60 protein-coding genes (1 of these 60 only partly in view) are annotated in these 57,318 nt (G+C 57.9%); 7 read left to right on the forward strand and 53 right to left on the reverse strand.

Going from position 1 to position 57,318, the window contains the following annotated elements:
* The 5 genes from F599_RS0100005 to fba form a co-directional block, all read left to right on the forward strand.
* Positions 1–766: IS256 family transposase (locus tag F599_RS0100005; protein ID WP_019541481.1), on the forward strand; the 766-nt coding region annotated here is incomplete at its 5' end.
* Positions 767–1,065: 299 nt separating this feature from the next.
* On the forward strand, positions 1,066–2,082 hold the full coding sequence (gene bioB, locus F599_RS0100010) for a biotin synthase BioB (RefSeq protein ID WP_020700414.1): 1,017 nt from the start codon (positions 1,066–1,068) through the stop codon (positions 2,080–2,082).
* A gap of 285 nt (positions 2,083–2,367) precedes the next feature.
* Positions 2,368–3,672 (forward strand): uracil permease, encoded by a 1,305-nt coding sequence (gene uraA, locus F599_RS0100015; RefSeq protein WP_019541483.1) that lies wholly within the window; start codon positions 2,368–2,370, stop codon positions 3,670–3,672.
* Positions 3,669–4,589 (forward strand): RluA family pseudouridine synthase, encoded by a 921-nt coding sequence (locus F599_RS0100020; protein WP_019541484.1) that lies wholly within the window; start codon positions 3,669–3,671, stop codon positions 4,587–4,589. The genes uraA and F599_RS0100020 overlap by 4 nt, the downstream gene beginning before the upstream one ends.
* Before the next feature lie 110 nt (positions 4,590–4,699).
* On the forward strand, positions 4,700–5,698 hold the full coding sequence (gene fba, locus F599_RS0100025) for a class II fructose-1,6-bisphosphate aldolase (protein WP_026327694.1): 999 nt from the start codon (positions 4,700–4,702) through the stop codon (positions 5,696–5,698).
* Between the two features lie 212 nt (positions 5,699–5,910).
* Here fba and F599_RS0100030 read toward each other — a convergent pair whose 3' ends face one another.
* Positions 5,911–6,807 carry a metal ABC transporter substrate-binding protein gene (locus tag F599_RS0100030; RefSeq protein WP_026327695.1) on the reverse strand — a complete coding sequence of 299 codons (897 nt, stop codon included), beginning with the start codon at positions 6,805–6,807 and terminating at the stop codon, positions 5,911–5,913.
* Between the two features lie 163 nt (positions 6,808–6,970).
* Here F599_RS0100030 and F599_RS0100035 point away from each other — a divergent pair, with 163 nt between their 5' ends.
* Positions 6,971–7,897, forward strand: coding sequence for a ketopantoate reductase family protein (locus F599_RS0100035; protein WP_019541487.1), 927 nt, complete (start codon positions 6,971–6,973; stop codon positions 7,895–7,897).
* Between the two features lie 114 nt (positions 7,898–8,011).
* Here the strand turns inward: F599_RS0100035 and F599_RS14995 are convergent, their stop codons facing one another.
* The 28 genes from F599_RS14995 to F599_RS15425 all read right to left on the reverse strand — a co-directional run bounded on the left by F599_RS14995 (position 8,012) and on the right by F599_RS15425 (position 35,845).
* Positions 8,012–8,167, reverse strand: a complete 156-nt coding sequence (locus F599_RS14995) for a FeoB-associated Cys-rich membrane protein (protein WP_244869315.1) — start codon at positions 8,165–8,167, stop codon at positions 8,012–8,014.
* A 52-nt stretch (positions 8,168–8,219) separates the two neighbouring features.
* Positions 8,220–10,115: a ferrous iron transport protein B gene (gene feoB, locus F599_RS0100045; protein WP_026327696.1), complete on the reverse strand. Its 1,896-nt coding sequence runs from the start codon at positions 10,113–10,115 to the stop codon at positions 8,220–8,222.
* A 104-nt stretch (positions 10,116–10,219) separates the two neighbouring features.
* Entirely contained in the window at positions 10,220–10,444 is a 225-nt protein-coding gene (locus F599_RS0100050; RefSeq protein WP_019541490.1) for a FeoA family protein, read from the reverse strand.
* Between the two features lie 178 nt (positions 10,445–10,622).
* Positions 10,623–11,555, reverse strand: a complete 933-nt coding sequence (locus F599_RS0100055) for an NAD-dependent epimerase/dehydratase family protein (RefSeq protein WP_019541491.1) — start codon at positions 11,553–11,555, stop codon at positions 10,623–10,625.
* A gap of 141 nt (positions 11,556–11,696) precedes the next feature.
* Positions 11,697–12,752: a DNA polymerase III subunit delta gene (gene holA, locus F599_RS0100060; protein ID WP_019541492.1), complete on the reverse strand. Its 1,056-nt coding sequence runs from the start codon at positions 12,750–12,752 to the stop codon at positions 11,697–11,699.
* A 399-nt stretch (positions 12,753–13,151) separates the two neighbouring features.
* Complete coding sequence (locus F599_RS0100065; protein WP_019541493.1) at positions 13,152–14,024, reverse strand: shikimate dehydrogenase; 873 nt, start codon at positions 14,022–14,024, stop codon at positions 13,152–13,154.
* An 11-nt stretch (positions 14,025–14,035) separates the two neighbouring features.
* Entirely contained in the window at positions 14,036–15,493 is a 1,458-nt protein-coding gene (locus F599_RS0100070) for a nicotinate phosphoribosyltransferase (RefSeq protein ID WP_019541494.1), read from the reverse strand.
* A gap of 10 nt (positions 15,494–15,503) precedes the next feature.
* Entirely contained in the window at positions 15,504–15,758 is a 255-nt protein-coding gene (locus F599_RS0100075) for a cell division protein ZapA (protein WP_019541495.1), read from the reverse strand.
* Between the two features lie 12 nt (positions 15,759–15,770).
* Entirely contained in the window at positions 15,771–18,206 is a 2,436-nt protein-coding gene (pheT, locus tag F599_RS0100080) for a phenylalanine--tRNA ligase subunit beta (RefSeq protein WP_019541496.1), read from the reverse strand.
* Between the two features lie 62 nt (positions 18,207–18,268).
* The gene (pheS, locus tag F599_RS0100085) at positions 18,269–19,297 is read right to left on the reverse strand and encodes a phenylalanine--tRNA ligase subunit alpha (RefSeq protein ID WP_019541497.1); all 1,029 of its coding nucleotides are present in this window, start codon (positions 19,295–19,297) and stop codon (positions 18,269–18,271) included.
* Positions 19,298–19,760: 463 nt separating this feature from the next.
* The gene (locus tag F599_RS0100090; protein WP_156021891.1) at positions 19,761–21,377 is read right to left on the reverse strand and encodes a hypothetical protein; all 1,617 of its coding nucleotides are present in this window, start codon (positions 21,375–21,377) and stop codon (positions 19,761–19,763) included.
* A 131-nt stretch (positions 21,378–21,508) separates the two neighbouring features.
* The gene (locus tag F599_RS0100095) at positions 21,509–22,318 is read right to left on the reverse strand and encodes a hypothetical protein (protein WP_156021892.1); all 810 of its coding nucleotides are present in this window, start codon (positions 22,316–22,318) and stop codon (positions 21,509–21,511) included.
* Positions 22,305–22,730 carry a DUF3783 domain-containing protein gene (locus tag F599_RS0100100; protein WP_019541500.1) on the reverse strand — a complete coding sequence of 142 codons (426 nt, stop codon included), beginning with the start codon at positions 22,728–22,730 and terminating at the stop codon, positions 22,305–22,307. The genes F599_RS0100095 and F599_RS0100100 overlap by 14 nt, the downstream gene beginning before the upstream one ends.
* Before the next feature lie 24 nt (positions 22,731–22,754).
* Entirely contained in the window at positions 22,755–23,681 is a 927-nt protein-coding gene (locus tag F599_RS0100105; RefSeq protein WP_026327697.1) for an NYN domain-containing protein, read from the reverse strand.
* Between the two features lie 229 nt (positions 23,682–23,910).
* Positions 23,911–24,735: a hypothetical protein gene (locus F599_RS0100110; protein ID WP_019541502.1), complete on the reverse strand. Its 825-nt coding sequence runs from the start codon at positions 24,733–24,735 to the stop codon at positions 23,911–23,913.
* Between the two features lie 181 nt (positions 24,736–24,916).
* Complete coding sequence (gene scpB / locus F599_RS0100115; RefSeq protein WP_019541503.1) at positions 24,917–25,495, reverse strand: SMC-Scp complex subunit ScpB; 579 nt, start codon at positions 25,493–25,495, stop codon at positions 24,917–24,919.
* Positions 25,488–26,228: a segregation and condensation protein A gene (locus F599_RS0100120; RefSeq protein ID WP_019541504.1), complete on the reverse strand. Its 741-nt coding sequence runs from the start codon at positions 26,226–26,228 to the stop codon at positions 25,488–25,490. The genes scpB and F599_RS0100120 overlap by 8 nt, the downstream gene beginning before the upstream one ends.
* A gap of 1 nt (position 26,229) precedes the next feature.
* Positions 26,230–26,856, reverse strand: a complete 627-nt coding sequence (locus F599_RS0100125; RefSeq protein WP_019541505.1) for a site-2 protease family protein — start codon at positions 26,854–26,856, stop codon at positions 26,230–26,232.
* Positions 26,849–27,394 carry an NUDIX domain-containing protein gene (locus tag F599_RS0100130; protein WP_019541506.1) on the reverse strand — a complete coding sequence of 182 codons (546 nt, stop codon included), beginning with the start codon at positions 27,392–27,394 and terminating at the stop codon, positions 26,849–26,851. The genes F599_RS0100125 and F599_RS0100130 overlap by 8 nt, the downstream gene beginning before the upstream one ends.
* 73 nt (positions 27,395–27,467) lie before the next feature.
* On the reverse strand, positions 27,468–29,168 hold the full coding sequence (gene recN, locus F599_RS0100135) for a DNA repair protein RecN (RefSeq protein ID WP_019541507.1): 1,701 nt from the start codon (positions 29,166–29,168) through the stop codon (positions 27,468–27,470).
* Between the two features lie 15 nt (positions 29,169–29,183).
* On the reverse strand, positions 29,184–29,672 hold the full coding sequence (gene argR / locus F599_RS0100140; protein ID WP_019541508.1) for an arginine repressor: 489 nt from the start codon (positions 29,670–29,672) through the stop codon (positions 29,184–29,186).
* Between the two features lie 11 nt (positions 29,673–29,683).
* A complete protein-coding gene (locus tag F599_RS0100145; RefSeq protein WP_019541509.1) occupies positions 29,684–30,538 on the reverse strand; it encodes an NAD(+)/NADH kinase in 855 nt (284 codons plus the stop codon).
* An 18-nt stretch (positions 30,539–30,556) separates the two neighbouring features.
* Entirely contained in the window at positions 30,557–31,366 is an 810-nt protein-coding gene (locus tag F599_RS0100150; protein ID WP_019541510.1) for a TlyA family RNA methyltransferase, read from the reverse strand.
* Complete coding sequence (gene dxs, locus F599_RS0100155; RefSeq protein WP_026327698.1) at positions 31,367–33,253, reverse strand: 1-deoxy-D-xylulose-5-phosphate synthase; 1,887 nt, start codon at positions 33,251–33,253, stop codon at positions 31,367–31,369. It lies immediately after the preceding gene.
* A 10-nt stretch (positions 33,254–33,263) separates the two neighbouring features.
* Entirely contained in the window at positions 33,264–34,142 is an 879-nt protein-coding gene (locus tag F599_RS0100160) for a polyprenyl synthetase family protein (protein ID WP_020700417.1), read from the reverse strand.
* Position 34,143: 1 nt separating this feature from the next.
* The gene (gene xseB / locus F599_RS0100165) at positions 34,144–34,392 is read right to left on the reverse strand and encodes an exodeoxyribonuclease VII small subunit (RefSeq protein WP_026327700.1); all 249 of its coding nucleotides are present in this window, start codon (positions 34,390–34,392) and stop codon (positions 34,144–34,146) included.
* On the reverse strand, positions 34,364–35,593 hold the full coding sequence (gene xseA, locus F599_RS0100170) for an exodeoxyribonuclease VII large subunit (protein WP_019541514.1): 1,230 nt from the start codon (positions 35,591–35,593) through the stop codon (positions 34,364–34,366). The genes xseB and xseA overlap by 29 nt, the downstream gene beginning before the upstream one ends.
* A gap of 18 nt (positions 35,594–35,611) precedes the next feature.
* Positions 35,612–35,845 carry a hypothetical protein gene (locus F599_RS15425; protein WP_156021893.1) on the reverse strand — a complete coding sequence of 78 codons (234 nt, stop codon included), beginning with the start codon at positions 35,843–35,845 and terminating at the stop codon, positions 35,612–35,614.
* A 185-nt stretch (positions 35,846–36,030) separates the two neighbouring features.
* On the opposite strand from F599_RS15425, the gene F599_RS0100175 reads away from it, so the two are divergent.
* On the forward strand, positions 36,031–37,266 hold the full coding sequence (locus F599_RS0100175; protein ID WP_019541515.1) for an IS110 family RNA-guided transposase: 1,236 nt from the start codon (positions 36,031–36,033) through the stop codon (positions 37,264–37,266).
* A gap of 127 nt (positions 37,267–37,393) precedes the next feature.
* On the opposite strand, the gene nusB is transcribed toward F599_RS0100175, so the two are convergent.
* The 24 genes from nusB to lon form a co-directional block, all read right to left on the reverse strand.
* On the reverse strand, positions 37,394–37,819 hold the full coding sequence (gene nusB, locus F599_RS0100180) for a transcription antitermination factor NusB (protein WP_019541516.1): 426 nt from the start codon (positions 37,817–37,819) through the stop codon (positions 37,394–37,396).
* A 197-nt stretch (positions 37,820–38,016) separates the two neighbouring features.
* A complete protein-coding gene (locus tag F599_RS0100185) occupies positions 38,017–38,262 on the reverse strand; it encodes a DUF2273 domain-containing protein (RefSeq protein ID WP_019541517.1) in 246 nt (81 codons plus the stop codon).
* Positions 38,263–38,272: 10 nt separating this feature from the next.
* Positions 38,273–38,842 (reverse strand): alkaline shock response membrane anchor protein AmaP, encoded by a 570-nt coding sequence (amaP, locus tag F599_RS0100190; protein WP_019541518.1) that lies wholly within the window; start codon positions 38,840–38,842, stop codon positions 38,273–38,275.
* A 13-nt stretch (positions 38,843–38,855) separates the two neighbouring features.
* Positions 38,856–39,263 carry an Asp23/Gls24 family envelope stress response protein gene (locus tag F599_RS0100195; RefSeq protein WP_019541519.1) on the reverse strand — a complete coding sequence of 136 codons (408 nt, stop codon included), beginning with the start codon at positions 39,261–39,263 and terminating at the stop codon, positions 38,856–38,858.
* Positions 39,264–39,447: 184 nt separating this feature from the next.
* The gene (efp, locus tag F599_RS0100200) at positions 39,448–40,005 is read right to left on the reverse strand and encodes an elongation factor P (RefSeq protein ID WP_019541520.1); all 558 of its coding nucleotides are present in this window, start codon (positions 40,003–40,005) and stop codon (positions 39,448–39,450) included.
* A 54-nt stretch (positions 40,006–40,059) separates the two neighbouring features.
* Positions 40,060–41,133: a M24 family metallopeptidase gene (locus tag F599_RS0100205; protein WP_019541521.1), complete on the reverse strand. Its 1,074-nt coding sequence runs from the start codon at positions 41,131–41,133 to the stop codon at positions 40,060–40,062.
* Complete coding sequence (gene aroQ, locus F599_RS0100210; RefSeq protein WP_026327701.1) at positions 41,130–41,594, reverse strand: type II 3-dehydroquinate dehydratase; 465 nt, start codon at positions 41,592–41,594, stop codon at positions 41,130–41,132. Before aroQ ends, F599_RS0100205 begins: the two co-directional genes overlap by 4 nt.
* A gap of 12 nt (positions 41,595–41,606) precedes the next feature.
* Entirely contained in the window at positions 41,607–41,888 is a 282-nt protein-coding gene (locus F599_RS0100215) for an acylphosphatase (protein WP_020700419.1), read from the reverse strand.
* A gap of 58 nt (positions 41,889–41,946) precedes the next feature.
* Positions 41,947–43,170 carry a peptidase U32 family protein gene (locus F599_RS0100220; RefSeq protein ID WP_026327702.1) on the reverse strand — a complete coding sequence of 408 codons (1,224 nt, stop codon included), beginning with the start codon at positions 43,168–43,170 and terminating at the stop codon, positions 41,947–41,949.
* Positions 43,154–43,774: an O-methyltransferase gene (locus tag F599_RS0100225; RefSeq protein ID WP_019541525.1), complete on the reverse strand. Its 621-nt coding sequence runs from the start codon at positions 43,772–43,774 to the stop codon at positions 43,154–43,156. The genes F599_RS0100220 and F599_RS0100225 overlap by 17 nt, the downstream gene beginning before the upstream one ends.
* Positions 43,774–44,856, reverse strand: a complete 1,083-nt coding sequence (gene mltG / locus F599_RS0100230) for an endolytic transglycosylase MltG (RefSeq protein ID WP_019541526.1) — start codon at positions 44,854–44,856, stop codon at positions 43,774–43,776. The genes F599_RS0100225 and mltG overlap by 1 nt, the downstream gene beginning before the upstream one ends.
* A 167-nt stretch (positions 44,857–45,023) precedes the next feature.
* The gene (locus tag F599_RS0100235) at positions 45,024–45,353 is read right to left on the reverse strand and encodes a DUF1292 domain-containing protein (RefSeq protein WP_019541527.1); all 330 of its coding nucleotides are present in this window, start codon (positions 45,351–45,353) and stop codon (positions 45,024–45,026) included.
* A 166-nt stretch (positions 45,354–45,519) separates the two neighbouring features.
* On the reverse strand, positions 45,520–45,936 hold the full coding sequence (ruvX, locus tag F599_RS0100240) for a Holliday junction resolvase RuvX (protein WP_019541528.1): 417 nt from the start codon (positions 45,934–45,936) through the stop codon (positions 45,520–45,522).
* Positions 45,933–46,184, reverse strand: a complete 252-nt coding sequence (locus tag F599_RS0100245) for an IreB family regulatory phosphoprotein (protein WP_019541529.1) — start codon at positions 46,182–46,184, stop codon at positions 45,933–45,935. Before F599_RS0100245 ends, ruvX begins: the two co-directional genes overlap by 4 nt.
* A gap of 136 nt (positions 46,185–46,320) precedes the next feature.
* Positions 46,321–47,352, reverse strand: a complete 1,032-nt coding sequence (locus F599_RS0100250; RefSeq protein WP_019541530.1) for an aspartate-semialdehyde dehydrogenase — start codon at positions 47,350–47,352, stop codon at positions 46,321–46,323.
* A 21-nt stretch (positions 47,353–47,373) separates the two neighbouring features.
* Complete coding sequence (dapB, locus tag F599_RS0100255; protein WP_033368874.1) at positions 47,374–48,168, reverse strand: 4-hydroxy-tetrahydrodipicolinate reductase; 795 nt, start codon at positions 48,166–48,168, stop codon at positions 47,374–47,376.
* 92 nt (positions 48,169–48,260) lie between these two features.
* Positions 48,261–50,327, reverse strand: coding sequence for an ATP-dependent DNA helicase RecG (gene recG, locus F599_RS0100260; protein ID WP_020700421.1), 2,067 nt, complete (start codon positions 50,325–50,327; stop codon positions 48,261–48,263).
* A gap of 6 nt (positions 50,328–50,333) precedes the next feature.
* A complete protein-coding gene (locus F599_RS0100265; RefSeq protein WP_019541533.1) occupies positions 50,334–51,461 on the reverse strand; it encodes an amidohydrolase in 1,128 nt (375 codons plus the stop codon).
* A 5-nt stretch (positions 51,462–51,466) separates the two neighbouring features.
* Positions 51,467–53,002, reverse strand: coding sequence for a hypothetical protein (locus F599_RS0100270; protein WP_019541534.1), 1,536 nt, complete (start codon positions 53,000–53,002; stop codon positions 51,467–51,469).
* Positions 53,003–53,227: 225 nt separating this feature from the next.
* Positions 53,228–54,415 carry a pyridoxal phosphate-dependent aminotransferase gene (locus F599_RS0100275; RefSeq protein ID WP_019541535.1) on the reverse strand — a complete coding sequence of 396 codons (1,188 nt, stop codon included), beginning with the start codon at positions 54,413–54,415 and terminating at the stop codon, positions 53,228–53,230.
* Positions 54,416–54,547: 132 nt separating this feature from the next.
* Positions 54,548–55,033 (reverse strand): siroheme decarboxylase subunit beta, encoded by a 486-nt coding sequence (gene ahbB / locus F599_RS0100280; RefSeq protein WP_020700422.1) that lies wholly within the window; start codon positions 55,031–55,033, stop codon positions 54,548–54,550.
* A gap of 6 nt (positions 55,034–55,039) precedes the next feature.
* Entirely contained in the window at positions 55,040–55,498 is a 459-nt protein-coding gene (gene ahbA / locus F599_RS0100285) for a siroheme decarboxylase subunit alpha (RefSeq protein WP_019541537.1), read from the reverse strand.
* A gap of 78 nt (positions 55,499–55,576) precedes the next feature.
* A complete protein-coding gene (gene yihA, locus F599_RS0100290; protein WP_019541538.1) occupies positions 55,577–56,206 on the reverse strand; it encodes a ribosome biogenesis GTP-binding protein YihA/YsxC in 630 nt (209 codons plus the stop codon).
* Positions 56,199–57,318, reverse strand: partial view of an endopeptidase La gene (lon, locus tag F599_RS0100295; RefSeq protein ID WP_019541539.1) — the final stretch only. 1,232 nt of this gene lie beyond the right edge of the window; only the last 1,120 of its 2,352 coding nucleotides appear in the window; its start codon lies off the right edge, out of view — the gene reads right to left on this strand; the stop codon is at positions 56,199–56,201. The genes yihA and lon overlap by 8 nt, the downstream gene beginning before the upstream one ends.

A 57,318-nucleotide genomic window follows, 5' to 3' on the forward strand; every position in this document is an offset into this window, starting at 1 on the left:
AGCTAATGTGTCGGATCAGGTTGAACAGTTTCATAAACGACCAGTCGCCAAGCGATATGCCGTCATCTTTTGTGATGCAATGTATGTCAATCTCCGTCGCGACAGCGTAGCCAAGGAGTCTATCCATGTCCTGCTCGGCATTACGCCGGAAGGACACAAGGAAATTCTTGACTATGCCATTCTGCCTTCAGAGTCAGCGCTGAACTACGCCGATATGCTAAAGAGCTTGAAAACGCGGGGACTGGAACAGGTACTGCTCTTCATCTCGGACGGCCTTGTTGGTCTCCCAGACGCAGTACAGAACGAGTTCCCGCGTGCCAGGCATCAGAGCTGCTGGGTTCATCTCATGCGTGCTGTAAGCCGCCTGGTGCGACCTTCTGATCGGAAGATCGTCCTGGATACGCTTAAGCGTGTGTACCGGCAGGAGAATGCCGCACTCGCAAAACAAGAACTGTCAGCCTTTCTCGGCTCGTATGGAACAAAGTACAAGCGACTTCATAAGCCTTTTCAGAATGAGTTCAGCCTCTTCTCGTTTTACGAGTTTCCGAAGAGCATCCGGCAGACAATCTACACGTCAAACCTCATCGAGAACAACAACAAAGGATTTCGTCACAAGGCAAAGCTCAAGGAGCAATTCCCTAATGAGGATTCTCTGGAACGATTCGCCTGCACGGTCTACTGTGATTATAACCGACGATTCTCTGGGAAAGCACATCGCGGATTTCAAGAAGCATATCCAGAGTTGTTGGAAATGTTCACGGATTAATTTTTTCGTCCTACACTATAAAGTTTACACATAAGAGTTGACACTACCAATAAATTAAATCATTGGTTGGCAAGCTGATACCATCTCATGTGGTATCGGTTACCATTCGACCTTTGTTTCTCAATCCGCTATCATTTTGGGCGCAACTTTGATGCACCCATAGTTCCTCCAGATTCTAAAATCAAACCGGTATCATCGTTAGGCTGAGGTGTTGACTGTCAACGATGTCTTATATATAATGTTGACTATAAAATGTTAGTGTTTCCTATTTATTCTGATTATAAAGCGAGGCCATCGAAATGAATCGAAACAACCGTACTCCCGACCAGCTGGCAACGGATATCATCGCAGGCGACCGCATCCGCCGCTCAAACGATCTTTCCCTCTTCCTCACCGCTCCCCTGGAGGAACTGCAAGAAGGCGCCGGCCGTTTGCAGCGGCACTTCTGCGGCAAGCATATTGATTTCTGCACCATCATCAACGGCCGGTCGGGACGCTGCGGCGAGAACTGCAAGTACTGCGCGCAGGCGGCATGCCATCATACGGGCATCGACGAGTACGGTTTCCTCCCCAAGGAAGAAATCATCCGCAACGCGCGTGCCAACCAGGAAGCCGGTGCGAACCGTTTCGCCATCGTGACCTCAGGGCGTGCGCTCACGGGTCGGGATTTTGACAAGGCCATCGAGACATACAAAGAAATGAAGCGAACACTCACGATCGACCTCTGCGCCTCGCACGGTCTGCTCACGCGCGAGCAGCTGCACCGGCTGCATGAGGCCGGCGTCACGAGCTATCATCACAACATCGAGACGAGCCGCCGCTTCTTCCCGCAGATCTGTACGTCGCACACCTACGACGACCGCATCCGTACCATCAAGATGGCGCAGGAGGAAGGTTTCTGCGTCTGCTCGGGCGGTATCATCGGCATGGGCGAGACCTGGGAGGACCGTCTCGACATGGCGCTCTCCCTGCAGGAGCTCGGCATCGAGTCCATCCCCATCAACGCGCTCATGCCGATTCCTGGCACGGGCATGGAGGGGCGGCCCCAGCTGCCCGCGGAGGACATCCTGCGCACGATTGCCTTCTTCCGCTACATCAACCCGACGGCGAACATCCGCCTCGCGGCGGGGCGCAAGCTCCTGCCGCAAAACGGCGCGACGGCGTTCGAGACAGGCGCCTCGGCCTCCATCACGGGCAACATGCTCACGACCTCCGGCACGACCATCAAGGAGGATATGCAGATGCTCAAAGATCTCGGCCTCACGAACAAGGATGAGGACTGCACGGCCGCGACCGGCACCTGCGGCGCGCACTGACACAACGCGACGTGATGCATCTGACAAAAACGTCAACCATATCATTCCCCAAAGCCTCGGCAAACGCCGAGGCTTTTGACGTACAAAGCTACATGCACAAACGTCCATTTCGTGGACATTGGGCATCGCCCTTACAGTAAATTCCATACGACTGCCCTTACCACAGTCTCTCCTCTGCCGCTTTGTCCCCACAGCGAAATCGGCGCGCATCTGGACAAACAAGAATGAATATGGTAGCGTGAAAGGGAATTTTCGTACTCATTATTTTACAAAGGAGTGTTTTCCATGTCTACCCGCCGCGCCATCGGCGTTGAGGAGCGCCTGCCGCTCCTCGAGACCATCCCGCTTTCGTTGCAGCACCTTTTCGCCATGTTCGGCTCCACGGTGCTCGTGCCGATCCTTTTCAAGGTGAACCCGGCCACCGTGCTGCTCTTCAATGGCATCGGCACCATTCTCTACCTCATCATCTGTAAAGGGCGCATCCCCGCCTATCTCGGCTCGAGCTTCGCGTTCCTCTCGCCGGTCTTCCTCGTACTCGCCCAGTACAGCTACGAAGCAGCGCTCGGTGGCTTCATCGTCGTCGGCATCGTCTTCTGCGCCGTCGGGCTGCTGATCCGGGCGGTCGGCACAGGCTGGATCGACGTCATTTTCCCGCCCGCCTCCATGGGCGCCATCGTCGCCGTCATCGGCCTCGAGCTCATGCCGACGGCTGCCGGCATGGCGGGACTCACGGGAGAGAAAACGGATGAGACTGCCATCTTCGTCTCCCTCGCGACGCTCGCCATCACGATCGTCGCCTCCGTCGCGTTCAAAGGCTTCCTTTCCATCATCCCCATCCTCATCGGCGTCGTTTCCGGCTACATCATCGCGGCCTGCACGGGCATCGTCGACTGGAGCCTCGTCGAGCGCGCGCCGTGGTTCGCGCTGCCCACGTTCTACCATCCCGTCTTCGAGTCCGGCGCCATCCTCATCATCCTGCCGGCCTCGCTCGTCGTCATCGCCGAGCACATCGGCCACCTCATCGTGACGGGCAACATCGTCGGCCATGACCTCACCAAGGATCCGGGGCTCGACCGCTCCATCCTCGGCAATGGCATCTCGACCATCATTTCCGGCTTCTTCGGCTCGACGCCGAACACCACCTACGGCGAGAACATCGGCGTCCTCGCCATCACGCGCGTCTTCTCCACCTGGGTCATCGGCGGTGCGGCCGTATTCGCCATCCTGCTCTCCTGCCTCGGCAAGCTCGCCGCCCTCATCCAGAGCATCCCCACGCCCGTCATGGGCGGTGTCTCACTGCTACTCTTCGGCCTCATCGCGGCCTCCGGCATCCGCATCCTCGTCGAGGCGAAGGTCGATTACAACCAGCCGATGAACCTCCTGCTCACCTCCATCGTGCTCGGCATCGGCGTCTCTACGGCAAGCATCACGCTCGGCACCGTCACGCTCAAGGGCATGGCGCTCGCGACCGTCGTCGCCATCGTGCTCTCGCTGCTCTTCCGCGTCATCGCCCTGCTGCGCGGCGAGCCCTTCGCGCCCGCGGGCCAAGGAGCAGCGGACGCCGCGGAGCGCCACGGGCAGCAGTCGTGACGCGCCTCATCGTCAAGCTCCCGGCAGGATGTACGGAGCTTCCCACGCGCGCCTACCTCATCCGTCACTACGGCATCTCGAACTCCCAGTGGAAACGCCTCAAGCACACCGGGGACTTCCGCAAAAACGGCCTCTCCGCCAACGCCACGCACACAATGGTGCAAAATGGCGACATCCTCACCTTCGAGAGCGAGAAACCGCGCAATCCTGACGCCTATCCCATCGAGCCGCAGGACCTGCCGCTCGACATCCGCTACGAGGACAACTTCCTGCTCGCCGTGAACAAGCCGGCCGGGCAGCTCGTCCATCCGCTCACCGTCGAGCCGAAAGGGACGCTCGCCAATGCCGTCCTCGGCTACTATCAGCGCAGAGGGGAAACACATCACTTCCACCCGCTGCACCGCCTCGACCGCCAGACAACAGGCCTCGTGCTCATCGCCAAGGAACCGCAGATCCAGCACATGCTCACGAAAAACGGCGAGAAAAGATTCCACCGCTTCTATCTCGCCGTCGCCTGTGGTACCTTGCCAACGGTAGAGGGAACCATTGACAAACCCATCGGGCGCAGCGACGGCAGCTTCATCCGCCAGGAGGTACGCGCGCCTGAGGACGGCGGCAAGGCGGCACGCACACACTACCGCGTCCTCGCTACCAGCGGCGGCCTCTCACTCGTCCGCCTTGCGCTCGACACAGGCCGCACCCATCAGATCCGCGTCCACCTTGCGAGCCTCGGCTGCCCTCTGCTCGGCGACGACCTCTACGGAACGCCAGACGCGCGCATCGCGCGCCAGGCGCTCCATGCCGCGCAGCTCTCCTTCCGCCATCCCATCACGCACGCGGACTGCTGTATCAACGCGCCGCTGCCGCCGGATATGCAGGCAATTATCACTTCTTCTTTCCCGTTTGCAAGCATTTGACGGATTTCGAGAAAATTTGCACAAGGCCTATACACCTGTCCCGCGTTCTATGATATAATGAAATAAGTTCATGAATGGTTGAACACAAATTACTAGGGGGTAATGTAAAAATGCCATTAGTTGGAACAAAAGAAATGTTCAAGAAGGCTTACGAGGGTGGCTACGCCATCGGCGCCTTCAACATCAACAACATGGAGATCGTCCAGGGAATCACGGAAGCTGCTGCCGAGCTGAAATCCCCGGTCATCCTCCAGGCATCCGCCGGTGCCCGCAAGTACGCCAAGGGTCCGTATCTCCGTCACCTCGTCGAGGCTGCCCTCGAGGTCAACGACATCCCTGTCGCCCTGCACCTCGATCACGGCCCGGACTTCGAGACGTGCAAAGCCTGCATCGATGATGGCTTCACCTCTGTCATGTTCGACGGCTCCAAGTATGAGTTCAAGGAGAACATCAAGCGCACGCAGGAAGTCGTTGCCTACGCGCATGAGCACGGCGTCGTCGTCGAGGCCGAGCTCGGCAAACTCGCCGGCATCGAGGATGATGTGAAAGTCGCTGCTCACGAGGCAGCCTACACGCAGCCGGAAGAGGTCGAGGAGTTCGTCCGCGAGACGGGCGTCGACTCCCTCGCCATCGCCATCGGCACGAGCCACGGCGCATTCAAGTTCAAGCCAGAGCAGTGCACGCGCAACGCTGACGGCGTGCTCGTTCCGCCTGAGCTCCGCTTCGACATCCTCGCTGAGATCGAGAAGAAGATTCCGGAGTTCCCGATCGTCCTCCACGGCGCTTCCTCCGTCATTCCGAAGTACGTGAAGATCATCAACGACAACGGCGGCAAGCTCGACGATGCTGTCGGCATTCCTGAGGATCAGCTCCGCAAGGCAGCGAAGTCCGCAGTCTGCAAGATCAACATCGACTCCGATCTCCGCCTCGCGATGACGGCCGGCATCCGCGAGCACTTCATGACTCATCCGGAGCACTTCGACCCGCGCCAGTACATCGCCGACGGCCGCTCCTATGTCAAGGAGCTCGTCGAGCACAAGATCAAGGACGTCCTCGGATCCAACGGCCGCGCAGATGAGATCCTTGCGCTCGTCAAGGCAAACAAGTAAGATTTCTTGATACATCCAGAAGGTGCAGTGCGAAGATTTTCGCCTGCATCTTTTTTATTTGCCTTTTATTTGCTAGTACGGACGCGCAGAATTTCAAAGCGGACAGGTTCCCTCTGCCCCAGACTGTTCCCAAGACCTCGCCGCCTGCTGTGCAAACAAAGAGAGGCACCTCTGACGATTCCTCAGCGGTGCCTCTCTTTGTGCGGGCTTTCTCACTGCAGTGCCTGTTTCAGCGCCTCCATATTTTTCCGCATGGCCACAAGGTACGCATCCGCCGCCTCCGGCGTCGCCTCCCCCGTCACCACAGGATCGAGCTCGTAAATCTTCGCCCCCGTCTCCCGCGCGATGGTCTCAGCGGCGCTCGGGGAATACTGCGGCTCGGTGAAGAGCACCTTGACCGGCAGCTGGTTCACCTGGTCGATGGTCGCCTCGAGTTCCTCCGGCGTCGGCTCCGAGCCAGGCTCCCGCTCGATGACGCCTACGATATGCAGGCCGAACTCCTCCGCGAAGTACGGGAACGCCTCGTGGAACGTCACGATGTCCTTATGCGGCACGCCGTCGAGCGCAGCGTGCATCTCATCCTTCAGCGCCGTGAGCTTCTCGAGATACGCCGCGGCGTTCGCTTCATACGCATCGGCGTGCTCTGGATCTGCTTCTTTGAGCTGCGCGGCGATGTTCTTCACCTGCTCGATGTCCTTCGAGATACTGAGCCAGACATGGGGATTCTGCTCCCCCTTCTCCTCGAGGAGCGGGATATCGCGCGAAGCGTCGATGACGACGAGCCCTTTCTGCGCCTTGATGACCTTGTCGAGGAAACTCTCCATCCCCGCGCCGTTGACGATGAACGCGTCCGCCTTCTCGAGCGTCTTCATGTCCTCCGTCGTGAGCTGGTAATCATGCAGACAGCCTGTCTGCGGCTTCGTCATATTCGTCACCGTCACGCCGTCAACGCCGCGCGTGATATTGATCGCGTCGATGTACATGGGATAAAACGACGTCACGATATGGAAATTGCCACTGTGTTCCTTCGTCGCGGTCTGCGCGCCACACCCCGCGAGCAGGATTGTCCCCACCGCCAAGAGGAGCAAAACGATATTCCGAACTCTCAAATGATAACCTCCTCATCTGCCGCACGAGGAACGCAGTGCCCCCCCACACGACTGGAAAAAATTCTCAATACGCTGTCATCATATCATAAATTGCGAAAAAAAGAAAATATATTGTTCCCAAACATGGTATGATAAGAGCAGACTACTGAATGGAGGAATTTGCATGAAATTCGCTATTCTCGGGACGGGCGGCACCGGCGGCTGCCTCGGTGCCTACCTCGCCCATGCCGGAAATGACGTAACATTCCTCGCGCGCGGCAAGAACCTGCAGGCGCTGCGGGAAAACGGCATCACCATCCGCCGCGACGCAGCGGCAGACCTGCGCATACCGCAGGTCAAGTCCTGCACCTTGGAGGAATATAGAGATACGCCGGACGTCATCTTCGTCTGCTTCAAATACAACAGCCTGCAAGCAGCCATAGACTTCGCCCGCCGCACAGCGGACAAAGAGACACTCATCATCCCCATCCTCAACGTCTTCGGCACAGGCGGCGTCATGCAGCAGGCGCTGCTCGGCCTCACTTGCCTCGACGGCTGCATCTACATCTGGGCACGGCGAGAGGCTCCCGGCATCATCGCGCAATCCGGCAAGATCCTGCGCGTCTTCTTCGGGTTCCGCCGCGAGCAAGACGATCGCCTGCGCGCGAAAGCCGCCGAGACCGAGCGCATCCTGCGCGCAGCAGACATCCACGCGCACTTCACCGATACCATCGAGCGCGATGCACTCCAAAAATTCGCCTTCGTCTCACCGATGGGGGCCGCGGGGCTCTACTGCGACGCCGTGAGCGGCGACATGCAGCCGGGCGGCCGCGCCCGCGACACCTTCATCGCCCTCATCGAGGAAGTCAAAGCCCTCGGCGCGGCCATGGGCCTCACCTTCGAAAAAGACCTCGTCCAAGAGGGCCTGCGCATCATGGACGCCTCCGCCCCGACGCTCACGACCTCGATGCAGCGCGACGTCGCCGCAGGCAGAACCTCAGAATTCTCCGGCCTCGTCGACCGCGTCGTCGCCCTCGGCGGAAAATACCACGTCCCCGTCCCGCTCTACACAAAGATCAGCGCCTGGGGACACGAGCAAGGAATAAAATAAGAATCTGCGCGAAAATGCAGAATAGGCTGGATGCCCGGAATGAGCATCCAGCCTTTCCTGTCTTATGTTCTATCCAAGAGAGAGAGGATATATGCCCGCATTTACGGTTCCCCCTCAGGCATGCGGATGGCAGCTGTTGCAGCCGCCATGACAGCCGGGACAGCCGCCGCAGCAATCCTCTTTGCCCTCGCGGAGATTCCGCACGACATGGCGCAGCGCGAAATAGAGTGCCACGAGAAGAAGTAGGCCTACAAGCAACGTTGCCATCATTTATCCCTCCATTCTAAGGAACTACGGATTCATTCACAATATAAGCAGGCGCTCAGAAGCCGAGCAGGCGTCCCACCTGATAGACGAGCAGGGAAACCACCCAGGCGATCGCGAACTGGTAGACCGCGGAGAAGCCGACCCATTTCCAGCCGCCCGCCTCCTTCTTGATCGTACCGAGCGCCGTGACGCAGGGCGTATAGAGCTGGGAGAAGACCATGAACGCGAACGCGGAGAGGCTCGTGAACGCCGTTGCCATGCTCGTCTGCATCATCGTCGATGCCGTATCGGCGGCATCCTCCGCCTCCGTCGAGACATCGCCTGCGCCGTAGAGGATACCGATGGTCGCGACAACCGTCTCCTTTGCCATGATGCCCGAGAGGATGGCCGCGCCGGCCTCCCAGGTGTCGAAGCCCTGCAGCGTGAAGAGTTTCGACATCCAGTCACCGAGCGTAGCGAGGATGGAGTCCTCGATCTCGCAGGGGCCGCTGAAATTGTAATTCGACATTACCCAGAGCAGTACGGAGGCCGCGAAGATGATGGTACCAGCTTTCACGAGGTAGCCCTTGCCCTTGTCCCAGGTCTCGAGCAGCACCGACTTCATGTCCGGCATGCGGTACGGCGGCAGCTCGAGCAGGAACGTCGATCCCTTGTCCTTGAACATCGTCGCGCCGAGACCCTTGGCGACGATGATGGCCATCACGACGCCGAGGATGTACATCGCGAAAACGATATTCGCCGCGTTGTCCGGGAAGAACATCGCCGCGAAGAGCGCCATGATCGGCAGCTTCGCGCCGCAGGTGAGGAACGGCGTGATGAGGATGGATACCATGCGGTCTTTCTCGGAGTCGAGCGCCCGCGCGCCCATGATGGCCGGCACGCCGCAGCCGAAGCCCATCATGAGCGGCATGATGCCCTTGCCCGTGAGGCCGCAGCGGCGCATGATCGGATCCATGATGAACGCGATGCGCGCCATGTAGCCTGTACCGTCGAGGAAGGACAGGCAGAAGAACAGGACGAAGATCAGCGGCACGAACGTGAGCACTGCACCCACGCCCGCGATGATGCCGTCGCAGACGAGAGAGACGAGCCAGTCGGCAACGCCGGCCTCCGTGAGGAAGCCCGTCATGAAATCGAGGAAATCCGTATTGATGGCATCATCGAGGAAATCAGCGATCGGCTGCCCGATCCAGGTGAAGGTGATTTGGAATACCCCGTAGAGAATCAGGAGAAATATCGGCAGCGCAAGCGCGCCGTTCGCGAGGTAATGGTCGATTTTCTCGGAGCGCGACGGGCCGACATTTCCGATGTCGACCGCATAGTCCATCACCTTATCGATGAGCGCGTAGCGCGCTTCGGCGAGTTCCTCCTGCTGCTCCGCCTCTGACCTGCCGTTCGCGCGGATGGCCTCGACTTTCCTGATATGCTCCTTCACGAGATTGCTCGGCTCATACTGCGCCATGACCGTCGACGTGAAGACGTCGAGGAGCCGGCGCGTGCTCTTCTTGCTGCGGCCGACCGTCTCGACGACCGGCATGCCGAGCACCTGCTCGAACTTCTTCGTATCGATCCGGATGCCGCGGCGCTTTGCGTCGTCCTGCATATTGAGATCGATGAGCAGCGGGATACCCTGCTCGAGGAGTTGCACGGTGAGGAAGAGATTGCGCTCGATGTTCGAGCTATCGACGACGTCGACGACGAGATCAAGTTTGTTGTTCAGGAGGAAATCCATGACGATTTTCTCCTCCGGGCTGCGCGCGTTGACGCTGTACGTCCCCGGCAGATCGACGACGGAGATCGCGCGATCCTTGTAGCGCGTATAGCCGACCTTCTTGTCGACCGTGACGCCCGGCCAGTTGCCGATCTTCTGCCGCGCGCCCGTCAGTTCGTTAAAGATTGTAGATTTACCGGTATTCGGATTGCCGGTGAGTGCCACTGCTAATGTTGACATAATGAAAAATACGTCTCCTTTCGCTGCTCTCGCGGCAGGAAGATTATCTCTCTAGAGAAAAAATCCGCCTGCTCTCGAGCCTTGCTGCGTTCAACCGGCAGATATCAGCCGACCTGTGCGACCTGGATCTTCGCCGCATCCTCGCGGCGCAGTGCCAAGTTATAAGAACGGATGCCAATGGCGATGGGATCGCCGAGCGGCGCAGAGCGCAGGACTTTGACCTGCGTACCGGGGATGAGTCCCATCGTCATGAGCCGATTCTTGAGCGCGGAATCACCGATTTCCAAGACCTTCACTTTCATGCCTGTCTTGCCATCCTTGAGTGTCAAGAGAAACGCCTCCTCGTATTGAAAATGATAATAGATGATTTCTACGCTGTTTATGATAACCTATATCATTATCATTGTCAAATAAAAAATATCCCCCGCCGGTTCCACCAGCGGGGAATGATGACTTACTCCTATTTCTCTCGTGATTTGCGCAATGTCTCACGGCAGCTCATCCATGCTACTGCTGCTGCATCTCTTTGAAATAACGATACGTGCGGCGCAGCCCCTCTTCGAGGCTCACTTCCGGCTGCCAGCCGAGCGCGCGCCGCGCGCGTCCATTGGCGAGCACGGACTGATAGATATCGCCGGAGCGCGCCTCCTTGCAGGAGACGGGAATCTCATGCCCCACTGCCTGCTCGAGGACGGAGACGAGCTCCTTGAGGCTCGTCTCCGTCTGCGTAGAGAGATTGTAAGCGCGGTTGACCTGCTGCGTCTTGAGCGCGGCGTAAATGCCGCTTGCGATGTCGCCGGCATAGATGAAATCCCGCGTCTGCCCGCCATCGCCGTAAATCGTCAGCGGTTCCCCCTGCGCGACCTTCTTCGCGAAGATGCTGATGACGCCGCCCTCGCCGCCGATGCCCTGTCGTTCGCCATAAACATTGGCAAAACGGAGCACGACGTAGTCGAGTCCGTAGGCGCGCTGATAGAGTGCGAGATATTTCTCCACCGTGACCTTGGAAAGGCCATAGAAGGAGAGCGGCGAGAGCGCCTCCGATTCGTCGATGGGCAGGCGCTCCTCTGGCACATCGCCGTAGCTGGCTGCCGTCGAGGCGAAGATCACACGGGAAACGCCGCACCGCCGCGCTTGCTCCAGAACGTGGATCGAGCCGATAACATTCTGCATGCCGTCGAGCTCCGGATCCGCCATCGAGACGTGAACGGTCGTCTGCCCCGCCAGATGCACGACGGCATCGAACGCACCCTCATCGAACACATCATTGAGTGCCGGGCTCGTTACATCGACCTGGCGACATGTTATCCCATTCGGCAGGTTTTCCCGCCGCCCAGTGCTGAAGTTATCAACGACCGTGACGTCCTCTCCCGCTTTCTGCAGCAAACGAACGAGATGAGAGCCGATAAAGCCCGCGCCTCCCGTCACCAAGACCTTCATAAATAATCCCCCTTCACGCATCCATCCCGCCTCTCTGCAACCGACGGAAGGACACCCTGACAGCAAGGAACCATACACTCCTTGCAGCTTCTTCTCGTATGGTAACATCCAGTTATGAAAAGATCATGAGCTCCGTCTTCCTCAGGCACAGAGACCGATGATGATATGCTCCAGGAGCTCATTGCCCCCCTGCCCTGTCTTCATCAGATAGTCGGCATCCACAAGGGAGAAGTACGCGTCTTTGAGCTGAGTATCACTGAACCGACTCGCTGCCTGCCCGAGCTTTTCCGCGATGAACGGATTGAGCTCAAGGGGCTTTGCGAGCGCCCGCCCGCGCACGCCTTGCGCCATCAGAAGGCGCGCCTGCCAGAGCTGGCGCACATGCCGCGCAAGCAGGGCGAGCAGCACGGTGAAATAGGTGCCGTCACTGAGCTGACGCACGAGGAGCGCGAGTGCCTTCTGCGCGTCCTTGGCGCTGATGGCGTCGACGAGCGCAAAGACGGAAACCTCCGGCAGGCCGGCAAAGACCTCGATGATTTCCTTTTTCGTGATGCGAGGCGCTGAGGAAAAAAGCGCGATCTTGTCAAACTCCTGGTCGAGGTACGAGAGCGAGATCTGCTGCATCATGGAGATGGCATTGAGGAAATACTCATAGGCATCGCGGTCGAGCTCCTTGCCCAGCGCGCGCAGCTTCGGACGCAGCCAGTCGTTGATATTCCACGCCCGCACGGGCTCCGCCTCAAGGATGAGCCCCGCCTGCTCGACGGCCTTTGTGATTTTCTTCCGCTTGTCAGGTTTTTCCTTCATGAGGAAGATCACATAGGAAAAGGAGGGCGGCGACGCGATCAGCTGCTGCAGCCGCTCCATTTTCTTGTCCGCCGTCTTTTTTCCCTTGGCAGAATCTGTCGCTTGCGTGTCCTTTTTTTTTCCGCCCGCCGCCTTGAAAAAGGGCGGCTCCTGCACAATGATGACATTCTTATCGGAGAAGAACGGCACCGTCTCGACGAGGCCAATGAGCTGATCGATGTCCATGTCGCCGGACACCCGCTCGATGGCGTCCTCGCCAGCCCCATCAGGGAAAAGGCGACGCTTCATGGCATCCACTGCCTTATTCACATAATAATGCTCCTCGCCCGCCAAAAGGCAGACGTGCGGAATCTCCTTGCGCAGCGCTCCCATAAACTCATTGAATTTCATTCCCATCCCCCTCGCGGCATCGGACAGTTCTCCTATCAGAGCCATACATGCTCACGCAAATGCGAATGTCTTCCGTTTTCCTATTATTTCAGTCGCATGTTACTGTAATATATGGTATAATAATACTAAATAAAGTACACGGAAGAGGTGTTGATGATGTTCTCGATGACAGCTACGACAGCCCTGCTCATGCTGGGACTTGCCCTGGTGTTTTCGCTACTCCCACAGCCGACGCGCATAGCAGCCGAAAAGCTCCCTGCCTGCCGTGACCGTGCTGCCTGCCCCTATGCGAAGCAATGCGATGGCAGGCATTGCCGTTGGAACTGAGCCGCATCTCTCGAAAGGAAAAGAGCCGGGACTTTCACTCTGTGCGTGAGAGTTTCCCGGCTCTTTTCTGTCTCACTCCTGCGCCGTGAGCTGGGCCCGCAGCGTCTTCTTCATGAGCGCGCGATCCGGTTCCTGACCGAACCAGAGTCGGAACGCCTCCGCGCCCTGCCCCACGAGCATATCCTCACCGTTGCGTGTGGGATGGCCGTGCTCTGCCGCCTCCCGCAGGAACCGCGTCTGGCGCGGCGTGTAGATGATGTCGTAGACAAACGCCTCCGGATGCACCTGCTCCCAGTCGATGGGCGGCGCCGCCTCTGTCCTCGGCGCCATGCCGAGCGGCGTCGTGTTGACGAGCAGCGCGGTCTGGGCGAGCTCGGCCTGGAACCGCTCCTCCTCCCAGTGATAGACGGCAAGCTCCGTGCCAAGCGTCGATGCCTTGGGCGCGAATGCCTGGCGCAGCATCTCCGCCTTTTCCGGATGACGCACGCCGATGGCGACGCGGGAAGCCCCAGATTTGATGAGGCCCCAGAGCACGGCGCGGGCGGCCCCACCTGCACCGAGCAGCACCACGCGCTTCTGCGCCAGAGAGAAGCCTGCGCCTGCAAGACCCGCGAGAAATCCCGCGACATCGGTATTGAAGCCCATGAGTCTGCCGTTTTCCTGCACGACTGTGTTCACCGCGCCGATGATCTGCGCGTCCTCGTCGATTTCATCGAGCAAGTCGATCATCGCCTGCTTGTGCGGTATGGTCACGTTCCAGCCACGGAAACGCAGCGCGCGCAGACCGGCGACGGCCGCTGCGAGGTGTACCGGCTCCACAGGCAACGCGGTATAAACGTAGTCGATCCCAGCCTTGGCGAGGGCCGCGTTCTGCATCGCAGGCGAGAGGGAATGCGCGATCGGCCAGCCCATGACGCCGAGATTTCCAGTCTTTCCAGTCAGCATCTCCATCCTCCTCAGCCGTGCTGCTTGCGCGTCTCGTAGAGCAGCCCCATCTTCATCTCATAGTAATCCGGCGTCATATCGAGATAGTGACGATGCGGGTTCTCGAAGCGCTGCTCCTCCTCCCAGATCTCCGTATCGAGCTGCTGCCTGGCGTAATCGCGGATGGCGTCGAGCTTCGGCAGCTCGACCGTGCGCTTGCCGTCCTTGACGTAGAGGCGGCGGAGGTTCTTGACCGTGCAGCCCTCGAAGGAACGGTTCTTCCACGGCTTCTGCGGGTCGACGTAGCGGAACGGCTCCGCCATATCAACCGGCTCGCCACAGAGGGCCAGGAGATCCGCGACGGCATGGCCGTCCGCATCATAGACGCGGTAGAGATCCTTGAGCCCCGGATTCGTGATTTTTTCGACGTTCTCCGAGACCTTGATACGCGGCGCGAACTCGCCGTTCTCACCAACGGCCGCGAGCTTGTAGACGGCACCGAAGACCGGCTCGGATTTCGCCGTGATGAGCCGCTCGCCGATGCCGAAGCTGTCGATGCACGCTCCCTGCGAGAGCAGAGACGCCACGGTGAACTCGTCGAGGCTGTTCGAGACGACGATCTTGCAGTCCGGGAGGCCCGCCGCGTCGAGCATCTTGCGCACACGCTTCGAAAGATACGCGAGGTCGCCGGAATCAATGCGAATGCCGAGCAGCCGCTTGCCCATCGGCTCGAGAATCTCGTGGGCGACGCGAATGGCATTGGGGATGCCGGAATGGATGACGTCATAGGTGTCGACGAGCAGCACCGTCGCATCGGGGTACGTCTGCGCGTATTTCTTGAACGCCTCGTATTCGTCACCGTAGAACATCACCCAGCTGTGCGCCATCGTGCCGCTGATGGGGATGCCGAACATCTGTCCCGCAGAGACCGTCGCCGTGCCGACGACGCCGCCGATATAGGCTGCGCGTGCGCCGTACGTCGCCGCGTCCATGTTGTGCGCGCGCCGCGCACCGAAATCGGAGACGGCGCGCCCTGCCGCCGCCTTGCAGATGCGGCGCGATTTCGTCGCGATGAGCGACTGGTGGTTGATCTGCGCGAGGATGGCCGTCTCGACGAGCTGCGCGTCGATGAGGGAGCCGACGACGGTGAGAATCGGCTCGTCGGGATACATGACCGTCCCCTCAGGCATCGCGTAGATGTCACCCGTGAAGCGGAAATCCCGCAGGTAGTTGAGGAATGCCTCGGAAAACATGTGCTGCGCGCGGAAATACTCGATATCGCTCTCGGAAAACCGCATGTTCTCCACATACTCGATGACCTGCTCGAGCCCCGCAAAGATGGCGAAGCCGCCCTCATCCGGGTTCTTGCGGTAAAAGACATCGAACGCGACCTTGGTATCCTTGTCATGATCCGCGAAGTAGCCGTTCGCCATCGTCATTTCGTAGAAATCCATCATCATCGAGAGATTTCTCTGATCGAATTGTGTCATGCTTGACCCCTCACTTATCCTCTAACAGCTCGACGAGCTCATCGTAATCCTTCTTGAGCCTAAAATATTCATCCGCGAGCTCGAGCGCCGAAAGAACCGCGATCTTGCGCGTATCAAGGCTACGCGTCCTCTTCGCGGCGCGCTGCATGTACTTATCCACAAAGGCCGCGAGCTTCTTGAGCTCCTGGGGATCTCCATCCGTACGGAACGGATACGTATCGCCAAAGATCTCCACGTTTACTTTCTTGCTTTTCGTCTTGTCCATCCCATCACCCGCTTATGCACGAAGTTCGGCGTGGAACTGCTGCTCGACCGCCGCGAGGATCTGCTGGAAGGCCGCATCGGCTTCCTCGTCCTTGAGCGTGCGATCCTTGCTCTGGAACGTCAGATTGAACGCGAGGCTCTTCTTGCCAGCCGCGACCTGCTTGCCCGTATAGACATCGAAGAGCGTCACGCCCGTGAAATGCTTGCCGCCGTGCTTCGCGATGACGCGCTCGATGTCCGCCGCCGCTACATCCTCATCGACGAGCATCGCGAGATCGCGCGCGATGGCCGGATATTTCGGCAGAGACTCGAAATGGAAATTCTTCGCCGTGTATTTCATGAGCGTCTCGACATCCATCTCGAAGAGATAGACCTTCTGCTTGATGCCGAAATTCTCCGCCGCCTCCGGATGGAGCTCACCGACGACGGCGATTACCTCGCGCCCTTTCTTGAAGCAGGCCGTCTTGCCCGGATGGAGTGCGAAATGCTCTCCCGCCTCGACCGTATACTTGCTGATGCCGAGCCGCGCGAAGAGTTCCTCGACAATGCCTTTCATATCGTAGAAGTCCACCTGCTCATTGCCCTGGTTCCAGCCGACTTCCTGCCTGCGCCCCGTAATGAGGCCGACGAGCTTCGTCTTTTCCTCCGGCAGTTCCGTGAGCGGCAGCTGCTTCGGATAGAACACCGGCGCCACATCGAAGAGCCTGAGATCCATGTTCTTGCGGGAGAAATTGCGCACGGCGTTCTCCATGATGCTCGTCAAGAGGCAAGTACGCACGAGCGGCGCCTCGTCCGTGAGCGGATTCATGATGGGGATGGCGCGGCGAAGCTCGCTTTCCTGCGGCACGCGCAGCTTATCGAAGAGCTCCGTGCTCGTGAAGCTGAAGGAAAGCTCCTCCGTCATGCCGAGCGCGGCAAGGGTCTGCTTGATGCGCTCGATGAAGGTCTGCCGTGCGCTCTGGCGTCCCTGCATCATGCGGCCGAACGGCGTCGTGCCCGCGATGTTGTCGAAGCCGTAGATGCGCGCGACCTCCTCGGAGAGATCCTCCATGTAAGTGCAGTCGTTGCGCCAGGATGGCACGGTCGCGCGGTAACGCCCCTCACCCGTCTCCTCGATGACGAAGCCAAGCTTCGTGAGGATGTCTACCATGCGGCTCCCGGGCAACTCCGTGCCGAGGCGCCCGTTGATCTGCGCCGCCGTGAAGTCGATGGTCACGGGCGTCTTCGGCTGCGGGTAGCAGTCCACGATACCCTGTGTGACCGTGCAGGCCCCCATCTCCTGAAGCAGCTGGCAGGCGCGTTCGAGCGCGCGCGGCGTATTCGTCACATCGACGCCGCGCTCGAAGCGTCCCGATGCCTCGGAGTGCAGGCCGCAGGCGCGCGCCGTGCGGCGGATGCTCGGCCCATAGAAGGACGCCGCCTCGAAAACGACCGTCGTCGTCTTCTCCGTGACCTCGCTCTCGAGCCCGCCCATGATGCCGGCAAGGCCCGCGGGATGCTCGCTGTCCGCGATGACGAGTTCCTCTCCCTTGGCGACGCGCGAGCTGTCGTCGAGCGTATGGAGGTTCTCCCCCGCCTTGGCGCGGCGCGCCGTGAGCGTATGTCCCGTGATCTCATCGTAATCATAGGCATGCATCGGCTGCCCGAGCTCGAGCATGACGAAGTTCGTCACATCGACGACGTTGTTGATGGCGCGAATGCCGGCCCCCTCGAGGCGCTGCTGCATCCACTCAGGAGACGGCGCGACCTTGACATTCTTCACCATGCGCACGCTGAAGCGATTGCAGAGATCCGTTGCCTCGATGCCCGTCTGGATGAGGTCGGCCGTCTTGGCTGCATCGTTCTCCTCACAGCGAATAACCGGCCACTTCGGCTCATTGCCCGTGAGCACGGCGATCTCGCGCACGAGACCGAGCACGCTGAAGCAATCACCGCGGTTCGCTGTGAGCTCGAACTCGAGCACGACATCGTCGAGGCCGAGCACATCCTTCGCCGGTACACCGACCGGCGTATCTGACGGCAGGATGTAGATGCCGTCCTTCTCCTCCTCTGTGAGCTTCGTGAGGTCGAGGTGCAGCTCTCCCGCCGAGCAGAGCATGCCGTTCGATGGCAGACCGCGCAGCTTGCCCTTCTTGATGTGCATGCCATTCGGCAGGTGCGCTCCAACCATCGCCACCGGCACGATCTGCCCCTGCGCGACGTTCTGCGCGCCCGTGATGATCTGGATGCGCTCCTTGCCGCCCACATTCATCTGACAGATTTGCAAGTGGTCAGAGTCCGGATGCGGCGTGATTTCCTCGATGCGGCCCGTGACCACATGGTCGAGCCCCTCATCCGCGCGGATGACGTTTTCCACCGGCACGCCCGCCATCGTGAAACGATCCGCGAGCTCCTCCGCCGACCAGTCAAAATCAATATAATCCTTCAGCCATTTTATCGAAACCTGCATAGTTTTCTCCCTTCACTTGCCATGTTCCTGCGCGCACCGGCGCGCAATACCGTCCCGACCGTTCAGAACTGGCGCAGGAAACGCATGTCGTTATCGTAGAACAGGCGCAGGTCATCCACGCCATAGGAAAGCATCGCGATGCGCTCGACCCCCATGCCGAACGCGAAGCCGCTCACGACCTTCGGGTCGTAGCCACTCATCTCGAGCACATGTGGATGCACCATGCCTGCGCCGAGAATCTCCAGCCAGCCCGTACCCTTGCAGACCTTGCAGCCCTTGCCGTGGCACATGACGCAAGAGATATCTACCTCCGCCGACGGCTCCGTGAACGGGAAAAAGCTCGGACGCAGGCGCACCTTGACATCCTCGCTGAAAATCTGGTGCAGGAACAGCTCGAGCGTTCCCTTGAGATCCGCCATCGTGATGCCTTTGTCGATGACGAGTCCCTCGACCTGCGTGAACATCGGAGAATGCGTCGCATCGTATTCGTCGCGGCGATAGACGCGTCCCGGCGCAATCATGCGGATCGGCGTGTTCGGCTCGTTTTTCTGCATCGTGCGCGCCTGCACAGGAGACGTCTGCGAGCGCATGAGGATATCCTCCGTGATGTAGAACGAGTCCTGCATATCGCGCGCCGGATGATCCTTCGGCAGGTTGAGCGCTTCGAAATTGAAATAATCTTTCTCGATCTCCGGCCCTTCCTCGACGGAGAAGCCCATGCGGAAGAAAATATCCTTGATGCGCGCGAGCGTCAGCGTCAGCGGATGAAGGTGTCCAAGCGGCTGGCGACGCCCCGGAAGCGTCACATCGATCTTTTCGCTCGCGAGTTTCTCGGCGAGCGCACGCTGTCTGAGCTCCTCATTCTTTTCGGCAATCAACGCCTCGATCTGCGCTTTGGCCTCGTTGACGACCTTGCCGATCTTCGGACGATCCTCCTTCGCGAGCGCGCCCATGCCGCGCAGGATAGAGGTGAACGCTCCCTTCTTGCCGAGGAACTTCACGCGGATCTCATCGAGCTCCGTGAGACTGCCCGCCGCCTGCTGGATTGCCTCGGCCGCCTGCGCCTTCAGCTGTTCGATTTTTTCTTCCATGTACAATAGCCTCCCAAAAATAAAGCCCTCGCCTCTACTGCATCCGCAGCAGGGGCGAAGGCATGTCTTCGCGGTACCACCCTGATTTATCGCTTTGCGGCCTTAGCGCGGCCAACGTCCGGACTACCACCCGCATGGGCTTCCCCCGGCTGCTCCGAAGGGAACTTCCTCCGCGCCCTGCCATCCCTTTCCAGCGACGGGACTCTCTTGCGGCAGCGAGACGGTCTACTTTCCTTCTTCATCACAAGTTATCTTGAATCATATCACAAAACAAGGAGAAATTCAAGGAAACGCTGATGAAATGAGGTGCCCTGGATTTGCGTAGATGCGCTGTATATCTCTAGGAGACAAACCGGAGGCGTAGCAGAGCTACGCTGAGGATTGTCGAGGGCGAGAGGACAGTGCAGATACGCAAAGGCAGGGTGCCGAATTAATCAGCGTTTCCTCAAGGAACAATATCGCCTCAGCGCCTGGAAGTACGCGCAAGCTCGAGCTCCCTCGCATACGCTGCGGTATCGCGTCCGTACACCTCGCGGAACGCCTCGCGCTCGCTCCCCAGGCGTCGCACCTGCTGGAGATAGGCACGATAGCTGCTCCAGCCGAAACGCGTCATGAGCTCGTCCGCAGCAAACTCCGCCAGCTCATTGACGATGTCGTCACCATAGCTTTCCGATGCCTCGCGCATGCCATCTGCTGTCAACAGCTGCTCAAGAGACGGAACGGCACCTGCCCGGCGCACTGCCTGCTGCCAGCCGCGGCGGTAGTCGGCATAGCGGCCCTGCCCCGCCTGCTCGAGCGCACGGATGCCGGCGAGGTAGATCATGCCGCGATCCAGCCATGCCACTGACTCCTCTCTCTTGTCGGCGACCTGCGTCTCCAAGAGGCGCGCGCAAAGCGCATCCACGCTGAAGATGCGCTGTTTGCCGTCGCCAAGCTCGCCCGCTTGCACGATAATGGTGCTGCCGTCCTGGATCCAGAGACTGCCCGTGGCCAGTTCCCGCGCCTTGTCCTGTGTAACGGCGCAGTTCTCCGCAATCGCCTGGATAAAATCTGCCGCATCCGCCGCAAGGATGAGGTCATAGCGTCCACAAAGGCGCTGGCCGTACATCCCGGCGAGCATGGGCTGCACCGCTGCCGCCTGCGTCTTCACGTCGGCGGCAAGCGCAGCGGAAACGCCAGGGCGTGCGATAACATGCGCCGCGAACGGCAGGTGGCGTTCCTGAACATACCACTGCTGAAATTCCTGCAAAAACTGCGCGTGCGTCATGCCGAATGCCTTTGAGAAAGCCTCCTCCCCGCTGCGCGTATCGGCGAGTGCCTGGAAATAGCGCACGATTGCGGCGAGCTCTGTTCCCTTTGCCTGCTTCTGCACGAGACAGATGACCATGGCATCCGCAAGCTGATACGAGTGGTATTTCTTCTCCATGAGCTGCATCCGTCGTTGGGGACTGCAATGCACGAGTTCCTTCGCGTTTACCGTCTCCTGCGCCCTACGCAGGTCAAACATGGTGTCCTGCTCCCATTTGTGCAGCGACTTGCCACCGCACCGCTCCGCGACGAGCGCGCCGACATAGTCGGCGCTCCCTTCCTCGAGCCAGAAGAGCGCCTGCTCAGCCGCATCATTGCCGTGGCTGAGGTCGTACTGGAGCTGATGGAACAGCTCATGCGCCGTCGTGCTCATGCGGCCGCTCCTATCCTGCATGACCCCCGCGGCGCCGTTGAGCGCTGTCTTTCCCTGTTTGCCGCCAGTCCAGCCGCCTGAAATCGCGGAAATCTTCGCGGCCTCTTCCTCTGAATGGGAGAACTGCTGCGTCAGCACACGCTCATAGTCCTCCTGCGTCGGTGCGACGAAGAGCGTCACGCCATGCGCGAGCGGCACGCCTGCCTCAGCCGCCAAGCGGGAAACCCCCGCTGCCGCCTCTCTGACATCCGCCATAACATCCGCAGGAACATCCCCTGCCGACTGGATTGCTATCCCCCGTTCGCTCTGCGGGGAACGCGGCCAGAAGGCATAGGTACAGGCAGCCGCCACCATGAGCAATGCCAGCAGGAAAATCCCTGCAACAAAACGGCGTCTCATGCCACACCCCTCCTAAAAATACCGTCCACATGCACGCAGTCTGCTTGTCCGTGGATAAACGAGAGGCGCAGCAAAAGCTGCGCCTGGCAAAAAACTGCTGATATGTAAAACCGATGCCAGCAGCCAACGCATCAGCGCTGCAAGATCTTATCTGCAGCGAGCCGGATTCCATCTATGAGATACGTCCCCACGCGATTGATGACATCCTTGTGGTTTTCATAGGCATCCTGTGCACCTGTGCGGACAGTTTCTGCCGTTTCCTGCAGCTTGCCGTTATGATCGAGCTGCGCGTTGACATCATCGAGCATCTGCTGCGCCTGCGCAAGGGAAGCATCTACCTGTTGCGCCGCCTGTTTGGCCGCGTCCCTTTCCGTCGTATTGACCGCTTTCTGCTTCTCCTTGTCACCCGTTACCTTGTCCACGAGCTTGCCGAACAGCGAACCACGATCCTCCGCTAGCTGCTCGTTCTTACCCTCTGCGCGCGCCGCCTGCAGCATGAGCTCCTGCTTCTTTTTCTCAAGTTCCTGCTTTTCCTGTTCTAATTCCGCCTTTTTCGCTGCCAGAGACGCAGCATCCCTCGCCTGGTTAGCTGCCTGTTCCTGCTGGATACGTGCACGCGTAGCTTGTTCCTCTTCCTGATGCTGCTTGTAACCGGCAAAAAGAAAACCGAGCAAGAGGGCGCAGAGAAAACCGCCCACGAGAATGGCTTTTTTCTTGCGGCGCTTCGTCCAGAACGGGACTTTCTCCGGCTGCCTTTGCAGTCTGTCCGGCGGCAAGGGATCGAGCTCATGTACCGTACCGCGCCGCGTTTCCTGCGTCAGCGCAGTCTCCTCCCCCGCTGGCGGCCGCACAGCCGGCATGGATTGAGTATCCTCACTCCGAGGACGAGAAGGATTCACCTTTTTCAAGAGCACGGTCTCATCCAGATTATTCTTTCTCATGCGCCTGCCCCCTCCGTTCCTTTTCCTTCTCTTGCGCAATCATGAAGGAATGTTCCTTCTGCATGGTCTCACAGAGACGCCGCAACGTCCAGAAAGAATTGAACGGCGTCACAACAGCCTTGTAGTGAAGACCTGGCCGGACGCTCTCCTGCAGGGCGGCGAGCACGGCATCGAGGCGTTTGCCCTTGATGTTGTCCAGCAAGAGGACCTCATGCGGGAAAATAAAGCCATCGACTTCCGCCGGCAGCGGACGGAACCCCTTTCTGCCGAGCAGGTAACCGACCTTCTGCTGATAGGCATCCGGCGGTATGAGCCGCGTCTTGATGCCAAGCCGGTGCAGCGTCTTCTCCACAAGGGCAATGCGTCCCTCATCCTTGAACTGATAGAGGAGTGCCTGTTCGTCTCGTTTCAAGATAGCTTACATCCTTTCCAGCAGTCAATGCATCATGCCGCGCATGAGCAAGTACGTCACGAGCTCATCAATCGACACGCCCTCGGACTGCATGCGCTGCACGAGTTCATGCTGCAGCGTGCGCGGCAGTCGCAGCACCAGAGTTCCTGGCTCCGCAGCCGCAGGTGCTGTGGCCTGCTCGGCAGTCTTCTGCTCCTGTAGGCCATGCGCCTTCTTCGCAGCTGCTTCCTTCCCCTTGGTCTTGGGCTTTTCCCTACCTTTTTCGTCCTGCGTCGCCTTATTGCTCACCCGCGGCTTCTTTTCCTCCGCGGGCGCTTTCTCGACCTTGGCGCTCTTTTTCGTCTCCTTCGCCTCCGCTTTTTCCGCCGCGGCCTTGCGCGACGAACGCTTCGCCTTCTCCTGTGGCTTCTCTTCCTGGGTCTGATGCTCCGCCTTCGCCGCAATCTCTTCCTTCTCTGCTTTCTCATTCTTCGCCTTGCGTGCGGTCTTTTTCACTGGCTTCACGGGCTTCTCGGGAGGGTAGCAGAGGAACTCGTCATAGGCGTTGCGGAGTGTCTCGCTCGCCTGCCTCGTACCAACGCCGATGATATAGGATTTCTCCCCCTTATTCAGCGCCTCCGCGATCCGCACGAAATCGGAGTCCGTCGTGATGATGAAGAACCGGCGCACACCGTCCTTGTAAAGCAGGACCGCCGAATCATAGAGCGCACTGTCCAGGGAATTCTTCCCAAGATAGGTGCGCGTCACCGAGCGGAACGTGAACCCGGGACGGCGGCGCAGGCGTTCCCAACGCTTCTGATCCGTCGGGCACTTCTCCCAATCCGTGACAACGATGATGCGGCACGGCTGGAACCGCCGCGCCTTGCCGAGTGTATAGTCAAGCATTTCGAACGGTGCATTCTCGATGTCATAGAGGATCGCCACAGTATCATTACTAGAATCAAATGTCATAAATCTATTCCCTCTTTATCTTGCGGGAGGATGCCTCCCGCCGTTTCCATACATTATTTTTCATTATATCCGACTGTCAGCGCTTTCGCAAGGCAAACTCCCCGCTCACGCAGGGCGTGTTGGCGGGCGCTGCGGGTGAGAGAACGCCGGCAAGGAGATGCCTCGATACGAAAATTGCCTTTCCGCCAAGGGAAAGGCATCATACAGGATGTATGCGTGCGGCGCTATCTCATGACGCCAGCGGCCAGTCAATCAGCTCTGCGCCGAGCGGCTTTCTGACCTGGGCATTGTAGGCGAGGCTCAGGCGCGTGGCGCGCTGAACCTCTTCCGGCGTCGACTGCGGGTCTCTGCGGATCTCATAGACACCGTGAGACGCCTGCTTGATAGAAAAGGACTGCGGCGTATGCAGCTGCAGCTCCACCGGCACACCCGCGGGGCTCACGAGCTGCACGTTGATGCCCTGATAGAACTTCCCGCCCCAGGCATTCCGGAATTTCACGACGCGATAGCCCGTGGCCACGAGCTTCTGCAGCGCGGTGCGCACTTGCTCATTGTACTGTCCGGAGGATGCGATGAGCGTATAGCGCAAGACGTCACTGACGCCGCTTGCCGCCTCTTCATAGCCGAGGGACTTCCCTGCCGCATCGCTCTCAATCTTGCGCGCGAGGCTGTCCTCGCTTTTCAGACGGCAATCGAGCCCCGCGAGACGGCTCGCCGCGTCTTCCAGGGACTGCATGTCTGCCGTCACGTCTTTTTCTGCAGCTGACGCGCGGGCGATCAGCTGCTTCGCGAGCATATGGCTCTTTATTTTCTTCGCTGTTACACTTTCCCTATCCTGAGCCCTCTCTTCGAGCAGCTCATCCTTGTCGAGGTCATCCTGATTATAGAGACTGGCCATCTCCGCGAAGACCGTACGATCCTCCCTAGTCGGCACTGCGGCAAAGCAATGTACGAGCATATAGGGCGCAAAGACGCAGGCCAGCGTGAGAAGCGCCGTCGTGAGGCAGCGCAGGGCATGACTGCCGTGCAGCTGCTTCTGAATGTTATTTCCCATGAATCGTCCCTCCAGTTTTCATCTCCTGGGCAAGTCTACGACGCAAGAGCGTACCTGCTTCATACGAAGCAGGTCCCCTGCATAGCGCAGCATTTGTTTGACAATCATAGGATAGCAGAGGTTCCTCAAAACTAGCTGACGATATGTGAAAACCGTCTGAAAGAGGATATTTCGCGTGCAATCAATTCCCTGGCAGGCGGCCCCTGTCGATGAGAGAAAGCTGCTGCACATCGAGCTGCGCCAGCGCTTCCTCATCTGTCGGCAATGACGGCAGATCCTCAAGGCTCTTGAGGCCGAACACCTGCAGGAAACGGTCGGTCGTCCCGTAAAGAATGGGGCGACCGATGGCCTGCTTCCGCCCAACCTCGGCGATGAGCTCGTATTCAAGCAGGCGCGCCAGCGCCTTTTCCGCACGTACGCCGCGGATGGCCTCAATCTCCGCTTTGGTGATGGGCTGCTTGAACGCGATGATGGAGAGCGTCTCCATCGTCGGCGCTGTGAGCCGTCGGTCGACGACCTGCGTGAGCTTCTCGATGGCATCATAGTACTCCGGCCGCGTCACGAGCTGGTAGCCGCCCGCGACCTCGCGCAACGTGAGGCCGCTGCCGCGCGCCTCGAGCCTTTCCTTCAGCTTTTCTGCCAGACGGCGAAGTGTCTCAGGCGGCTTAGCAAATATCTTTTGCAGCGCGTCGAGCCGTACGGGATCGCCGGCGGCGAAGAGCACTGCCTCCAGCGTGCCGAGTGCATCGCGTTCATCCATGCTGGCTCTCCTCCTGTTTCCTTCCCCGGACCTGCTCCATGGTAATCTCCTCATAGGCTCCCGCCTGCAACACGCGCACCTCGCCGAGGCGTATGAGTTCAAGGAGCGCGAGGAATGTCACGATGAGCTCCGTCCGATTCCCAGACGTGAAGGCCTCAGAGAAATAGAGGCAGCGCGGCACGCGTACGAGCAGCTGGCGAAGCTCACTCATCTTCTCCTGAACCGTGAACGATTCAGGCTGCACGAGCGCGTCAGGCAGGCGAAGCTCCTCGCGCACGGCGAGCACTGCCTGAAACGCCGCGAGAAGCCTGCTGAGCGGCAAGCGGTCTGCCAGCACATGATGCGTCGGCAGGTCAAGCGGCTCTCGCGCGCAGAAGCGCGCCTCTGAAACGGCCTGCCCTTGCAGGAGCTCGCTGACCTGCTGGAACTTCTTGTACTCCAAGAGGCGCGCCACCAGCTCCTGCCGCGGGTCTTCCTCCGCTGTCTCCTTTTCTTTTGACTGCTGCGGCAGCATCATGCGCGATTTGATCTGCAGCAAGGTCGCAGCCATGACGAGAAAGGAGCTCGCAATCTCCATATCGAGCTCGCGCATGCGGTTCAGATGCTCCATATATTGGCGCGTGAGCTCCGCGATGGGGATATCATAGATGTCAATCTTGTTTTTCTCGATGAGATGCATCAACAGGTCGAGCGGGCCCTCAAATGCCGCGAGCTGGATACGGTAGTCGTCCATCTCAGAAAATCAACTCAATGATGGCGGCAAAGACATGCCAGATCATCTGCTGCATCGGCACGAAGACATACTGCAGAATGGGCGTCATGATGAAGACGATCATGATGAGCAGACTGTAGCGTTCCAGGCTCGCGAACCGCCAGCCGAGTTCCCGCGGCAGAAGCTGCCGGAGGATATGCGCGCCATCGAGCGGCGGCACGGGGATGAGGTTGAAAATCGCAAAGTTGATATTGTAAATAATAATGAGGCGGCAGACAAGGATTGTGCCCTGGGAAAGGTGGAAGCCCATCTGTGAAAATAATACGAGCAGGAAGAGCGTGACAAATGCCGTCAGGAGATTCGCCAGCGGGCCTGCAACCGAGACGAGGATGTCATCGCGCCGCGGCTGACGGAAATTGTTCGGATTGATGACGACCGGCTTCGCCCAGCCAAACCGGATGAGGAAGAGCATGAGCAGACCCACGGGATCGATATGCGCGCGCGGGTTCAGTGTGAGCCTCCCCATGAGCTTCGGTGTGAAATCGCCAAGCGCCACTGCGACGCGGGCATGTGCGTACTCATGGATGACCATCGCGATGATGAGGCCCGGAATGCCGGCCAAGAGCGAGATGAGGCTGAAATCAAACATGCAGATCCTCCCAGAGCATAAGAATGGCAACAATAGATTTCGCGTCAAAGATACGGCCGTCACGCGTCATCTGCACCGCCTCCGCAAGCGGCACCTTCACAACGTTGAGGAACTCATCCTCATCAGGATGCTGCTCGCCAGGCGTCAGCCCTTCGGCGGCATAGATATGGATATACTCGTTCGAGAAACCGACGGTCGTGCCGATTGTCGTGAGTCTCCGCAGCGTGTCCGCCGTGTAGCCCGTCTCCTCGCCGAGCTCTCGCTTCGCACAGACGAGCGGATCCTCATCCGGTGCGTCGAGCTTGCCCGCGGGAATCTCGAGCGTCACGCGTCCGACGGGATAACGATACTGACGGACGAGGATAATCTCCTGCGTAGGCAGCAGCGGAATGACAGCCGATGCACCCGGATGCTGGATCCACTCCCGCGTCGCCTGCTCGCCATTCGGTAGCAGCGCCGTATCGCGCTTGACATGCAGCAGGTTCCCATCGAATATGTCTTCGCTCTTGAGCTTCTTCTCTATCAAATCCTCGTACACTTCTGATTCCTCCTCATGAATGATGGTAGTGCGCCTCAGCGGACAATTTGTTTCTATGACGCGCTGCGGCAGCTTAGCGCAAATGCTGCTTGCGGCTGCGGGCATGGGAGAGCATTTCCCGCGCGTTGTCGAGCGAGGCCGCCGAGACATCCGAGCCGGACGCCATGCGTGCGATCTCGTTGACCTCCTGCGCTTCTGTCAGACGAATGACCTCCGTAACCGTATGCCCCTCCTGCGCGTGCTTCGCGATGTAGAGATGGACGTCCGCCATACTCGCGATCTGCGGCAGATGCGTGATGCAGAGCACCTGCTTGTATTTTGCCACAAGTGCGATGCGTTCTGCAACCATCTGGGCCGTGCGCCCGCCGATGCCAGTATCTATCTCGTCGAACACCATGCTCGGCACCGAACGATCACGCGACGCGGAGACCGCCTTGATGGCGAGCGCGATGCGCGAAAGTTCGCCGCCGGAAGCAACCTTGGCGAGCGGCTTGGGAGCTTCGCCCTCATTGGCGGAAAACGTCATCTGCACGAGGTCAGCGCCGCGCGGGCCGAATTGCCCTGCCGCGGCAATCTCGATGGCAAAGGCAGCATGCGGCATGCCAAGGGATTTGAGCTGTCCCGCGATTTCCTCTGTCAGGATCGCCGCCCCCTGCCTGCGCAGCGCCGTAAGGCGCTCCGCGCAGGTGTGCACCTCCTGCTCCGCCTCGCGGATCGATGCCTTGAGCCTCTCCATATCGTCATCGTAATTCTCGATGGAAGCGAGCTCTGCCTGCACTTTCTGTTGATACGCGAGTACATCCGCAAGCGTCGCGCCATACTTTTTGCAGAGTTTGTCGATCGTATCCATGCGGCGCTGCAGCTGGTCGAGCCGCTGCGGGCTGAAGTCCATGGCCTCCCCGTAATCACGAATCTCATAAGCCGCCTCCTGCAGGGAAACGAACGCCTCATCGACGATTTTCTGCGCGTTGGCCAGGCTCACGTCAAAGCGACTCATATCCTCAAGGTTTTTCTTGATCTGCGAGAGAGCCGAGAGCACAGCCAAGGAGTTGCGCGCGTCGCTGTCGAGCAGATCATACGATTCTTTGACGTAATCGGCAATCTTCTCCGCATGCGAGAGCTTCCGGATCTCCTCCTCGAGCGCCTCATCCTCGCCTTCCTTCAGCTGCGCGTCCTCGATTTCCTGGTTCTGCCAGCGCAGCATATCGACGCGCTGTGCGTATTCGCGGGCATCCATCTCCTTCTTTGCATACGCCTGCTTCCGTTCCGTCCACGCGGCATACGCCTTGCGGTAGGCGGCAAGCGCCTGTCCGATGGAAGGATTCTCCCGGTCGAGCAGATCGTACTGGCTCGCCTCCTTGAGCAGCGCGAGGTTCTGGTTCTGTCCGTGGATATCGACGAGCAGCATGCCGATCTGCTTGAGCACAGCGAGTGTCACGTGACAGCCGTTCACAAGAACCATGTTGCGTCCCGCACGCGCCACCTGGCGCGTCACGATCAGCACATCCTCACTGACGTCGATGGCCTGTGACTGCAGCAACTCCTGCAGCGCCGGCTGCCCATCCAGTGTAAAGACAGCCTCGACGCGCAGCCAATCGCAGCCCGTACGGATGGCGTCAGTCGAGATGCGGTGGCCGAGGATGGCACCGAGCGCGTCGATGAGGATGGACTTGCCCGCACCCGTCTCACCTGTGAGGATATTCAGCCCCGCATCAAACTCGATCTGGACGTGCTCCAGCAGGGCGAAGTTCCAGACTGTCAGCGATTTCAGCATGTTCTCTCTCCTCTCTCACCGTTCGCCAGAACCATACGTCATATTGGCAAGCAGCTCCAGCACTTCCGGGACTGCCTTTTTCGGCTTGACGATGACGAGGATATTATCATCACCGGCAATCGTGCCGATTACCTGCGGCCATTTCGCATAATCTATGGCCGAGGCGACGGCATTGGCCGCCCCAGGCATCGTCTTGACGACGATGAGGTTCTCGCTGTAATCCATGCCGAGCACCGTATCGCGGAAGAGCCGCTCCATGCGGCTGCTCGAAAAGACGGCTTCCTTCGTCTCATGCCCTGCCGGATACGCATATCGATAGCGTCCCTGTCCCATCGGCACTTTGACGAGCATGAGTTCCTTGATGTCGCGGGAGACCGTTGCCTGCGTCACCTCGATGCCCTGCCGACGCAACGCGTTGGTCAGATCTTCCTGTGTCTCTATGACCTGACGTGTGATGATTTCATGTATTTTGTCGTAGCGTTCCTCTTTCTTCACCGTCTTCATTTCGCTTCCTTTTAATTCCACAGCTTCGTGCGCAAGATCCGATAATAATCCTGATCCTCAAACTTGACAATACGCGCGGACTGCTGCGCCTTCCTGACTACGACCTCATCGCCCGGCAGCAAGTGGAAACTCTCCTGCCCGTCAAAGGTGACGAGGATATCCTGATGTACCGCGGCAATGTGAATATGGATCACATCATGCTCATTGACGACAAGCGGCCGCATGTTGAACGTATGCGCGCAAATCGGTGTGACGAGCAACGCCTGGATGGTCGGGTTCATGATCGGGCCGCCCGCAGAAAGGGAGTAGGCCGTAGACCCCGTCGGCGAGGCAACGATGATGCCGTCCGCCTTGTAGTCCATGAGATGCGTCTCATTGATGGACAGCCCGAGGCGCAGCATCCTCGCCATACCGCCCTTCGTAACGACAACATCGTTGATGGCATTGCCGAGGAAATGTTCCCGCCCTTTGCTTTTTACAAACCCCGCGAGCAGCAGGCGCTGCTCGATGTAATAGCCGCCGACGAGGATTTTCTCCAATCTATCCTCCAGCTCATCGAGTTCGATGTCCGCCATAAATCCCAGCGTGCCGATATTGATGCCGCAGACCGGCACCTCGTTGCGCCCATAGCGGTGACAGACCCCGAGGAGGGTCCCATCACCGCCGAGAGAGAGAGCCATGTCGGCTGGTTCCTGCTCGATGTTCTCCACACCGTATGTCTCCGCGCAGCCGAAGAAGCGCGCCTCATGCATCGGAAGCATCAGCTGGACATCACGCTCAGAGAAAAATCGGAAAATCCTGTCGAGCACCGCGCCCGCATTCGGTTTGTCCACATTGGGAAACACCGCAATCCGCATCTGTCCCATCGCCCGTTTGCCCCTTCCTCAACGATCCAGTTCCGCGTGCGCCGTCTTCACCGTCTCGGCAACGAGATCCTCCGGTACGCCATCTTCTGCTGCCTGATCCTTGGAAAGCCAGATCAGATATTCAATATTCCCTTCTGGCCCTTTAACCGGTGAGAAGGTCAACGCCCGCGTGATAAAGCCGAGCGTGCGTGCCAACGATACGACCTTGTGAATCACCGCTTCATGGACGGCGGAATCGCGCACGACACCCTTCTTGCCGACATGCTCACGCCCTGCCTCGAACTGCGGCTTGATGAGCGCCAGCACCTCTCCCGTCTCTGAGAGCAGCTGCCAGGCAACGGGCAGCACCTTGTCGAGAGAGATGAACGCCACGTCGATTGAGGCGAAATCCAGCAGCTGGCCGATGTCCTCCGGCGTCACGTAGCGGATGTTCGTGCGCTCCATGTTCACGACGCGCGCATCCGTGCGCAGCTTCCATGCCAGCTGGCCGTAGCCGACATCGATGGCATAGACCTTCGCCGCGCCATTCTGCAGCATACAGTCCGTAAAGCCGCCCGTCGAGGCGCCGATGTCTGCCGCGGTCTTCCCCTGCAACTGCACGCCGAAGACCTGGATCGCCTTTTCGAGCTTGAGTCCGCCGCGGCTCACATAGGGAAGGTCATGCCCGAGCAGGCGGACCTTCGCCTCCGCCTTGACCATCGTCCCCGCTTTCTCGATCTTCTGTTCATCGACGAGCACCTCGCCCGCCATGATCATGCGCTTCGCGCGCTCCCTGCTGCCCGCAAGGCCGCGCTCCACCAGGAGCGCATCGAGCCTGACTTTTGGCATTCAGTCATCCAGTCCTTTCCAAAATTCCTCAACGCGCGCCGCAATCTGCTGCGGCGTCAGGCCGCAGAGCGCGAGCAATTCTTCCCGCGTTCCCTGCTCCACGAACGTATCGCCAATGCCGAGACGCAAGATGGGAAGCAGCGCATCCTCGTCTGCGAGCGTCTCAAGCACCGCGGAGCCAAAACCGCCCGCGAGCATATTCTCCTCGAGCGTCACAAAGGCGCGCACTTCCTCATCATGAGCCCAGCGGAGCAGAAGCTCCGCATCGAGCGGCTTGATGAATCGCATATTCGCCACGCGGGCAGAAATGCCGTCCGCCTCGAGCTGCTCCGCTGCCTGCTCCGCCGCAGACACCATGGTGCCAACAGCGAGCAGTGCGACGCTTCCCTGCGCGCGCAGGATCTCCGCCTTCCCGACAGTCAGAGGCGAAAAGCCTTCCCGGAGCGGCACGCCGACGCCGTGACCGCGCGGATAGCGCAGAGCGACGGGCGTGCCGAGCGAAAGTGCCGTTGCGAGCATATCGCGCAATTCCGCCTCATCCTTCGGCGCCATGACCGTCATATTGGGCAGCGGGCGGAGATAGCTATAATCAAAGACACCGTGATGCGTCGGCCCATCCTGTCCGACAAGCCCCGCGCGGTCGAGCGCCAGGACGACGGGGAGCTTTTGCAGGCAGACATCATGGAGGATCTGGTCGTAGGCTCGCTGCGCAAACGTCGAGTAGAGCGCAACCACCGGCTTCTTGCCCGCTGCCGCGAGACCCGCGGCGAGCGTCACCGCATGCTCCTCCGCAATGCCCACATCGAAGCACCGGTCAGGGAACCGCTCTCCGAACGCCTTGAGTCCTGTGCCCGACGGCATAGCCGCTGTGATGGCGACGATCCCTTGATCTGCAGCCGCCAGCTGCTGGAGCGCCTCACTGAACACGGCCGTATACGTCGGCGCCCCCTGCTTTTTCGGACACTCGCCTGTCTTGACGTCGAAACAGCCGATCCCGTGGAACTTCTCCGGTGCCTGCTCGGCGGGAAGATAGCCCTTGCCCTTCTTGGTATGCACATGGATGAGAATCGGCCCCTGCATCTGCCGCACCTGGGATAATGTCTCAATGAGCAAAGGCAGATTGTGTCCATCGAGCGGGCCCAAGTAGCGGAACCCCATCTCCTCAAAGAGTCCGCCGGGCACGAGTGCTGTGCGCACGCCGTCTTTAATAGCAGATGCCGTGCGATAAACCTTGCTGCCGATATGCGGAATGCTCTTGAGCAGATGCTCCACATCGCGCTTGGCGCGATTGTACTGCGGCATCAGACGCAGCTTCGACAGATATTCCGACATCGCCCCGACATTCTCGTCGATGGATCGACCGTTGTCATTGAGGATCACGATGAGGTTGCGCCCGAGATCGCCGGCGCTATTTAGTCCTTCGAACGCCTCGCCGCCCGTGAGCGCGCCATCGCCGAGCACGGCAATGACGGCATTCTTCTTCCCGTCCAGATCGCGTGCGAGCGCCATGCCGAGCGCCGCCGAGATCGCCGTGCTCGCATGCCCGACACCAAACGCGTCGTAGGGCGACTCGAAGCGGTTGGGAAACCCTGTGATGCCGCCCTTGGTGCGAAGCGTCGCAAACCGATCCCTACGTCCCGTGAGGATCTTGTGCGTATAGGCCTGATGTCCGACATCCCAGACGAGCTTATCCGTAGGAAAATCAAAAACGTGATAGAGCGCGAGCGTCAGCTCCACTGTACCAAGGCTCGGCGCGAGATGACCACCTGTCTTAGAGACATGTTTGATCATAAACGAACGAACTTCAGCTGCCAGTGTCTCCAGATCCCGCACCGTCAATTCCCGCACATCCTGCGGCGTTTTCAACTGTTGTAGTATCTGCGTCATAATAGCTTCCTTATTGCTTTCTGCCTAGCAAGGAACGCAACAGCTCCCGCAGGAAATCAGCTTCATCGCCGAACGGCTGCAGTGCCGCGATGCCCTGCGCCACGGTCTCCTCTGCCAGACGCTGCGCCCGTTCGAGCGAAAGTAACGTAACATAGGTGGATTTATGGTTACGCTCATCGCTTCCGATTGGCTTGCCGATAGTGGCTTCATCGCCCGTCACGTCGAGAATATCATCCGTGATCTGGAACGCGAGTCCGAACGCCTCCGCATACCGCGTGAGTGCGGCGAGCTGTTCCGTTTTCGCCCCCGCAAGCAGCGCGCCCGAGCGGATGGCCGCGCGGAAAAGCGCCCCCGTCTTACCGAGGTGCATCTGACGCAACCGCTCAAGTGGAATCTCCTGTCCCTCTGACTCCAGGTCGATGGCCTGTCCGCCCACCATACCATCCCTGCCTGCCGCCTGGCTCATCTCCCGCACAACAGCGAGACACACCGCATCGCTCACGCCTTGCTGTCGGAGCATGACCTCAAAGGAAAGCGTCAGCAACGCGTCACCTGCGAGCGTTGCCATGCCAGCGCCGTAGACCTTGTGGTTTGTCAGCTTGCCGCGGCGGTAGTCATCGTTGTCCATAGCAGGCAGGTCATCGTGAATCAGCGAATACGTATGGATCATCTCGATGGCGCAGCCCGTCGTGATGAACCGCGTGCCATCAGTGCCGACAGCATCTGCCGCCGCCATGAGCAGGATGGGGCGCAGGCGTTTCCCACCGGCGAGCAGACTATATGCCATCGCTTCCTCGAGCGTCTTGTCAAGCGGCGCCGCTTCGCGCAATTCTTTTTCCAGATGAGACTCCACAAGTTTCTTTCTCGATTCCCACAATTCCTTCAACATGTCATTTCCCCTGTTCCTTTTCTATCTCCAGCGGTGTCGTCATTGCTTCGCCGTCCTTGTCCTGCAGCAGGAGATCCATCGCTTTTTCCGCACGCGAAAGGGACTGCGTACACTGATTCGCAAGCGTGACGCCCTCTGAATATCGCAGGACGAGATCCTGCAGGTTCAGCTCGCCCTGTTCCATCTCGCCGACAATCTGTTCCAAGCGCGCGAGTGCTTCCTCAAAGCTTGGTTCCTTTTTCCTTGGCATAGCCTGTACCTCCCTCAATCTTCCTGACTTTCGCCTCGATGCGCCCATCCGCAAGGCGTAGGGAAAGCTCATCCCCGACAGCTGCCTCGGCAATGCGCACCAAAGGATGTCCATCTTTCTCAACCACGGCATAGCCGCGGCGCAGCACGCGCACGGGATTGAGCAATTCCAGGCGATCAAGCGTCGTCTCGAGTTGTTTCCGCTTCCCATCTGCCGCAACAGCTGCGGCGCGTTTCAGGCGCTCTGCGAGGAGATCAAGCGCCTGCACCCTCGTGGCGAGCAAGAGCTCCGGACGCTGCAAAAACGGCCTCTCTGTCGCATGGCGCAGGCGTTCCCTACGCAAAGAGATTCCATGCTGCCGCGCCTGCTGCAAGCGCGTGCGCAGTGAAAGGACATGCTGCAAGACCTCCTGCCTATCGGGTACTGCAAGCTCGGCCGCCTGAGACGGCGTCGCCGCGCGCACATCGCTGACCTCGTCTGCCAGCGTGAAATCCGTCTCATGCCCTACAGCAGAAATCACAGGGATGCGCGAGGCGAAGATTGCCCGCACAACGCACTCTTCATTGAATGACCAAAGGTCTTCCATAGAGCCGCCACCGCGACCGACAATGAGCACATCGACAGGATAATGGCGATTGAAATAGCGGATGGCCGCCGCGATCTCCTCTGCCGAGCCCTCCCCCTGCACCTGCACGGGGAACAACACCAGTTGGACAGCCGGATTGCGGCGCTTACCGACATGATAAATGTCGCGCAGGACTGCACCGGAAAGAGATGTCACAACACCGATGCGTTTTGGAAAACGCGGCAAGGGACGCTTGTGCTCGTCAGCAAAGAGTCCTTCCGCCTCGAGACGCGCCCGCAGTTGCCGTAGCGCAAGCGCCAGCTGTCCCTGTCCCTCCGGTGCCAGACTATTCACATAGAGCTGATAGACGCCGTCACGCTCATAAACGGAAATGCTGCCGCTCGCCACGACCTGCTGGCCATCCTGCGGCACGAAGGACAGATACTGCGCGCGGCTGCGGAACATCACGCACTTAAGAGCAGCGTCCGCATCTTTCAGCGTGAAATAGCAGTGGCCTGAACGGTACGTCTTAAAATTGGAAATCTCGCCCCTTACCATGATGCGCTGCAGACTTCCCTCGGCATCTAGCATTCCCTTGATAAAATGGTTGACCTCACTGACACTGTGGATGGCCATAAACGCCCCCCTTTCCCTCTAAATCCTTGCATAAAACCATTGTGCGCCTGCCCTTGAAGTAAATCCAGCCAATCGCGCTGCGCCTGCGGCCTGCACTCTTAGGGATTTCCATAGTAAACTCAACGCACAAACGTCCACTTCGTGGACATTGTGCGCCCGCCCTTGCAGTAAATCCAGCCAATCGCGCTGCGCCTGCGGCTTGCGCTCTTGGGGATTTACATAGTAAACTACATGCCTTAACGGCACCATCATGAACGAAACCACCTCCAACTGTGGTAGAATATAGTTAGACGTTGCAAGGTCGATTCTTTTTTGGGTCTCGAACTCGCATAGTAAACTGATCTGGCCCCTTTTTGCACCACATTTTGTTCCTTCGAGGACGTATAGTAAAATAAGCGAATCATAGGGGCCACATCGTACATTTGGAGGTGGACTTCATGAAAGCGTTGTACGAACGTTGCTGTGGGATTGATGTGCACAAACGAATCGTGGTTGCCTGCTTGAAATGTGGCAAGAAGCAGGAAATCCGTGAGTTTGGCACTACGACAGAGGAACTTCGTTCCCTCACTGAATGGCTCTCGGACAGCAAATGCCAGATGATTGCCATGGAAAGCACGGGATCTTACTGGAAGCCTCTCTATAACATTTTCGAGCTTTCCTCCTTGGCGGCCATTGTTGTCAATGCCCGCGACATGAGGAACGTTCCTGGTCGCAAAACGGATATCAAGGATGCCGAATGGATTGCTGATCTCTTGCAGCATGGCCTTCTCCGCGCCAGCTATATCCCAAACAGGGAACAGCGCGAGCTTCGCGAATTATCCCGTTATAGGAAAAGTCTCATCGAAGAACGTGCCCGTGAGCTGAACCGTCTCCAGAAGATGCTGGAAGGCGGCAACATCAAACTGGCCAGCGTAGTGTCTGACATCAACGGCAGAAGCGCTCGGAACCTGCTGACACACATGCTCAAGCGCGATACATCCTTAACCAAGGAAGAAGTTTCTTCCTTGGTACGTGGCCGTTTGCGTCACAAGGTAGAGTCCATCATGAAGGCGCTGGATGGATTCCTCACACCGCTGCAAAAGCAGCTGATGCTCAAGGTTGTCGATCACATTGATGACATGACCAAGCGAATAGGGGAAATGGATGACCTGATGAATCAATACCTTACGGAATATCATGAGGCAATCCAGAAACTGGATGAAATCCCCGGCATCGGTCGCCAGAGCGCCGAGACCATCTTGGCGGAGACAGGGCTTGACATGAACCGTTTTCCTACAGCGAAACATTTCTCCAGCTGGGCGGGCCTGGCTCCTGGCAGCAATGAAAGTGCAGGGAAGCGACGGTATGGAAGAACAACAAAAGGGAACATCACCTTGAAAACCACCTTGATTCAATGTGCGAAAGCCGCTGTCAAGAAAACAGATTCCTTCCTTTCCGCACAATATCAGCGACTTGTTGTTCGGCGGGGGGCAAACCGTGCCACGGTCGCTGTTGCCCACACGATGCTCATATCGATTTATCATATGCTCAAGAACAATGTTCCGTTTACTGATCTTGGTGCAGACTATTACAACCAATTCAACACCCAAAGCAAGATCCAGCATTATTTGAAAAAACTCAAACGACTTGGCTGGGAGTTGGATTCCGCCACAATTCCGACCGCAGCCGTATAGCGAAAAAAGCTCTATTTCCAGCTATAGGGACTTTTTGCGCTCTTTTAAGGACTACGTACTATGGTTTCATAATAAAAGGCCAGACACAAGGTTCTGGCCTCTGTGGCTACGATTCAGGAACCACTGATTACTTCACCATCGCACCCAAGATGCCGTTGATGAAACGGGCCGACTCATCCGAACCGTATTTCTTCGAGAGCTCGACAGCCTCGTTGATGGCAATGTTCGGCGTGAGTGCAGGCTCGGCGAACTTCATCTCATAGACAGCGATACGAGCGATATTGCGATCCACAGTCGCCATACGTGTGAGCTTCCAATCGCGAGACGCTTCTTCGATGCACGCATCGATTTCGCTGATGTGCGCTCTTGTTCCCTCGACAAGCGACCTCGCAAACTCCCGTGTCGCTTGGGACACCTTCGCCTCTGCCTCCTGAAAAGCAGTATCAAGAGCGAGATTCTCGTACATTTCTTCCTGCTCCGCCGACTCTGCACAATTGATTTCCAACTGGTAGAGTGCCTGCAGAGCGATTTCTCTTGCTTGTCTACGACTCATATATCCTAAAACCTTTACTTTCTTTAGAAATCACTAATTTCCTGTACCCTGGTATCTCGCTGTTCCCGTCTCTCGATATAGGAAAGCCCCTGCGAAGATAAGACATTGCAAGACAGTTCCCTGCTTACGAACGCGACAGCCCTTCCTGTGCTTTGGAACATCTTACCCGACAACGATCTTCCTGGAGTGACAGCACGTCAAAAACGATGCCAGTACTGAAGCCGGTCGGGAAGACGATCCCGTAGTTCCTCGAGGAAATCGCCCCTGTCGAGACGACTGCCAATGAAAAGGCCGATGCTACCGCAAAGAAGGACGAAAAATGTCCGCCAAAAGCCGAAAACCAGCACGCAGAGACCAAAGAGAACCCCAAGCACTGTGCCGAGGAACTTGCCACGGTGTTCTGTCCAGAGATAAAGGACTTCCTGCAGGAACTTCTCCTTCATTGCCATCACCTCAAGAAACCCGTGGCCGCTGTGGCAGCCTCTCATTGGAAATCTCCGCTACCTCGACCTCGACCCGCACATCATCCATGTCCAATACATGCGCGAGTTCGCGACGGACGAGCTCAGAAACCGCATCCGCAGTCTCCCTGACCGATACGCCTGGGCGCAACGTGAGTTTCAGCCTGATCAGCAGCGTCTCCTCTGCGTCCTTGGCTTGCCGTAGCGGCGATATCTTCGCTGCCACATCGCACACGCCAGGGACGCCGCGCGCCACGCGCAATACGACAGACTGAATGGCAGCGAGAGAGACATGCACCTTTCCAGATGCTTTCGTCAAAAGGCAGACCTCGGCGCTGTTTTTCGTCTTCTTCGTCGCAAAGGCACAGAGGAACAAATGCACGCCAACAAGGAAATACACTACGATCCCTGCCAGAACCTCGAGCCGACCGGTCACATACCTTACCTCATTCAGCCATTCCCGTTCCGGCAGAATCGGAACCAGGATTCCCGCCAGCGCCACGGTCAACGCCATCGTCGCCAATGCGTAGAGCGCGAGCAGCAAACGATTCCCTACTCCCATCGAATCGCCTCTTTCAACGGACGCGGACTTCTTCTTCCTTCGGGGCTTCTTCAGGGAATCCTACCCCCTGGACATGAACGTTCACCTCTACCACGGAGAGTCCGGTCATCGTCTCGATGGCCTGCTTGACATTCTCCTGTGCGGCGAGCGCGATATCAGGGATACGCACACCATATTTCACGATGATATAGAGATCGACCGCTGCCTCTTTTTCGCCGACTTCCACCTTGACTCCCTTGGCGAAATTCTTCCGGCCAAGCATCTCCGCAATGCCGCCGACAAGACCACCGCTCATGCCCGCGATGCCATCGACTTCCGTGGCGGCGAGACCAGCGATGATGCTGACGACTTCGTCTGCAATGCGAATCGAGCCAAGCGAGTTGTCTTTCTTTACGACCTTTACCTGCGTTTCCTTTTCCATGGGAAGCCCTCCTTGTACATATATCAGCAAAAGAATTCCTATCCTGTTTAATTATTCTTCCTGCAGGATACTTTTTCCTGCTTACTAAAAAAGTATCCTGCAAGAAAGAAACGGATGAGACGACCATCCATCCCAGGCCTTCCTCACCCGCTTACTTCACACAACAGAAAAAATTGCTACCTTATCAGGCACGCTCAATATAGTTGCCCGTGCGCGTATCAATGCGGAGAGAGTCTCCCTCATTGACAAAGAGCGGCACGCGAACCTCGTAGCCCGTCTCGACTTTTGCCATCTTCGTCGCGCCCGTCGCCGTGTTGCCCTTGACGCTCGGCTCGCATTCCGTGACCTTGAGCGTCACAGAGTTCGGCAGAGAGATACCGATGACACGGCCTTTGAACGTCTGGAGCGTGACTTCCATGTTCTCGAGGAGGAAGTTCAGCGCATCGCCAAGCGTCTCTTTCGTGAGCTCTTCCTGCTCGTACGTCTCCGTATCCATGAACGTGTACATGCCGTCATTCTCATAAAGATACTGCATCGTGCGCGTCTCGAGATGCGCTGCCGGCATCTTCTCGTTCGGGTTGAATGTGCGTTCGACGACTGCCCCCGTCTCGACATTCTTGATCTTCGTGCGGACGAAGGCTGCGCCCTTGCCCGGTTTTACATGCTGAAAATCGACAATCTGCCAAACACCGCCATCGATTTCGATCGTCAGGCCCGTGCGGAAATCTGTACTGTTAATCATGAACTTACGCCCTCCAATATTTGCATAGATAACAATACTATTATACCGAATCGCTCAGATAATTTCAATGAGTTTCTTCGTCGCCTTGGTCAGCGCCTCAGCGCCGTGCTCTGTCACGAGCACTGTATCCTCGATGCGCAGGCCACCCCAATCCGCGAAATAGACGCCAGGCTCATCTGTAATCAACATACCAGGAACAAGCTGCTCACAGGTGCTGTGCGGTGAGAGGCGCGGCTCCTCGTGAATCTCGAGGCCGAGGCTGTGCCCGAGGCCATGACCGAAATATGCATTCAATCCATACTTTGCGAGGCATTGCCGCACAGCGGCATCCACTGCCTTGCCGGATGCACCTGGCTTGATGAGAGCAAGAGCCAATTCCTGCGCCTCAAGCACATGCGCATACGTCTCCCGCTGTCGCGTTGACGCCTTGCCAACACAGAGCGTGCGCGTGATATCTGAGTGATAGCCCTCATAAATGGCGCCATAGTCCATCGTCACGAAGTCCCCTTCTTCGATGATCTTCTGTGTCGGCGTGCCATGCGGCAGCGCGCCGCGCAGGCCGGAGGCGACAATCGTCGCGAAGGATGGCCCCTCCGAGCCCTGCGCACGCATGAAATTCTCCATATGCGCCGCCACCTGGAACTCCGTGACGCCGGGGCGCAGGAAGGAAATGACATCCTCATACGCCGCATCGGCAATCTCGCACGCCTTGCGAATCTTGGCAATCTCACCAGCGTCCTTGACCTGGCGCAGGTCATCGAGATTCAGCGAGACAACAAGTTCTCGCCCCGGCAAACGCTTTGCAAGGTCCTGATGCTGCAGATACGTCAGGTGATTGCCCTCGAAGCCGATCCTTTTCGCATCTACCGTCGCCAAAACCTCAGCGGTGCGCAGAAGTAGTCCGCGCTTCTGCTCGACAAGCTCATAGAGCGGCGCCTGCTGCTTCGCCTGCTCCGTATAACGATTATCCGTGACGAGTATCAGCCGCTGCGGCGTAATGATGAGTGTCGTATCGTCTCCGCGAAAGCCACTGAAATAAAAAAGGTTGACTTCCTTCGTCACGACAACGGCATCGAGCCCCTGCTCTCTGAGCAGGGAGCGGAGTGCCTCTACACGCTGCTCGATCATGCCTCTGCATCCCCTTTTTCTTCTTTCGCCGCGAGCTTGCGGATCACAGCCTCCAGTGCCGCCATATAGCTGTCAGTGCCCAGGCCGCAGATCTGGCCGAGCACGACAGGAGCGAGCACCGAGGTATGGCGGAACGCCTCTCGCTTGTGGATATTCGAGATATGCACCTCGATGACAGGAATCTGCACGGCCGCGATGGCATCGCGCAGGGCAATGCTGTAATGCGTATAGGCTGCGGCATTGAAGATGATGAAATCGTACCGGCCGCGCGCCTCCTGAATTGCGTCAACGAGCGCTCCCTCGTGGTTCGACTGAAAGAAGTCGATGGCGACGCCCGCTGCCTGCGCGCGCTCCGCCATCATGCGATTGATGTCAGATAACGTCGTGCAGCCGTAAATTTCCGGCTCTCTCGTCCCAAGAAGATTGAGATTCGGGCCATGCAACACAAGAACTTTTCCCATAGCGCCCGCCTCTCAGTAACGAATCTTGAAGGTCGTCTCATCAGCAACGACAGGCATCGATTCGAGAGAGAACGCATCCACCCGGATGAAATAATTGCCCTTGCGGATGATCTTCTCAAGTTCCTCCACCTTTTCCGGCGTGCCCTGCAGTTCCATGTCTACCGTGCCGTCCTCCATATTGCGAATCCAACCAGTGATACCAAGATCCTTCGCATGCTGCTGCACATACATACGGAACCCCACGCCCTGGACATGGCCTTCCGCTTTTCCTGCGTAACGAATCAATTCTGCCATCTTGAATCCCTGCTTTCTTTTCATTTCAATTCAACATCTCATATATGTCAACCAACGCTCAGACCTTGCTGTCACGGCGCAGGATTGCATACGGTTCCACCGCCTGCTTCATGCGGATCCTTATGATCTGCTGCGGATGAGGCGCTGCCTCGATAGGAAAACCGTCCTCATCCTCCATCTCCTCGATGATCTGTCGGAATCCCGGCTGTGTCGGCTGGAAAATCTCGATCTCCTCTCCGCGGCGTATATGGTTGCGCTGCTCCACTGTCGCCCAGCCAGAGTCATCATACGCGCGGATGAGACCGACGAAATCCGATGTCTGCTCATACGATGAGGTGCCATAAATCTGATCAGCCGCCGTCGGCTGGTGAAAGACGAAGCCTGTCGTATACGCGCGGTGCGACACCTTGCCAAGTTCCTCCAGCCAAGCCGAAAAAACGGCGAAATGCGCAGGATCATCGAAATATCTGTCGATGGCCAGCCGATATGCTTTCGTCACGCTCGCCACATAATGCACACTCTTCATGCGGCCCTCGATTTTCAGGCTGTCAACGCCGCTCTCAATGATGTCCGCGATCTGCGGCAGCAGGCAGAGATCCTTCGAGTTCATGATATAGGTGCCGCGCTCGTCTTCCTCTATGGGAAAATACTGCCCTGGACGCGTTTCTTCCATAAGCGCGTATTTCCAGCGACAAGATTGCGCACAGGTGCCGCGGTTGGAGTCGCGCCCCGTGAAATAACTCGAGAGCAGGCAGCGGCCGGAATATGAGATGCACATCGCGCCATGCACGAACATCTCAAGCTCCACAGCAGAATGCGCACGTATCTCTCGAATCTCCGCGAGCGAAAGCTCCCGCGCGAGGACGACACGCTGCGCGCCCAAGCGCTGCCAGGCTGCAACTGCCGCGTAATTCGTGACATTAGCCTGCGTGCTGACGTGAAGTTCCATCTCTGGAATTACCTCGCGACAGAGCGAGAAGACCCCCAGATCAGCGACCAGCAAGGCATCGACCTGTATTTCCTGCAAGAAACGCAAGTAGCCAGGCAACTGCGCGATATCTTCATTGTGTGGGAAGATATTCACCGTCACATAGACGCGCTTGCCGTGCGCATGTGCGAACGCGACGCCAGCGCGGAGCTCCTCGCGGCTGAAATTCCCCCCGAGCGCACGCAGGCCGAAGGACTTGCCGCCGAGGTAGACGGCATCCGCGCCATAGAGCAGCGCCATCTTCATCTTTTCCGGCGTCCCGGCCGGTGCCAAAAGTTCAGGTTTCTTCCTCATAAATCCTCCGTGTAAGCGCCAGGCCATCCCCCTTTGCAAAAATCTCCGTTTGGAACGGCGGTGCCTGTACAAGCCGCAGATACGTGCGCAGCCGCTTGACGATGGTACGATAGCGGCGCGGCGGCTTCGCGTCTGACTGGACATAGCCGCGGAACAAGACATTATCCGCGAGGATGACGCCGTCTGGTGCAAGCAATGGCTGCACCTTGGAAAAATAAACAGGATACTGCCCCTTTGCCGCATCGATGAACACGAAATCAAAAGGCTGCACCTGCTGCATCGCCAACGCCTCGAGCAATTCCTCCGCGTCTCCCTGCAAGAGCTGCACTCGTGCCGCGCAGGCGCAGCGTGCGAGGAACGCCTGCGCGGTACGCCAGCGCTCCTCGCTGAGTTCCAGCGAGGTCAGCTGGGCATCCGGCCTCGTATGTGAAAGCGTCAGCAACGCGGAATAACCGATGGCCGTCCCGATCTCGAGGATGCGCTTGGGACGATATTGTTCGATGAGTTCAACAAATACGCGCCGCCCACCCGCGTTGATGATGGGAACGCGATGTGCCGCGGCATACTGCTCCATCTCTTGTAAAATCTCCGCTGCTTCCGTCATCACCGCACCTGCTCCACGACGGCCAGATGGTCAGCATAGTTCGTCGAATAGTGGTTATGTCCCTGCCGGTCGGCGACGAAATACAGGTAATCAGTCTGCGCGGGATGGAGCACGGCCTCGATAGCGGCCATTCCCGGATTGGCAATAGGACCGGGGGGCAGTCCCGCATGCTGATACGTGTTGTAGGGAGAATCTATCTTCGTATCTTCGATAGAGAGATCTTCTTTCGGCTCGTCTCGCAGATATTGGAGCGTCGTATCCGACTGCAGCGGCATGCCGAGCGCCAGCCGTTTGAAAAAAACCTGCGCGATGATCGGCCGATCCTCCTCATAGCGCGCCTCTTTTTCCACGAGGGAGGCAAGCGTCACGAGCTCATAAATGGAAAGATGCTTTTCCTCCGCCTGCTGCCGCATCTCCGACGTCAGGCGTTGGTCGAAGTCAGCCGTCATTTCCTTGAGGATGGTATCCGCATCAATGTCTGAGCCCAACTCATACGTATCTGGGAAGAGAAACCCTTCGCAGGCATATACCGTATGCGCGTGATGGCCGATATAATCGTACGGCGCATACTCCTTCGCCTTCTTCAGGAATTCCTGCTCATCGACGAGCCCTTCCTGCGCCAGACGCTTCGCGATATCGCGCACGCGGAACCCTTCGGGAATCGTAAACTTCACGCGTGCCGTCTTCCCCTCGACCAAGAGCGACAAGACTTCGCGCGGCTCCATGCCCGGATGCAACGCATAATTCCCTGCCCGGATCTTATCCTCATAACCATTCAGTTTGGCCACGAGCCAGAACTTCGTACGGCTCTCGATGACGCCATGCTGCTCTAGCTGCGTACCGATTTCGCGCGTCGTCATGCCAGGCTTGACGTGCAGATAGACCTTCACATTCCCAGGCATCTGCTCCCGGCTCTCCGGGGCAGGAAGCAAAAAAAAGAGAAAGAGGCACGCCAGAACGATGACGGCCATCACACCGCCGCGCTGCTTCCAGCCCAGCGCCTCCCATCTCTCCCTGATGCCCGTGGCATAACCTTGCAGCGACTGCAAAACCTCATCCTTTTCCGGTAGCTTCATGAACAATATCCCATCTCCCGCCCCTGAGGAAACTTTGCCTTCTCTGCGCTTCCCCTATGTCATCTTTTTTCATTATACGCAAATTTCTCCAAAACTGCAATCAAGATAGCGGCTGTCGCCTAGCGTGCAGATATGAAAAAACTGCCACTGGTCAGTGGCAGCCCGCGGAAAAGTCAATCTTTTCCTTCTTCCTCATCCATGAGCGCATCGTAAGCCTTCTGGACAAGAGCAAACTCCTCATCCGTCGGCTCAACGTATTCCTCTTCTCCCGCCTCATTCGTGACGATCTTGGCAATGAGAACATCCTCTCCGCCATCCTCACAGCCACAGGCGCACCCCGCCTCGTGGTCGTCCTCGTCATGAAGTCCGACAAGCAATGCATACTGATCATTCCCAACAGGGATGATCATCTCTTCCTCGTAGTAAAAAGCATTGCCATCCTCATCCGTGAACTCGATGACCGTCGCATCTCCGTCTTCCAGGAATTCTTTCTCATCTGCCATTGCTATCACCTCTGCTATAAAATATAAAACGACATGCACGAACAACCGCTCTGCAGCGCTTCGTACCCATCTTCGCGAGCGCTGACATCTTTTTTGCGGACGTCGCGTGCGCCTCACTGACAATAACTTCATCCAACAGCATTCTAGCGCACGCTGGCGTGTCTTGTCAACGGATGCTGTCGAGATATCCCTGCAGGATGAATACCGCCGCCATCTTGTCGATGACCTTTTTCCGCTTCCGCCGCGAGAGATCCGCCTCGAGCAGGGAACGCGTCGCCGCCACTGTTGATAGGCGTTCGTCCCAAAACATGACATGGATATCCGGATAGACCTTCTTCACCTCATCGATGAATGATCTGACCACCTCACAACGCTCCCCCTCCGAACCGTTCATATTCTTCGGATAGCCGGAGACGAGCTCGCGCGTCTCATACTGCTGCATGAGCTCGCCCAGGCGCGCAATATCACTCGCGAGATTCTTCCTACGGATGGTCTCCACGCCCTGCGCCGTGAGGCCCAGCAAATCAGAGACAGCAACACCGATGGTCCGATCGCCGATGTCAAGTCCGAGATATCTTTTCATTTCTTTGTCTCCAGATAGGAACGCACGAGTTCCTCGAGAAGCTCATCCCGTTCAAGCTGACGAATCTTGTTGCGGGCATCCTTATGGCTCGTCACATAAGCGGGATCGCCGGAAAGCAGATACCCCACGAGCTGGTTGATCGGATTATAGCCCTTCTCCTCCATCGCCTGACATACCTCGCGGATGATCTTGGCTGCTTTATTCTCGTCCGTCCCGAAACGGAACATCATTGTCTCTTCGCTTACCATTGCAATCCCTCCAAAAGCACTTTTTCTTTCTTATTGTATCATATCCAGAGGAAAAATCCTATCCTCACAAACCAAAGGAGCTGCATCGCAAAATGCAGCTCCAGGAACATCTTTATATCACATGTTCAGACACATATCAGAACATGTCATGCGCGATCATATACTCGGCAATCTGCAGCGCATTGAGTGCCGCGCCCTTGCGAATCTGATCGCCGCATACCCAGAAATTCAAGCCGTGCTCGATGGACTCATCCTTGCGGATACGACCGACCTCGACATCGTTTTTGCCCGAGGTGAAGAGCGGCATCGGATAGACCTGCTCTGCGGGATTGTCCTTGACGACGGCGCCTGGGAAAGCATCGATAGCCTTGCGCGCCGCCTCGACGCTGACCTCATCTTCGAACTCGACATTGACGGACTCCGCATGACTGCGGTAGACCGGCACACGCACCGTCGTCGCCGTAATGCGCAGGCTGTCATCCTCGAGGATCTTGCGCGTCTCATTGACCATCTTCATTTCCTCTTTCGTGTAGAGGTTGTCGTAGAAGACATCAATCTGCGGAATGAGATTGAACGCGATCTGGTAATGTTTCGGGAACTTCGCACCCGGCAGGATGTGCGCCTGCGGCTCACGGCCCGCAACGATGTCATCGACCTGCTGCTCGAGCTCCGCCATAGCCTCCTTGCCGCCGCCGGATACTGCCTGATACGTGGAGACGACGATGCGCTTGATCTTCGCGACATCATAGAGCGGCTTGAGTGCCATCATCATGATGATGGTCGAGCAGTTCGGGTTCGCGATGATGCCCTTGTGACGCGCGATAGCCTGCGGGTTGACCTCGGGGACGACGAGCGGCACCTCAGGATCCATGCGGAACGCGCTGGAATTGTCGATGACGACAGCTCCGGCCTTCACCGCAGCAGGTGCGAACGTCTTGCTCGCGGCACCGCCCGCGAAGAGGGCGATCTGCACGTTCTCAAAGGAATCGTTCGTCGCCTCCTCCACTGTGTAGTCCTTGCCCATGAAGGAGATCACCTTGCCCGCCGAACGCTTGGAGGCCAACAACTTAAGTTCGGCAAACGGGAACTCACGTTCCTCGATGAGACGGAGGAATTCTTGTCCGACAGCGCCCGTAGCGCCCAGAATCGCAACATTATATTTTTTCATCTATCTTCCAACCTTTCTGTATCAGAACTCCAGCAGCTTATCAAGGCCGACGGTCAATCCTTTGAGCCCCCGCACCTTCTTGGCAGCGAGCACGACGCCCGGCATGAACGACTCGCGGTTGAGCGAGTCATGACGGATGGTCAGCGTCTGGCCGAGTCCGCCGAAGATGACCTCTTGGTGCGCGACATAGCCCGGCAACCGCACACTGTGAATGTGCATGCCCTCGTAGTCCGCGCCGCGCGCGCCCGCGAGCTTTTCCTTCTCATCAGGGTTTCCCTGCACGTGCTTTTTGCGTACCTCGGCAATCATCGCCGCCGTCTGCACCGCCGTGCCAGACGGCGCGTCAAGCTTCTTGTCGTGATGGAGCTCGATGATTTCCACGTCCGGCATATATTTCGCAGCCTGCTTGCACATGACCATCATGAGCACCGCGCCGATGGCGAAATTCGGTGCGATGAATGCCGGCGTTGCCTCCTTCTCCGCGAGCGCGGCGATCTCCGCCTTTTGTTCCTCCGAAAGTCCCGTCGTGCCGACGACAGGGGAAACATGCGCAGAGAGCGCCTGCTTGACGTTGGAAAAGACGACATCCGGGCGAGTGAAATCCACCATGACTTCCGGCTTGCAGCGCGTAAGCGCCGCCGCAAGATCCGTTTCCACCGTGACACCGCAGGCAGGCAGCCCGACGAGCTCACCGGCATCCATGCCTCCCTGGAGATCCACCGCACCGACGAGCTTCAGTTCGCTGTCCTCCTGTACCGCTTTCAGGACCGCCTGTCCCATACGGCCACAGGCACCATTTACCAATACACTAACCAAGGTATCCGCCTCCAAAAAAAATATGTGTTCATTGTAGCGCATGTCCACCGTTCGTGTCAAGATGTGCACGGTGAGAAATATATCCGACACGGTCAGGTATCTGTAATATGTAAAAATTGTTCTTTATACTGGACGGCGAGGACCGGCAGCACGAAGCTCAGATCCTCGCTCCGCTCCAATGTCTCCTGCGCCGCCTGCCGCGCGGCGAGCAGGAGGTCCGTATCCCTGAGCACATCCGCCGCCTTGAGATCCGGCAGACCATGCTGCTGCGCGCCAAAGAACTGTCCTGGGCCGCGCAGCCGCAAGTCCGCCTCCGCGAGTTCGAAACCGTCCGTCGTCTCCGCCATGATGGCGAGGCGTTCCCTCGCGTTTTCCGTCTTGCTGTCAGAAACAAGAATACAATACGACCGATAGGGGCCGCGCCCGATACGACCGCGCAGCTGATGGAGCTGAGCGAGTCCAAAGCGTTCCGCATGCTCGATGACCATAAGAGAGGCGTTCGGCACATTGACACCGACCTCGATGACCGTTGTCGCCACGAGCAGCTTGATGCGGTTCTCATAGAACGCCTGCATCACCACCTCCTTCTCCGCTGCCTTCATGCGTCCATGCAGGAGACCGCAGGAAATGCCGCGGAAGATGCCATGTCGCAGTTCCTCGTAGACCTCCTCCGCAGACGGGAGATCCACATCCTCGTTCATCTCGATGAGAGGGCAGACGACGTACGCCTGCCGCCCCGCCTCAATCTGCTTGCGCACATACTCATAGATGAGCGGGCGCCTGTCCGTCCCGCGCACAAACGTGCGGATTGGCTGGCGCCCCGGCGGCAGATGTCGAATCTGCGAGACGTCGAGATCGCCGTAGACCGTCAGCGTCATCGTGCGTGGAATCGGCGTCGCTGTCATCACGAGCACATCAGGAAGCGACTCTCCCTTCTTCTCGAGCGCCGCCCGCTGTGCGATGCCGAAACGATGCTGTTCATCCGTAACGACGAGGCCGAGCGCGGCGAACTGCACCTTGTCCTCGATGAGCGCATGCGTGCCGATGACGATATCCACCTCGTGACTGGCGATACGCTCATATATCTCCTCATGCTGTTTCGGCGTCAGATGGCCGGAGAGGAAACCCACGCAGATCCCCGTCCCGGCCAGCTGACGGGTAAACGACTCGTAATGCTGACGCGCGAGAATCTCTGTCGGTGCCATCAAAGCTCCCTGGAAGCCATTCTCCACGGTCTTGACGAGCGCCAGCAAGGCGAGAACAGTCTTTCCCGAGCCGACATCCCCCTGCACGAGCCGCCGCATGGGCACTGGCCGCTCCATATCGCGGCAGATTTCCCGCCAGACCGCGGCCTGATCGTCGGTCAGCGCAAATGGCAAAGCCTCGATAACCTGCTGGCTGAGCCTCCCCGCAGCGAGATGGCGCACCCCTCGCTTCGATTCTCTAGCTTTTCGTTTGAGGAGCAGCAGACCGCACTGGATGAGATAGAGCTCCTCGAACGCCAGCCGTTTCCGCGCCGCCGCGAGCATCGCCGCATCCTTCGGAAAATGGATGGCTGAAAACGCCTCCCTGCGCGGCATCAGATCATACGCCTTCTCCACAGCAGGCGGCAAGACCTCGCGAAACGGCAGATCCAGCGAGAGCAACAGCGCCACCTCGCGGCGGAAAAATGCCTGGTTGAGCTTTTCCGTCGCAGCATAAACAGGCAGGATGCCAAGTTTGCCCTCAGGCTCCTCCTGCTCCGAGAGGAGCTGATAGGAAGTGAGCTGGCTCATGGCAAACTGTCCCTGCCCGCCATAGGCGTATTCCGCTTTTCCAGTGACAAAGAGCCGCCGCCCCGGCTGCAGCTGCTTCTTGAGGAATGGTTGATTGAACCAGCTGACCTGCAAGAATCCCGTACCGTCACCTATGAGCGCTGTGAGGATCCTGAGCCGTCGCTTCCCCGCGACACGCTCCCGTGTGCTCATGACCGTTCCCGTGACCGTCGCCTTCTCACCCGCTTGCAGGTCGCTGATCGGCGTGAGCCGACTCTGATCCTCATACGCGCGCGGATAATACGTCAGCAGATCATAGATGCGATAAATGCCGAGACGCGCCATCTGCTCCGCCTTCTTCGGCCCAATGCCCTTGAGATACTGAATGGAATCCGTAAGCTCCATCGTCACTCAGTCCTTGTACTCCGCAAAGGATGCCCGGACCAGTGCCGCGAGATAGCTGGCCGTCGGCAGAAGCGCGCACGGGTCTACGCGGAACTCCGCATTGTGATTGGCCGCAGATGCGCCCGTCCCCGTGAGCACGAAGCACCCCGGCAGGCGTTCCTGATAAAACGCGAAATCTTCTCCGGCAAGCGAGGTTGGCGCTTCCTCTACGGCCAGATTCTGCTCATGGGCGATTCTGCGCGCGAGCGCCGTCCACTTCTGCGTATTGTCTGTTGCCGGCGGTCCCTCATACCAATCTGTGACGGCCTCGGCTCCATAAGCCGCAGCAATCTGTTCCGCGAGCTCATGGATGCGTCTGCGGATCAGCGCGCGGGTCTCCGCAGACAGGCAGCGCGTCGTCCCCTCGACGAGCGCCTCATCAGGGATGACATTCCACGTATTACCTGCCTCGACATGCGTGATGCTCACCAGTCCCGCCTCCGACGGCTCGATATTCCTGGTCACAATGGTCTGTGCTGCCTGGATAAACGCCGCTGCGACCGGAATCGGATCGATGCCGCGCTCTGGGTGCGCCGCATGTGTCCCCTTGCCGCGAAAGCAGATAAGGAATCTGTCCACAGATGCCGTCACCGCGCCTTCGCGAATCCCCAACGTACCGACCGGCAGCAGCGGCGAACAATGCAGACCGAAAATCGCCTGCACATCGTCGAGCACCCCCGTATTCATGATGAGCTTCGCGCCACCTGGCGCCTCTTCCGCAGGCTGGAAAATCAGGCGCACCGTACCCGGGAGATTCTTCTGCTCACGTAGCAGCATAGTCGCACCGAGCACCGACGCCATATGGAAATCATGTCCGCAGGCATGCATGACGCCTGTCTTCTCTGACTGATACGGCAGCCCCGTTTGCTCTGTAATCGGCAAAGCATCGATATCGGCGCGCAGCGCCATCACAGGCCTGCCCGCGCCAACCTCCGCAACAACTCCCGTCTTGAGCGGCAAATCGAGCACACGGACACCGCTCTCTACGAGCAAACTGCGCAGATGTGCCGTCGTCTCTACCTCCTCAAAGGAAACCTCCGGATGGCGGTGCAACCAATAAAACTCTTTGCGCAGGAATTCCTCCAGTGCTTCCATATCCGTCACTCCTTCTTCTGTGTATCCAGCTCCATGAACAAGGCATTGATGAACCCCTGTTCGGAAAGATACCGCGGATCAAACAATATGCAGTCCAATGCGGTCAGCATCTCGCGCAACCGTTCCACCAAAAGGGTCGGCGTCGTCCGAAACAGGCGGCACAGCTTATCTTCCTCATGAAGAGAAATAGAATTGACGATAAGGAATACTGTGATCGCAGCCGCCAGCGTATCACCACGTTTTTTCACCTGCAGTGACAAAGAAGACTGCCTCACAAAATCGGCATAAATCCTCTGGATGATGCCTCTCTCCTCCGCTCCGATACCAAGCGCCAGTGCGTTGCGCTCCAGACGCTGCTGTGGCGCTGCAAAATTTTGTGGCAGCACTAGAGCGTCCGATTGCTTGCGGCGCGGACGCAGCATGGGCACCACGCGCAGCTGCGCCAACGATGTCATGAGATGGATGACATGAAGTACCGCTGCCGTGTTCCGCGCAAAAAATTCATCAAACGAAGCCTGCGGACTGCGCCAGCGATAGATATCGAACTGACGTTGGATCTCCTCTTTGATCCTGTGACGCAGTTTCTTCGTTGCCGGCACCGAACAAATATGATTGAGCAACATCGTGTCACGCGCATGCATATGCCCATAAAGGAGCACTTTGTCATAATCAGCCATCGGCACATCAGGCAGTGGCAGCACCATATCCTCGTCCGTGAACAAATCACGGCAAAGGACGCTCTCATCACCAATGGACACAACATAAAAAATCGTAAAACGCGACCGCATGAGATCTTGCACAACCTTCCGGTCAACCCAGTCCATCTCCGTCTGTCTCTGCACGAAAAAAGCATGCAACGGTGTATTATCATCATCGATCATATGGTAGTCAAACAGGAAATAATCCCAAAAAGAGTGCCAGAACTCCTCTTTCTTCTCCGGGGAGTCCAAATCCTCCGGACACATCTCAGGCCCGCAGAAACGAAAAATCGCTCGGGCGAGATCCGGCAAATGCTTCTCATCCTTATAAAAAATCTGCACGCTGCGCAAGAGACCATCGAGACGGCGGTTGAGTTCTGCAATATCCTCTTCCGACAAGTCATCTTCTACCAGAAGTGACTCACCCGCCCGAGGAAACAATTCCTCTTTCTTGGCCAAGCATGTCTTGCGCGCGACATTCAGAATCTCGAAAAGTTCCTCCTCCGCCTCGGGCAAAGCGATCTTGTAAAAATCCCGCAGCGCATCAAAAGCCCGCTCGATTCCCGCATCATCGAGCGGAAAATCATGCCACCGTTCCCGCGCACGGTAGAGAAGCATCTCATAATCCACCGGTGCCAGAGAGTCAAACGAGTAAAAGCCACTCTGGTCAATATATTCTATGAGCAAGGAAAACAGGCGCCACTCCATCTCCATGTCGTGACTGCTCGCAGCATGCCACGCACGGCGACGGAAATATTGCTCCACTTTCTCCTGCGGCACAATGGCCTCTGCCTCAGGGTTCTCCTGGTAGAAAAACTCCACCCTGCTGTAAATGTTCGCCATGAATCAATCCGACTCCATTTCAAAAATTCATTTCATTATACCATAAACAAGATGGCGAAAAAAGAGTGTGAAAAAGCGTCTCCTGCTCCTCCCTGGGAAAACCATTTTCTGACAAAGGCCAGCGATAGATGCAAAAAAGCCAGCTGTTCCTCAGCGAACAGCCAGCTTTTGCAGGATAGAGAAAATCCTATCGGGCATGAGGCCCACTCATACAGCAGCGTTTCCTCACTTGCCGTATTCCGCTGCGAGTTTCTTGAAAAGCGGCAGCGAGCGGCGGATGGTCTCTGTCTTGATACAATAGGCAGCACGGAAATAACCGGGGCAACCGAAGTCAGCACCGGGAACGAGCAGCAGGCCGTATTTCTTCGCACGTTCACAGAACGCCGCATCATCCTCCTCGAGGCATTTCGGAAAAAGATAGAACGCCCCCTGCGGCTTCACGCAGGTGAATCCTGCCGCGATGAGGCCATCGTAGAGGAGCTTGCCATTCTCCACATATTTGCTGATATCCGACGGCTTGTCCACGCAGCGCGCGACGACATACTGCCAGAGCGAAGGTGCGTTGACATGCGTGAGTACGCGCGCAGCGCCCGCAATCGCGCCAAAGACAGCACCGAAGTCCGCAACGCTGTCGGGTACGGCAATATAGCCGATGCGTTCGCCGGGCAGGGAGAACGACTTGCTGTAGGAATAGCAGACAAGCGTATTCTCATAATATTTCGGAACATAAGGAACCGTGTAGCCCTCAAAGGCAATCTCCCGATACGGTTCATCAGAAATGATAAAGATTGGATGGCCGTATGCCTGCTCCTTTTGGCGCAGGATTTCCGCCAGCCGCGCGATGGTCTGCTCAGAATAGACCGCACCGCTCGGGTTATTGGGCGAATTCACAATGATCGCCTTCGTATTCGGCGTGAGCAGCCGCTCGAACGCAGCAAAGTCGATCTGAAAATCCTCCGTGCGGGCTGGCACGACAACGAGCCTGCCGCCGACGGACTCCACGAAGCAACGGTACTCCGGGAAAAAAGGAGCGAAGGCGATGAACTCATCCCCCTCTTCGCAAAGCGCCTTAAAGCAGATGGTGATCGCAGCGGCAGCGCCTGCCGTCATGAAGATATTTTTCCCCTCATAGTCCATGTCAAACCGGCGGTTCAGACTCTCCGCCACCGCCGCGCGCACCTGGGGATGCCCGGGCGCCACCGTATAGCCGTGGATCTCATTCGGAGCCTTCGTTTGCAGGATATCCACCGCTGCCTCGCGGATGAAATCCGGCGTCGGTACATTAGGATTGCCCAGGCTGAAGTCGAACACCTGATCCTCACCGACCTCGGCCGCACGTTTCCTGCCAAATTCAAAGATCGTGCGGATTGTCGATTTTTTCGTACCCAGTTCATACATCTTCTCAGAAACCATATCTGCCACCCATCCTCATCTCTCAAGAAATGCAGCAGCGCCGCATCTCGTATAGAACGTCATACACGCGAATATTTTAACATATTTACATACAAAAAAAAAGCGAGGAGCACTTTCGAAACCATCGCAGTGTCACTCGCTGAAATATTGCATGGAAGTTTTCTTCCATTCTTTTTTCGAATAAAGCATGACGCGACGCGATACATGATTCTCTCTGCCGAGGCAATCTGCAATCTGCTCACACTCCGCGCGACTGTGTGCATGAATCATCGTGTAGAGATTGTACGGCCATCCCGGCGCGACGTTCCGATCGTAGCAATGCGAGACAGACGCCGATGTCGCCATCGCCTTCGCCACCTCGTCGAGACGCTCCGGCGGGACAGCCCAGGCACAGAGGACGTTCGCAGAAAATCCAACCTCGCGATGACGCAGTACGGCGCCCATCTTGCGGATCATCTTCTGCTCCGTCATTTCTTTCACGCGGGCGAGGAATACCTCCTCGCTCACGCCAGCCCGCGCGGCCAGTTCTTTGTACGGCTCCTCGACGAGCGGGAAGTCTCCCTGCAGGGCGCGGATGACATTCTTATCCAGCTCGCTGACCTTTTTTCCTGGCTGCATCATAAGTTACCTCAGCTTGAACTGCACGTTGATCTTGTACTTCTTCCGCGACTTGAGATTCATCATGCCATGCACACCCGGAAGCGCACGCACCTCGCGCAGGATGGTGCGTTCCTGTTCCGGCGTCTGCGTAAGCAGCGTGAACCAGAGATTGTACTCGCCCTCACGCTCGTAGTTGTGCGTGGCACCAACGTACTGATTGACAGCCTCCGCCACGGACTGCATGTGATCCTCGTCGACCTGGAGCGCCACGAGCGTTCCCGCGTAGCCGAGGCGCGCGGAGTTGAAGAACGTGCCGATGCGACGCAGGTAGCCCGCTTGTTTCAGCCACCTCAGCCGCGTGAGGACAGTCGCTTCATCCGTACCAAGCTGAGCTGCGAGCTCAGCAAACGGCCTGCTGCAGACGGGAAGATTTCCCTGCAGCAGATTCAGAAGGGCTTTATCGAACGTCGTCAGCTCCGTCATAGGTCATGCACTCCTTTATCGCACCGTCACCCACAGCAGTGAAAGCGCCTCTAGTATGAATCTGATTCATATTTTCCTTTATTGTAGCAGAGTGTCCCATATGACGTCAAGTAAATCTGAACGTCCTTCATTTTTTACAGAAGAATATGGCAGGACCGAAAGCTCCGCGACACCGAGCGTCTGCCGGATAAGCGCGACTTGTTTCGCACAGGCGTTCTTGCCGAGTTTGTCCGCCTTGGTCGCGATAACGAGCACGGGGATGCCGTTCCTCACCAGCCAGGAGAACATCTCGATATCAGAGCGCATCGGCGCATGGCGGATATCGATGAGCTGACAGACGAACTGCAACTGCGGCGAGTGGAGCAAATAGTCCTCGATGAACGCGGACCACATCTTCCGACGCTCCTTCCCCGTCTTCGCATAGCCATAGCCAGGGAGATCGACGAGGTAGAAGCTCTTCCTGTCCGCCGTCCCCTCCCCTTTAGCGCCCAATGCGTAGAAATTGATGGTCTGCGTCTTGCCCGGCTGCGAGGAAACGCGCGCGAGATTCTTCACGCGCGTGAGAGAATTGATGAGGGAGGACTTGCCGACATTCGAACGTCCGATGAAAACAATCTCCGGCATCTTTTCCTCCGGATACTGCTCCCGCTTGACGGCCGAAGCAACGTAGACGGCCTGTGTGATGATGACGCGTTCCTGCTCAGGCATGGTTGTCCTCCTTTCCCTCTTCCCTTGGCATCAGCGCTGTCTTGAGTACCTCGTCCATGTGAGCGACGGGCACGAACTGCAGTTTGCCGCGGATCTCCTCTGGGATGTCCTCGATGTCCCTCTGATTCTCCTTCGGCAAGAGGATTGTGCGGATACCCTCCCTGTAGGCTGCGAGGACTTTTTCCTTCAGCCCACCGATGGGGAGGACATTGCCGCGTAACGTAATCTCGCCCGTCATCGCCACATCACTGCGCACTTTGCGCTGCGTGAGTGCGGAGATCATCGCTGTCGCCATCGTGATGCCTGCGGACGGCCCGTCCTTCGGTATGGCCCCTTCAGGCAGATGGATATGGATATCCACAGTTTCATAAAAATCATCGGCGAGCCCGAGCTCCTGTGTGCGGCTGCGGATATAGGAAAGTCCGGCCTGGGCCGATTCCTGCATGACATCACCGAGCTGCCCTGTGAGGATCAGCTTGCCCTTCCCCTTCAGCACAGAGACCTCTGTAGGCAGGATGTCGCCGCCTACTTCTGTCCAGGCCATGCCTGTCACGACACCGACCTGCGGCTGCTTCTCCGCTTTCGTGCTGAGGAACTTCGGCTTGTCGAGAAAAGTGACGAGATTCTTCTTCGTCACACGGATTGGTGCCTCCGCCCCCTCTACGATCTGACGCGCCGCCTTGCGGCAGATACGTTCAATCTGGCGCAGGAGCTCACGCACGCCAGATTCCCGCGTGTACGCGGTGATGATTTCGCGCAGCACGCCGGCCCCGAACCGGATGTCCTTCGCCTTGAGCCCATTCGCCTGTCGCGCACGCGCGACGAGGTATTTCTTGGCAATGGCGAGCTTTTCAAACTCCGTATAACTGGAAAGCGTGATGATTTCCATGCGGTCGCGCAATGGACGCGGAATATTCCCCAGATTGTTCGCCGTAACGATCCAGAGCACCTCGGAAAGATCAAACGGCACATCGAGATAATGATCGACGAAGGCCTTGTTCTGCTCCGGATCGAGCACCTCGAGCATGGCAGCCGCCGGATCACCGCTGTACTCCTGCGCCATTTTATCAATCTCATCGAGGAGGAAGACAGGATTTTTCGTACCGGCTGTG

This window comes from Selenomonas bovis DSM 23594, assembly GCF_000381005.1.
Lineage (GTDB): Bacteria > Bacillota > Negativicutes > Selenomonadales > Selenomonadaceae > Selenomonas_C > Selenomonas_C bovis.

Bases quoted from the DNA above. Each gene is read 5' to 3' on its own strand.
- bioB (WP_020700414.1), top strand. From the start codon at position 1,066: ATGAATCGAAACAACCGTACTCCCGACCAGCTGGCAACGGATATCATC.
- uraA (WP_019541483.1), top strand. From the start codon at position 2,368: ATGTCTACCCGCCGCGCCATCGGCGTTGAGGAGCGCCTGCCGCTCCTC.
- fba (WP_026327694.1), top strand. From the start codon at position 4,700: ATGCCATTAGTTGGAACAAAAGAAATGTTCAAGAAGGCTTACGAGGGT.
- F599_RS0100035 (WP_019541487.1), top strand. From the start codon at position 6,971: ATGAAATTCGCTATTCTCGGGACGGGCGGCACCGGCGGCTGCCTCGGT.
- F599_RS14995 (WP_244869315.1), bottom strand. From the start codon at position 8,167: ATGATGGCAACGTTGCTTGTAGGCCTACTTCTTCTCGTGGCACTCTAT.
- feoB (WP_026327696.1), bottom strand. From the start codon at position 10,115: ATGTCAACATTAGCAGTGGCACTCACCGGCAATCCGAATACCGGTAAA.
- F599_RS0100055 (WP_019541491.1), bottom strand. From the start codon at position 11,555: ATGAAGGTCTTGGTGACGGGAGGCGCGGGCTTTATCGGCTCTCATCTC.
- holA (WP_019541492.1), bottom strand. From the start codon at position 12,752: ATGAAATTCAATGAGTTTATGGGAGCGCTGCGCAAGGAGATTCCGCAC.
- F599_RS0100065 (WP_019541493.1), bottom strand. From the start codon at position 14,024: ATGCTGACTGGAAAGACTGGAAATCTCGGCGTCATGGGCTGGCCGATC.
- F599_RS0100070 (WP_019541494.1), bottom strand. From the start codon at position 15,493: ATGACACAATTCGATCAGAGAAATCTCTCGATGATGATGGATTTCTAC.
- F599_RS0100075 (WP_019541495.1), bottom strand. From the start codon at position 15,758: ATGGACAAGACGAAAAGCAAGAAAGTAAACGTGGAGATCTTTGGCGAT.
- pheT (WP_019541496.1), bottom strand. From the start codon at position 18,206: ATGCAGGTTTCGATAAAATGGCTGAAGGATTATATTGATTTTGACTGG.
- pheS (WP_019541497.1), bottom strand. From the start codon at position 19,297: ATGGAAGAAAAAATCGAACAGCTGAAGGCGCAGGCGGCCGAGGCAATC.
- F599_RS0100090 (WP_156021891.1), bottom strand. From the start codon at position 21,377: ATGAGACGCCGTTTTGTTGCAGGGATTTTCCTGCTGGCATTGCTCATG.
- F599_RS0100095 (WP_156021892.1), bottom strand. From the start codon at position 22,318: ATGAGAAAGAATAATCTGGATGAGACCGTGCTCTTGAAAAAGGTGAAT.
- F599_RS0100105 (WP_026327697.1), bottom strand. From the start codon at position 23,681: ATGACATTTGATTCTAGTAATGATACTGTGGCGATCCTCTATGACATC.
- F599_RS0100110 (WP_019541502.1), bottom strand. From the start codon at position 24,735: ATGGGAAATAACATTCAGAAGCAGCTGCACGGCAGTCATGCCCTGCGC.
- scpB (WP_019541503.1), bottom strand. From the start codon at position 25,495: ATGGATGAACGCGATGCACTCGGCACGCTGGAGGCAGTGCTCTTCGCC.
- F599_RS0100120 (WP_019541504.1), bottom strand. From the start codon at position 26,228: ATGGACGACTACCGTATCCAGCTCGCGGCATTTGAGGGCCCGCTCGAC.
- F599_RS0100125 (WP_019541505.1), bottom strand. From the start codon at position 26,856: ATGTTTGATTTCAGCCTCATCTCGCTCTTGGCCGGCATTCCGGGCCTC.
- recN (WP_019541507.1), bottom strand. From the start codon at position 29,168: ATGCTGAAATCGCTGACAGTCTGGAACTTCGCCCTGCTGGAGCACGTC.
- argR (WP_019541508.1), bottom strand. From the start codon at position 29,672: ATGAAGACGGTGAAGAAAGAGGAACGCTACGACAAAATACATGAAATC.
- F599_RS0100145 (WP_019541509.1), bottom strand. From the start codon at position 30,538: ATGGGACAGATGCGGATTGCGGTGTTTCCCAATGTGGACAAACCGAAT.
- F599_RS0100150 (WP_019541510.1), bottom strand. From the start codon at position 31,366: ATGCCAAAAGTCAGGCTCGATGCGCTCCTGGTGGAGCGCGGCCTTGCG.
- dxs (WP_026327698.1), bottom strand. From the start codon at position 33,253: ATGACGCAGATACTACAACAGTTGAAAACGCCGCAGGATGTGCGGGAA.
- F599_RS0100160 (WP_020700417.1), bottom strand. From the start codon at position 34,142: ATGTTGAAGGAATTGTGGGAATCGAGAAAGAAACTTGTGGAGTCTCAT.
- xseB (WP_026327700.1), bottom strand. From the start codon at position 34,392: ATGCCAAGGAAAAAGGAACCAAGCTTTGAGGAAGCACTCGCGCGCTTG.
- xseA (WP_019541514.1), bottom strand. From the start codon at position 35,593: ATGGCCATCCACAGTGTCAGTGAGGTCAACCATTTTATCAAGGGAATG.
- F599_RS15425 (WP_156021893.1), bottom strand. From the start codon at position 35,845: ATGATGGTGCCGTTAAGGCATGTAGTTTACTATGTAAATCCCCAAGAG.
- F599_RS0100175 (WP_019541515.1), top strand. From the start codon at position 36,031: ATGAAAGCGTTGTACGAACGTTGCTGTGGGATTGATGTGCACAAACGA.
- nusB (WP_019541516.1), bottom strand. From the start codon at position 37,819: ATGAGTCGTAGACAAGCAAGAGAAATCGCTCTGCAGGCACTCTACCAG.
- F599_RS0100185 (WP_019541517.1), bottom strand. From the start codon at position 38,262: ATGAAGGAGAAGTTCCTGCAGGAAGTCCTTTATCTCTGGACAGAACAC.
- amaP (WP_019541518.1), bottom strand. From the start codon at position 38,842: ATGGGAGTAGGGAATCGTTTGCTGCTCGCGCTCTACGCATTGGCGACG.
- F599_RS0100195 (WP_019541519.1), bottom strand. From the start codon at position 39,263: ATGGAAAAGGAAACGCAGGTAAAGGTCGTAAAGAAAGACAACTCGCTT.
- efp (WP_019541520.1), bottom strand. From the start codon at position 40,005: ATGATTAACAGTACAGATTTCCGCACGGGCCTGACGATCGAAATCGAT.
- F599_RS0100205 (WP_019541521.1), bottom strand. From the start codon at position 41,133: ATGATCGAGCAGCGTGTAGAGGCACTCCGCTCCCTGCTCAGAGAGCAG.
- aroQ (WP_026327701.1), bottom strand. From the start codon at position 41,594: ATGGGAAAAGTTCTTGTGTTGCATGGCCCGAATCTCAATCTTCTTGGG.
- F599_RS0100215 (WP_020700419.1), bottom strand. From the start codon at position 41,888: ATGGCAGAATTGATTCGTTACGCAGGAAAAGCGGAAGGCCATGTCCAG.
- F599_RS0100220 (WP_026327702.1), bottom strand. From the start codon at position 43,170: ATGAGGAAGAAACCTGAACTTTTGGCACCGGCCGGGACGCCGGAAAAG.
- F599_RS0100225 (WP_019541525.1), bottom strand. From the start codon at position 43,774: ATGACGGAAGCAGCGGAGATTTTACAAGAGATGGAGCAGTATGCCGCG.
- F599_RS0100235 (WP_019541527.1), bottom strand. From the start codon at position 45,353: ATGGCAGATGAGAAAGAATTCCTGGAAGACGGAGATGCGACGGTCATC.
- ruvX (WP_019541528.1), bottom strand. From the start codon at position 45,936: ATGAAAAGATATCTCGGACTTGACATCGGCGATCGGACCATCGGTGTT.
- F599_RS0100245 (WP_019541529.1), bottom strand. From the start codon at position 46,184: ATGGTAAGCGAAGAGACAATGATGTTCCGTTTCGGGACGGACGAGAAT.
- F599_RS0100250 (WP_019541530.1), bottom strand. From the start codon at position 47,352: ATGAAAAAATATAATGTTGCGATTCTGGGCGCTACGGGCGCTGTCGGA.
- recG (WP_020700421.1), bottom strand. From the start codon at position 50,327: ATGGAGCTTACGGATTCCATTCAGTATCTCAAGGGCATTGGGCCGAAG.
- F599_RS0100265 (WP_019541533.1), bottom strand. From the start codon at position 51,461: ATGGAAGCACTGGAGGAATTCCTGCGCAAAGAGTTTTATTGGTTGCAC.
- F599_RS0100270 (WP_019541534.1), bottom strand. From the start codon at position 53,002: ATGGCGAACATTTACAGCAGGGTGGAGTTTTTCTACCAGGAGAACCCT.
- F599_RS0100275 (WP_019541535.1), bottom strand. From the start codon at position 54,415: ATGGTTTCTGAGAAGATGTATGAACTGGGTACGAAAAAATCGACAATC.
- ahbB (WP_020700422.1), bottom strand. From the start codon at position 55,033: ATGCAGCCAGGAAAAAAGGTCAGCGAGCTGGATAAGAATGTCATCCGC.
- ahbA (WP_019541537.1), bottom strand. From the start codon at position 55,498: ATGACGGAGCTGACGACGTTCGATAAAGCCCTTCTGAATCTGCTGCAG.
- yihA (WP_019541538.1), bottom strand. From the start codon at position 56,206: ATGCCTGAGCAGGAACGCGTCATCATCACACAGGCCGTCTACGTTGCT.